This window comes from Streptosporangium sp. DT93, from assembly GCF_049844535.1.
Classification (GTDB): Bacteria; Actinomycetota; Actinomycetes; order Streptosporangiales; family Streptosporangiaceae; genus Streptosporangium.
The window spans coordinates 1-56,178 of record NZ_JBNCLF010000031.1; the positions used below are offsets into that span (position 1 = coordinate 1).

At 70.1% G+C, this 56,178-nt stretch carries 54 protein-coding genes (1 of these 54 only partly in view); 21 read left to right on the top strand and 33 right to left on the bottom strand.

The window, feature by feature from the left end:
* The first annotated feature begins 123 nt into the window (after positions 1–123).
* From ACLQ2R_RS37545 to ACLQ2R_RS37570, 6 genes are read left to right on the top strand one after another with little or no spacing between them, the layout of a single operon-like run.
* Entirely contained in the window at positions 124–1,815 is a 1,692-nt protein-coding gene (locus ACLQ2R_RS37545) for a Mu transposase C-terminal domain-containing protein (RefSeq protein WP_425966185.1), read from the top strand.
* Positions 1,806–2,126 (top strand): hypothetical protein, encoded by a 321-nt coding sequence (locus ACLQ2R_RS37550; protein ID WP_425966186.1) that lies wholly within the window; start codon positions 1,806–1,808, stop codon positions 2,124–2,126. The genes ACLQ2R_RS37545 and ACLQ2R_RS37550 overlap by 10 nt, the downstream gene beginning before the upstream one ends.
* Positions 2,117–3,178, top strand: a complete 1,062-nt coding sequence (locus tag ACLQ2R_RS37555; protein ID WP_425966187.1) for an ATP-binding protein — start codon at positions 2,117–2,119, stop codon at positions 3,176–3,178. The genes ACLQ2R_RS37550 and ACLQ2R_RS37555 overlap by 10 nt, the downstream gene beginning before the upstream one ends.
* Positions 3,179–3,183: 5 nt before the next feature.
* Positions 3,184–4,170: a TniQ family protein gene (locus ACLQ2R_RS37560; RefSeq protein WP_425966188.1), complete on the top strand. Its 987-nt coding sequence runs from the start codon at positions 3,184–3,186 to the stop codon at positions 4,168–4,170.
* A gap of 3 nt (positions 4,171–4,173) precedes the next feature.
* Positions 4,174–5,280: a tyrosine-type recombinase/integrase gene (locus ACLQ2R_RS37565; RefSeq protein ID WP_425966189.1), complete on the top strand. Its 1,107-nt coding sequence runs from the start codon at positions 4,174–4,176 to the stop codon at positions 5,278–5,280.
* 19 nt (positions 5,281–5,299) lie between these two features.
* Positions 5,300–5,545 carry a hypothetical protein gene (locus ACLQ2R_RS37570; RefSeq protein ID WP_425966190.1) on the top strand — a complete coding sequence of 82 codons (246 nt, stop codon included), beginning with the start codon at positions 5,300–5,302 and terminating at the stop codon, positions 5,543–5,545.
* A 36-nt stretch (positions 5,546–5,581) separates the two neighbouring features.
* On the opposite strand, the gene ACLQ2R_RS37575 is transcribed toward ACLQ2R_RS37570, so the two are convergent.
* From ACLQ2R_RS37575 to ACLQ2R_RS37585, 3 genes are all read right to left on the bottom strand, one after another.
* Positions 5,582–5,755: an IS3 family transposase gene (locus ACLQ2R_RS37575; protein ID WP_425966191.1), complete on the bottom strand. Its 174-nt coding sequence runs from the start codon at positions 5,753–5,755 to the stop codon at positions 5,582–5,584.
* Between the two features lie 748 nt (positions 5,756–6,503).
* Positions 6,504–7,157 carry a hypothetical protein gene (locus ACLQ2R_RS37580; protein WP_425966192.1) on the bottom strand — a complete coding sequence of 218 codons (654 nt, stop codon included), beginning with the start codon at positions 7,155–7,157 and terminating at the stop codon, positions 6,504–6,506.
* Positions 7,150–8,118 carry a sugar-binding transcriptional regulator gene (locus tag ACLQ2R_RS37585; protein ID WP_425966193.1) on the bottom strand — a complete coding sequence of 323 codons (969 nt, stop codon included), beginning with the start codon at positions 8,116–8,118 and terminating at the stop codon, positions 7,150–7,152. The genes ACLQ2R_RS37580 and ACLQ2R_RS37585 overlap by 8 nt, the downstream gene beginning before the upstream one ends.
* A 146-nt stretch (positions 8,119–8,264) precedes the next feature.
* On the opposite strand from ACLQ2R_RS37585, the gene ACLQ2R_RS37590 reads away from it, so the two are divergent.
* From ACLQ2R_RS37590 to ACLQ2R_RS37615, 6 genes are all read left to right on the top strand, one after another.
* The gene (locus ACLQ2R_RS37590) at positions 8,265–9,299 is read left to right on the top strand and encodes an ABC transporter permease (protein ID WP_425966194.1); all 1,035 of its coding nucleotides are present in this window, start codon (positions 8,265–8,267) and stop codon (positions 9,297–9,299) included.
* 5 nt (positions 9,300–9,304) lie between these two features.
* A complete protein-coding gene (locus ACLQ2R_RS37595) occupies positions 9,305–10,306 on the top strand; it encodes a substrate-binding domain-containing protein (RefSeq protein ID WP_425966195.1) in 1,002 nt (333 codons plus the stop codon).
* Entirely contained in the window at positions 10,307–11,923 is a 1,617-nt protein-coding gene (locus ACLQ2R_RS37600) for a sugar ABC transporter ATP-binding protein (RefSeq protein WP_425966196.1), read from the top strand. It abuts the gene before it with no gap.
* Between the two features lie 113 nt (positions 11,924–12,036).
* Positions 12,037–12,642 (top strand): SIS domain-containing protein, encoded by a 606-nt coding sequence (locus ACLQ2R_RS37605; protein WP_425966197.1) that lies wholly within the window; start codon positions 12,037–12,039, stop codon positions 12,640–12,642.
* Between the two features lie 2 nt (positions 12,643–12,644).
* Complete coding sequence (gene xylB / locus ACLQ2R_RS37610; RefSeq protein WP_425966198.1) at positions 12,645–14,111, top strand: xylulokinase; 1,467 nt, start codon at positions 12,645–12,647, stop codon at positions 14,109–14,111.
* A gap of 63 nt (positions 14,112–14,174) precedes the next feature.
* Positions 14,175–14,819, top strand: coding sequence for a transaldolase family protein (locus ACLQ2R_RS37615; protein WP_425966199.1), 645 nt, complete (start codon positions 14,175–14,177; stop codon positions 14,817–14,819).
* Between the two features lie 14 nt (positions 14,820–14,833).
* Here the strand turns inward: ACLQ2R_RS37615 and ACLQ2R_RS37620 are convergent, their stop codons facing one another.
* A complete protein-coding gene (locus ACLQ2R_RS37620) occupies positions 14,834–15,304 on the bottom strand; it encodes a hypothetical protein (protein ID WP_425966200.1) in 471 nt (156 codons plus the stop codon).
* Between the two features lie 199 nt (positions 15,305–15,503).
* On the opposite strand from ACLQ2R_RS37620, the gene ACLQ2R_RS37625 reads away from it, so the two are divergent.
* Together ACLQ2R_RS37625 and ACLQ2R_RS37630 are read left to right on the top strand one after the other, a co-directional pair.
* Positions 15,504–16,268: a DinB family protein gene (locus ACLQ2R_RS37625; RefSeq protein WP_425966201.1), complete on the top strand. Its 765-nt coding sequence runs from the start codon at positions 15,504–15,506 to the stop codon at positions 16,266–16,268.
* Positions 16,269–16,324: 56 nt separating this feature from the next.
* Positions 16,325–16,573, top strand: coding sequence for a hypothetical protein (locus tag ACLQ2R_RS37630; protein ID WP_425966202.1), 249 nt, complete (start codon positions 16,325–16,327; stop codon positions 16,571–16,573).
* Positions 16,574–16,702: 129 nt separating this feature from the next.
* Here ACLQ2R_RS37630 and ACLQ2R_RS37635 read toward each other — a convergent pair whose 3' ends face one another.
* From ACLQ2R_RS37635 to ACLQ2R_RS37700, 14 genes are all read right to left on the bottom strand, one after another.
* Positions 16,703–17,101 (bottom strand): MmcQ/YjbR family DNA-binding protein, encoded by a 399-nt coding sequence (locus ACLQ2R_RS37635; protein ID WP_425966203.1) that lies wholly within the window; start codon positions 17,099–17,101, stop codon positions 16,703–16,705.
* An 82-nt stretch (positions 17,102–17,183) separates the two neighbouring features.
* The gene (locus tag ACLQ2R_RS37640; RefSeq protein ID WP_425966204.1) at positions 17,184–17,579 is read right to left on the bottom strand and encodes a hypothetical protein; all 396 of its coding nucleotides are present in this window, start codon (positions 17,577–17,579) and stop codon (positions 17,184–17,186) included.
* A gap of 280 nt (positions 17,580–17,859) precedes the next feature.
* A complete protein-coding gene (locus tag ACLQ2R_RS37645; protein ID WP_425966205.1) occupies positions 17,860–17,976 on the bottom strand; it encodes an HIT domain-containing protein in 117 nt (38 codons plus the stop codon).
* A gap of 92 nt (positions 17,977–18,068) precedes the next feature.
* Positions 18,069–18,287 carry a DDE-type integrase/transposase/recombinase gene (locus ACLQ2R_RS37650; protein WP_425966241.1) on the bottom strand — a complete coding sequence of 73 codons (219 nt, stop codon included), beginning with the start codon at positions 18,285–18,287 and terminating at the stop codon, positions 18,069–18,071.
* Between the two features lie 18 nt (positions 18,288–18,305).
* Positions 18,306–18,644: an IS3 family transposase gene (locus tag ACLQ2R_RS37655; protein WP_425966206.1), complete on the bottom strand. Its 339-nt coding sequence runs from the start codon at positions 18,642–18,644 to the stop codon at positions 18,306–18,308.
* A complete protein-coding gene (locus ACLQ2R_RS37660; RefSeq protein ID WP_425966207.1) occupies positions 18,641–18,796 on the bottom strand; it encodes a hypothetical protein in 156 nt (51 codons plus the stop codon). The genes ACLQ2R_RS37655 and ACLQ2R_RS37660 overlap by 4 nt, the downstream gene beginning before the upstream one ends.
* 55 nt (positions 18,797–18,851) lie before the next feature.
* Positions 18,852–21,545: a hypothetical protein gene (locus ACLQ2R_RS37665; RefSeq protein WP_425966208.1), complete on the bottom strand. Its 2,694-nt coding sequence runs from the start codon at positions 21,543–21,545 to the stop codon at positions 18,852–18,854.
* Between the two features lie 482 nt (positions 21,546–22,027).
* Positions 22,028–22,588: a cyclophilin-like fold protein gene (locus ACLQ2R_RS37670; protein WP_425966209.1), complete on the bottom strand. Its 561-nt coding sequence runs from the start codon at positions 22,586–22,588 to the stop codon at positions 22,028–22,030.
* 231 nt (positions 22,589–22,819) lie between these two features.
* Positions 22,820–23,587: a glucose 1-dehydrogenase gene (locus tag ACLQ2R_RS37675; RefSeq protein WP_425966210.1), complete on the bottom strand. Its 768-nt coding sequence runs from the start codon at positions 23,585–23,587 to the stop codon at positions 22,820–22,822.
* Positions 23,588–23,633: 46 nt separating this feature from the next.
* Positions 23,634–24,404 carry an SDR family oxidoreductase gene (locus ACLQ2R_RS37680; protein ID WP_425966211.1) on the bottom strand — a complete coding sequence of 257 codons (771 nt, stop codon included), beginning with the start codon at positions 24,402–24,404 and terminating at the stop codon, positions 23,634–23,636.
* A gap of 125 nt (positions 24,405–24,529) precedes the next feature.
* Positions 24,530–24,742, bottom strand: a complete 213-nt coding sequence (locus ACLQ2R_RS37685) for a twin-arginine translocation signal domain-containing protein (RefSeq protein ID WP_425966212.1) — start codon at positions 24,740–24,742, stop codon at positions 24,530–24,532.
* A gap of 58 nt (positions 24,743–24,800) precedes the next feature.
* Positions 24,801–25,823, bottom strand: a complete 1,023-nt coding sequence (locus tag ACLQ2R_RS37690) for a zinc-dependent alcohol dehydrogenase family protein (protein ID WP_425966213.1) — start codon at positions 25,821–25,823, stop codon at positions 24,801–24,803.
* Between the two features lie 67 nt (positions 25,824–25,890).
* Positions 25,891–26,082, bottom strand: coding sequence for a hypothetical protein (locus ACLQ2R_RS37695; protein ID WP_425966214.1), 192 nt, complete (start codon positions 26,080–26,082; stop codon positions 25,891–25,893).
* Between the two features lie 218 nt (positions 26,083–26,300).
* Positions 26,301–27,455 (bottom strand): alpha/beta hydrolase, encoded by a 1,155-nt coding sequence (locus ACLQ2R_RS37700; protein WP_425966215.1) that lies wholly within the window; start codon positions 27,453–27,455, stop codon positions 26,301–26,303.
* 268 nt (positions 27,456–27,723) lie between these two features.
* Here ACLQ2R_RS37700 and ACLQ2R_RS37705 point away from each other — a divergent pair, with 268 nt between their 5' ends.
* Positions 27,724–28,674, top strand: a complete 951-nt coding sequence (locus ACLQ2R_RS37705) for a helix-turn-helix transcriptional regulator (RefSeq protein WP_425966216.1) — start codon at positions 27,724–27,726, stop codon at positions 28,672–28,674.
* A gap of 497 nt (positions 28,675–29,171) precedes the next feature.
* Here the strand turns inward: ACLQ2R_RS37705 and ACLQ2R_RS37710 are convergent, their stop codons facing one another.
* The 4 genes from ACLQ2R_RS37710 to ACLQ2R_RS37725 all read right to left on the bottom strand — a co-directional run bounded on the left by ACLQ2R_RS37710 (position 29,172) and on the right by ACLQ2R_RS37725 (position 37,210).
* Positions 29,172–30,359 carry a ThuA domain-containing protein gene (locus tag ACLQ2R_RS37710; RefSeq protein ID WP_425966217.1) on the bottom strand — a complete coding sequence of 396 codons (1,188 nt, stop codon included), beginning with the start codon at positions 30,357–30,359 and terminating at the stop codon, positions 29,172–29,174.
* Positions 30,352–33,261, bottom strand: coding sequence for a PQQ-dependent sugar dehydrogenase (locus ACLQ2R_RS37715; protein WP_425966218.1), 2,910 nt, complete (start codon positions 33,259–33,261; stop codon positions 30,352–30,354). Before ACLQ2R_RS37715 ends, ACLQ2R_RS37710 begins: the two co-directional genes overlap by 8 nt.
* Before the next feature lie 482 nt (positions 33,262–33,743).
* Positions 33,744–35,336 carry a S1 family peptidase gene (locus ACLQ2R_RS37720; RefSeq protein WP_425966219.1) on the bottom strand — a complete coding sequence of 531 codons (1,593 nt, stop codon included), beginning with the start codon at positions 35,334–35,336 and terminating at the stop codon, positions 33,744–33,746.
* Positions 35,337–35,842: 506 nt separating this feature from the next.
* Positions 35,843–37,210, bottom strand: a complete 1,368-nt coding sequence (locus tag ACLQ2R_RS37725) for a hypothetical protein (protein ID WP_425966220.1) — start codon at positions 37,208–37,210, stop codon at positions 35,843–35,845.
* Positions 37,211–37,448: 238 nt separating this feature from the next.
* On the opposite strand from ACLQ2R_RS37725, the gene ACLQ2R_RS37730 reads away from it, so the two are divergent.
* Together ACLQ2R_RS37730 and ACLQ2R_RS37735 are read left to right on the top strand one after the other, a co-directional pair.
* Complete coding sequence (locus ACLQ2R_RS37730) at positions 37,449–37,859, top strand: RidA family protein (protein ID WP_425966221.1); 411 nt, start codon at positions 37,449–37,451, stop codon at positions 37,857–37,859.
* Between the two features lie 229 nt (positions 37,860–38,088).
* Positions 38,089–38,847, top strand: a complete 759-nt coding sequence (locus ACLQ2R_RS37735) for an AfsR/SARP family transcriptional regulator (protein WP_425966222.1) — start codon at positions 38,089–38,091, stop codon at positions 38,845–38,847.
* 51 nt (positions 38,848–38,898) lie between these two features.
* On the opposite strand, the gene ACLQ2R_RS37740 is transcribed toward ACLQ2R_RS37735, so the two are convergent.
* Complete coding sequence (locus tag ACLQ2R_RS37740) at positions 38,899–40,323, bottom strand: MFS transporter (protein WP_425966223.1); 1,425 nt, start codon at positions 40,321–40,323, stop codon at positions 38,899–38,901.
* Between the two features lie 136 nt (positions 40,324–40,459).
* Between ACLQ2R_RS37740 and ACLQ2R_RS37745 the strand changes: the two genes are divergently transcribed.
* From ACLQ2R_RS37745 to ACLQ2R_RS37760, 4 genes are all read left to right on the top strand, one after another.
* Entirely contained in the window at positions 40,460–41,056 is a 597-nt protein-coding gene (locus ACLQ2R_RS37745) for a TetR/AcrR family transcriptional regulator (protein ID WP_425966224.1), read from the top strand.
* Positions 41,057–41,304: 248 nt separating this feature from the next.
* Entirely contained in the window at positions 41,305–44,091 is a 2,787-nt protein-coding gene (locus ACLQ2R_RS37750) for a LuxR C-terminal-related transcriptional regulator (protein WP_425966225.1), read from the top strand.
* 88 nt (positions 44,092–44,179) lie between these two features.
* Positions 44,180–44,728 carry an allene oxide cyclase barrel-like domain-containing protein gene (locus ACLQ2R_RS37755; RefSeq protein ID WP_425966226.1) on the top strand — a complete coding sequence of 183 codons (549 nt, stop codon included), beginning with the start codon at positions 44,180–44,182 and terminating at the stop codon, positions 44,726–44,728.
* A gap of 17 nt (positions 44,729–44,745) precedes the next feature.
* Positions 44,746–45,744, top strand: coding sequence for an aldo/keto reductase (locus ACLQ2R_RS37760; protein ID WP_425966227.1), 999 nt, complete (start codon positions 44,746–44,748; stop codon positions 45,742–45,744).
* Between the two features lie 115 nt (positions 45,745–45,859).
* On the opposite strand, the gene ACLQ2R_RS37765 is transcribed toward ACLQ2R_RS37760, so the two are convergent.
* From ACLQ2R_RS37765 to ACLQ2R_RS37810, 10 genes are all read right to left on the bottom strand, one after another.
* The gene (locus tag ACLQ2R_RS37765) at positions 45,860–46,084 is read right to left on the bottom strand and encodes a ferredoxin (RefSeq protein ID WP_425966228.1); all 225 of its coding nucleotides are present in this window, start codon (positions 46,082–46,084) and stop codon (positions 45,860–45,862) included.
* A 10-nt stretch (positions 46,085–46,094) separates the two neighbouring features.
* A complete protein-coding gene (locus tag ACLQ2R_RS37770; RefSeq protein WP_425966229.1) occupies positions 46,095–47,333 on the bottom strand; it encodes a cytochrome P450 in 1,239 nt (412 codons plus the stop codon).
* A 67-nt stretch (positions 47,334–47,400) separates the two neighbouring features.
* Positions 47,401–48,573, bottom strand: coding sequence for an acyltransferase family protein (locus tag ACLQ2R_RS37775; protein WP_425966230.1), 1,173 nt, complete (start codon positions 48,571–48,573; stop codon positions 47,401–47,403).
* Between the two features lie 56 nt (positions 48,574–48,629).
* Positions 48,630–48,836: a ferredoxin gene (locus tag ACLQ2R_RS37780; RefSeq protein ID WP_386246891.1), complete on the bottom strand. Its 207-nt coding sequence runs from the start codon at positions 48,834–48,836 to the stop codon at positions 48,630–48,632.
* A 6-nt stretch (positions 48,837–48,842) separates the two neighbouring features.
* Complete coding sequence (locus ACLQ2R_RS37785; protein ID WP_425966231.1) at positions 48,843–50,030, bottom strand: cytochrome P450; 1,188 nt, start codon at positions 50,028–50,030, stop codon at positions 48,843–48,845.
* A 92-nt stretch (positions 50,031–50,122) separates the two neighbouring features.
* On the bottom strand, positions 50,123–51,805 hold the full coding sequence (locus ACLQ2R_RS37790; RefSeq protein WP_425966232.1) for a dipeptide ABC transporter ATP-binding protein: 1,683 nt from the start codon (positions 51,803–51,805) through the stop codon (positions 50,123–50,125).
* A 104-nt stretch (positions 51,806–51,909) separates the two neighbouring features.
* Positions 51,910–52,710, bottom strand: a complete 801-nt coding sequence (locus ACLQ2R_RS37795) for an ABC transporter permease (protein ID WP_425966233.1) — start codon at positions 52,708–52,710, stop codon at positions 51,910–51,912.
* 2 nt (positions 52,711–52,712) lie between these two features.
* Complete coding sequence (locus tag ACLQ2R_RS37800) at positions 52,713–53,714, bottom strand: ABC transporter permease (RefSeq protein WP_425966234.1); 1,002 nt, start codon at positions 53,712–53,714, stop codon at positions 52,713–52,715.
* Positions 53,699–55,363 carry an ABC transporter substrate-binding protein gene (locus ACLQ2R_RS37805; protein ID WP_425966235.1) on the bottom strand — a complete coding sequence of 555 codons (1,665 nt, stop codon included), beginning with the start codon at positions 55,361–55,363 and terminating at the stop codon, positions 53,699–53,701. Before ACLQ2R_RS37805 ends, ACLQ2R_RS37800 begins: the two co-directional genes overlap by 16 nt.
* Positions 55,364–55,537: 174 nt before the next feature.
* On the bottom strand, positions 55,538–56,178 hold the 3' portion of the coding sequence (locus ACLQ2R_RS37810) for an LLM class flavin-dependent oxidoreductase (RefSeq protein ID WP_425966236.1). It continues 346 nt past the right edge of the window; 641 of the gene's 987 nt are visible here — the last part of the coding sequence; its start codon lies beyond the right edge, outside the window; it ends in the stop codon at positions 55,538–55,540.

Consider the following 56,178-nt stretch of genomic DNA (forward strand, 5'->3'; position numbering starts at 1 on the left):
GCGACGAACCAGATCGACCTGACATGAGCTTCATCCTTTCCAACCGATGAAGCCTCCAGCAATCCCGGCGCGGTTCAAGTCACCAAAATCGGCGAACTCAGCGCCGCCGGGCATTCGATCCGGTTGACCACCTTCCAGCGGCTACGGTTCGACTACGAAAAGCGCGGCATCTGGGGCCTGGTCGATCACCGCATCACCCGCACCCAAGACGTCCGAACCGACGAACGGGTGCTGGAGGCCATCAGGCAAGCGGTGGCCGAGGAGACCAACGAATCCACCGGCACCGTCGGCAGGCTGCGCCGTCGTGTCGAGCGCATCCTCATCTCCCAGTACAAGGTGGAGCCGGTATCGGTGATGCCCTCCCGCGCGACGTTCTACCGGCTGGTGCAGCGCGTCTCGGCCGGTAAGCACACCTTCGGATCAGCCCGTACCCGCCGGTCACTGGCCAAACAGCCAGCCGGACCGTTCGCAACAGTGACCGTGCTACGGCCCGGCGAATGGATGCAGATCGACTCCACACCGCTAGACGTCCGCGTGGTCTTGGACAACGGCATCATCGACAGGGTCGAACTCACCTGGCTCATCGACCTAGCCACACGCACCATCGCCGCGGCAGTGCTCCGCCCCACCACCAAAGCCGTGGACGCCGCCTTGCTGTTGGCCCGCTCCCTGACACCAGAACCGATGCGCCCAGGGTGGGCAGATGCGCTGCGCATGTCCCGCTCGGTGCTGCCGCACCGGCGCCTGACCGACATCGATCAGCGTCTGGAACACGCGGCGGCCCGCCCGGTAATCGTCCCGGAAACCATCGTGTGCGACCACGCGAAGGTCTACATGTCACACAACTTCCGAACCGCCTGCCGCGCCATGGGCATCAACTTCCAGCCCACCCACAAAGGGTCTCCCTGGGAAAAAGGAACGGTAGAGAAAAGCTTTCGCTCCGTGGGAACACTCTTCGCTCAATATGTGGCCGGCTACGTCGGCAACAGCGTCGAAAACCGTGGAAAAAACGCCGACCGGAAAGCCGTCTGGTCGATGATCGAGCTGCAAGCACTTTTGGATGAATGGATCGTCGTCGATTGGCAGAACCGTCAGCACGACGGGCTGCGCCACCCGCTGATGACCGCCAAGGCACTGACGCCCAACGAGCAGTACGCCGCGCTGATCGAGATCACCGGATACGTGCCGGTGCCCTTGTCCGCCGATGACTATGTTGAACTGCTACCAATTAAATGGCGGGTCATCAACTCCTACGGCATCAAAATCGGAAACCGTGTATACGACGGCAAAGCCCTCAACCCCCACCGCCGCGAACACTCAGGGGTCACCGCGGAAAACGGCCGCTGGGAGATCCACTACGACCCCTACGACGTCTCTCGCATCTGGGTCCGCAACCACCGCGGCAAGGGATGGATCTGTGTTCCCTGGACGCATCTGCGCAGCACACCCATTCCTTTCGGCGAACAAGCATGGGATCACGCCCGCCAGATACTCACTCGCCGCGGAGAAAACCCGGCGACCGAGAAAGAGATCGCCGAAGCGGCAACAGCTCTGCTCGACAAAGCCGGCAACGGCCCCCCAGAGGGCAAACCCTCCGCCAAGACCTCGCGGGTAGCGGGCCGCACCCGCGCGATGCCCCCCACCAGCAGCCCTGAACTCCCCTCAACCGATCCACCCCCGCCAGAACACCTCACCATCCCTGCCGACGTCATGGCCAACCTCATCACTGCAGACGAAGAAGACGATGACCAAATCGCCGATGTCATACCACTCAGGATCTTCGATCCCAGCAAGGAGGCCAGAAAGTGGTGGTGAACCCCTCGCTCGCCGACCGGGGTGAGACAGCCGATGTGCCGGACAACACGCTGAACACCGACCGGCCAGAGACCACCATTTCCCTGACCGACTGGCGGCGCTTTGTTCAGTCATCAGCCGAACAACGACGAACATTCCTGAACCACAAAGCCAACAACCCCCACATCGAAGCGAGGACGAGCCACCCCTGTGAACTCGCCGCGCTCTCACCCGCAACCACCGCCCACGACACCCGAGGCGATGACCTGCTCTGCGGCGTCATACCGCTCAGACTCTTCGATCCCAGCAAGGAGGCCAAGCAATGGCCGTGAAGAGCTCACCCGCCAGCTTGGGTGAGACAGCCGATGTGCTGGACAACACCTTGGACAACGCGCTGGACGCCGACCGGCGCGAGCCCACCATGACCCTGACCGGCTGGCGACGTTTCGTCGAGACTCCCGCCGCCAGCATCGACCTGCTTCCCGAGCAGCAATGGGCGGGCTTGACCCCTGACCTCAAAGACGCCTACGACGAAGCGAGGATGAACTACCACTCCGAGCTCGTCGTCGTCTCCACCGCGACCGTCGAACAGGTCAACCGCCAAGGACGACTGCTGACGCGACTGAACCGGCGTGAGATCAGCGCCCGCCGAGGGCTGATCGTGTCCGGACCGCAGACCACCGGAAAAAGCACCGCCCTCAAACAACTCGGCCGCACCCACGAGCTGATGATTCGCCAACGATACCCGGGCCGAGTCATCGACCGCATCCCCGTTGTCTACGTAACCAGCCCACCTAAAGGCTCTCCTCGCAAGCTGGCACTGGAATTCGCCCGCTTCCTCGGCCTGCCACCGGTCAAACGCGCCTACAACACCACCGACATCGCCGACATCGTCTGCCAGATCCTCATCGACGCGAAAGTCGACCTGGTACTCGTAGACGAAGTCCACAACCTCAACCAGGCAACCTCCGCCGGCGAGGACATGTCTGACCACCTGAAATACTTCACCGAGCACCTACCCGCCACTTTCGTCTACGCCGGCATCGACGTCGAACGCACGCTCCTGACCGGAGTACGCGGCAAACAGATCGCAGGACGATGCGTGCTCATCAAAACCGGTCCGTTCCCCTACAACGATGACTGGAAATCGATGATCGCCACCCTTGAACAAGCACTGCGGCTGCACCGCCACAAACCCGGAACACTGCTACGAAACGCCCGTTACCTGCACAATCGCACCTCAGGAATGATAGGCAGCCTGTCACACCTGATTCGCGGAGCAGCTCATCTGGCCATCATGGAGGGAGAAGAAGCCATCACCCGGAAACTCATGAACGACGTCCTCATCGATCACGTCGCCCAATCCGGTGAGTATCAATCATAACTGACATGAATAAACCACCGGAAAACCGCACTGAACCACAAACAGCCTACCGACCGCACATACCCACCGCGATGCCTCTGCGTCCGCTTCCTCGGACTGTCACACCGTTCCCCAACGAGACAACACGGTCCTACCTGGACCGGCTCGCCCGCGCCAACTACCTTGACGGCGACCATCTGCGCTTCTACCTCACCGAAAGCCGAAAAAAGTCCTCGAAGGTACCTGCGGATCGCTTATCCGCACTCAGCGGCATTCCAGAAAACACCCTTCTCCGCGCCCTTTACGATCTTCACAGCGAAGAGGATTCGCCCTCCGAAACGGCCGATTCCCAGCCCCGTCGTATAGTCCACGAAAAAAGGCCGTGCCAGCTATGCGCAGCAGGACGGGAATTCGGCGAAAAGATACATTGCCAGGAACAGCCAGATGTCGTCATTTGTCGTCTCCACCGCCGATGGATCGGCCCCGGAGACATCAGATACGGCCACCCACAACCCGACCTCACCAACCAGCCGGACATCCTCCAAGCTGCCAAACGCTACCGGCGCATCGTCAGACGCCATGGCCAAGCCAATGCCGCCCGCGCCTACAAAAACGCAAGCGACATCTGTCACCAATGGCGTCAATCAAACAGCTCAGACGACGCCTTCATCCATAGAATGCAAATATTCCACGGAGAAGAATGGAGTGTTCCCTGGGATGACGCCACAGTTCACGCCGCCGTATACCCGCAATCCATCGCATTAACCCGGATCTTGGCCTCACCATATTGGCAATCCGTTGCTTTACAAGAACTCCCGATCCCACATCGTTTCATTGACGAGGTCCGGCGCACCGTCAACCCCTTATACCAATGGCTCCCCACACCTAGCTTCAAGCGCCCCGAACCGCTTGCCGACTGGATCAATTGGCAACGACATCAAACAAGGAAGTCGGATCCAGAATCTCACACCACCATGGAATTCGACCAGTTAAACACAATTTGGTATGGATAACTCGTGGAAAATGAGACGCAGCGCTGCTTGCCACTAAAACAGCCGACGAGCTCAGTCGCCACCATCCACGGCCTGCAACCGCGGCGCACCCGCGGCGGCGGCGGTGAGGTCTCCTGCGCCGACGTCGATCTCATCGACACCCTGACCGGCAACAGCCGACACATCACCACCTGCTGGCTCCACTCCGCCCCGACGACCATCACCCGCCAAAATCGACTCAGCGCACTCGCCAGATTCCTGCGCTGGCTCAACCACACCACCCCAGGCATCAACCTGCTGACGGTAGATGAAAACCACCTGACCACCTACCGCGATGCTCTAGAAACCGGCACCGTCAGCACCGGAGTACGCAATCCCGGCCAGCCGCTAAAACCCGCCACCGTCGCCTGGCGCCTGGCCATGCTCTCCAGCCTGTTCCGCCACGCCCGGCGCCACCACGCCATCAACGCCAACCCCGCAGAAGACCTACAGCGTCCCCTCCCCCCAACGGCAACCACCACCAGCATCACCTCAGCTCTCACCATCGAAGAACACCATGCCGTAGTAGCCGGCACGCAAGTTCTGGCCACCACCCGCCCCATGGACGCCGCAGCAGTGGCCCTGTTGACCGACTGCCTGCTACGTGCCGGCGAACTAGCGCTGCTCACCGCGAACGACATCACCACCATCGATGGACACTCCCTCATCGCCGTCAGCCGCGCAACCGGCCGCCGCACTGTCCCCGTGCCCGACCGAACGCTGACACTACTGAAACCATTGCGAGCCACCCGAGCGCCCGGCCAAGCGTTGCTTACTAAACACAACGGCCGTCCGATCGACCGCTGGTGGCTCATTGCCGCCCTGCGCCGCGCCGCACTCGCCGGCGGCATTCCCAAGCACCGGGCCCAGCAGTTACATCCGAACATCACCAGGCCGACCGCGATCGCGCTACTGGAGCACGAAACGATCTCCCCGCAAGAAACCCGGCAGGTCATCGCCTACGCGCCGCCAGAAACCATCGTGCGCTACACGCGCCGGGTCAACAGCTTGGACAAACCACCTCTCCTTCCAACTGGAGGCATTGCTGACGACGCCACCGGGCGGTTGCGCTGGCGGCCCTGGGGCGAGTGAGAGGCCGACGAGGGAGATCATGCACAACGACCCGACCGACCCGACATTGTCACCGGCGACCACTGCGGCCATCCAGTTCGGCATACCCAAGGCCACCCGCACCGGCTACGCCGGCGACTGGGAGCGCTTCGCCCGCTGGTGCGCCGAGCAGGACCGCACCGCACTACCCGCCACGCTGGAGACCGTGGCCGAGTACACCACCCACCTGACCTGGGGCCAGGGCAAGAAGGTCGCCACCGTTGACCGGGCGCTGTCGTCCATCTGAGGTTCCCCCCGTAGCCCGGACAGCGGCGGTGTGCCCTCAGGCTTCCGGGTCGGGCGGCTGGTGACGCCGCTCGTACTCGTTCGGACAGATCATTCCGATGCTGGAATGTCGCCTATAGGGGTTGTACCAGCACTCGATCCATTCAAACACCGCGTTGGCCAGGTCTGCTCTTGTTGCCCATTTCTTGGTGTCGAGTAGTTCGAGTTGCATCGTCCCCCAGAGACCGTCAGGTCGCGGCGATGCTCGTGAACAGGAGGATGACTTCTTCCGGAGCGGCGACCATCCCTCGTGACCGATGACGACTCGTGGACTGGTCAGACCAGGCCGCAGCGCGTTCGACGTACGGGATGAAGGCACCCATCCAGCTCACGCATTCGATAAACGTCGCCGGGACCTGGTCGGTCAGACGGAAAGGTTCGATGTGGGTGAGTCACCAGCAGGGGTGAGCACAGGGTCAACTAGGCGAAAATTTATCGATCATGACATGGATCTTCATTTCGTTCGCAGCGATCAAGCCGGTAATGCCTGTTCAGAGCGTCGACTGCCTCAAGTAGATGAGAAAAATCATGGAATGCCTCAAGTTGAATGAGACAGTTTCAGTGCGGCCGGTAGGCAGTACTAGCTAATGTGTTCGAAAAAGCGAGTCGAAATTAGATTTGTTGGTATGCCTCAGATTGAATGAGACAAGACTGCATGAGTCGTCTCATTCAATCTGAGGCACTGCAGGTCAGGGGCTTGCCGGTGCCTCAGATTGGATGAGACAGGACATCACCGCGGACGCCGGGCTCACCCTGGCCGCCACCCATCGACAGCTCGCCCGCTGGACCGAGAGAGGATTGATCAAAAGGGTCCGCATCGGCCGCTACGCAGCGATAACTCCGCCAGAGACCACCATCTTGCGTGAACTGCAGAAACGCTGACTACCCGGCCTTGGGGCAGCCTCCAGGCGTCAGACGGATCAGTCGTGAGACGGCGCCTGGGCGCCTCGTACGTCGGAGAGCCATGCTCGGGGCGTGGACGAGCCGAACAGGTCGGTGCCACTGACCAGCCAGTCGGCGCCGCCGGCCGTGGCGCGACGGCCGATCTCGCGGGTCACGCCGCCGTCGAGCCCCAGCAGGCGGGAGGCTCCGGAGGCGGCCTCCCGGAGCGCCCGCAGGGTCGCCAGGGCCGACTCGTCGAACGTGGCGCCGGCCTCCCCCGGGACGACCGACATGGTGAGAACGGCCAGCTCGTCCGAGGGCACGAACGTCGCCGGGCTGCCCGGGGACAGGGCCAGGGCCGGCCGGGAACCGCGTCGTTCGATACGGTCGAGCGCCGCCCGCCACCCCTCGGCCTCGGCGTGGACGACGACGAGCTCGCAGAAGCCGGTCCATGCGTCGAGGCGGGCGAGCGGGTCGGTGACCATGAGGTGGGCCTCGGCGCGCATCCCGGTCTCCCCGGTCATCGCGGCGGCCGTCTCGGCCGAGAACCCGCCCTCACGGGCGAAGACGCCGTCGGTGGTGTCCCAGTGGAGCACGTCGAGCCCGGCGTCGCGAAGCCGGTGCGCCTCACGTGCCTGCGCAGCGGGGGGGACCGACCACAGGGAGCCCGCGATCCGCATGCGCTCAGCCACCGGCGGGGTGGTCGAAGGGCTCCTGGAGCACGACCTCGGCGAGGGCTCGGTCGGTGACCAGGGAGGACAGCAGCCCGGAGCGAGCCACGGCGAGCACGGCCCCAGCCTTGTCGGCGCCTGCGGCGACCGCGATGACGCGCGGCACCCGCCCGAGCTCCTGGGCGCTGATGGACAGGCACCGCTCGGCGAAGTCCTCTCCGACGAGGCGTCCGTGGCGGTCGATGAGGATCCCGGCGACCTCGGCCTGCACCCCCCTGGCCGCGAGTTCCGCGCGGTCGGCGTCGGACATGACCTCGCGGAACTGCGAGATCGGCGGATCCCATGAGCCGACGGCGACCACGGCGACGGTCACCTGGGTGAACAGCCGCATGGCCGCGGCGACGTCGGTCTGCCGCCGGAGGGCCGCCGCGGTCGCCGCGTCCTCCACGACCAGTGGCGCGAAGATGGCGTGCGCCTTGCCTCCCGCGCTCAGCGAGGCCTTGCGCACGACCTCGACGGGTGACTCGGCAAGGTCGGAGCCGACGGCCCCGGTGAGCTGCACGACCGAGACGGGCGGTAGGGAGGTGAGACCCTCGGTCATCGCGGTGAGGGTTCTGCCCCATGCCAGGCCGAGGACGTCGCCGGGGTGGAGCGTCTCGGTGAGCAGGGTCGCGGCGGCGGCCCCGACCTGGCTGCGCACCTGCGCGTCGGTTCCAAGCGTTTCAACAACGATCGCCTCACGGAGCCGCATATGTGCGCTGAGCTGGGCGGACATGACGTCGTCGACATATCCGGCGTCCCTTAGAGTGATAGTCACGACACCGGTGCTCTTCGCCTGCTCAAGCAGTCGGGCGATCTTGAATCGCGAGAGCCCGAGCTCCTTGGCGATCTCCACCTTCGAGACGTCATCAATGTAGAAGCGTCTCGCGACGGTCGCCATGAGCCTTCGCTCGGCGGCCGTCATCTTCGCAATATCGCTCATATGAGCGCCAGTATTGCTCATTCGTTACCTCACTGCGACCCGTATGTCTTGTTAGCAGACTCTGATGGACCTTATAGTACACAAACGAGCACCCTTTACGCTCATATGAGCGAAGCTCGGGAGGGGTAGTTGTGAGAACACGCCGTATGCCGGACGAGATCGGGATCTTCGGAATTCTGATCCTGGTCGCCCTCGTCATGAGCCTGCTGTCCGAGAACTTCCGGACCGTTGACAACCTACAGATCTTGCTGCTCAACGGCGCGGTCATCGCCTTCCTCGCCCTGGGGCAGACCTTCGTGCTCCTGACAGGAGGCATCGACCTGTCCACGGGGTCGAACGTCGCCCTGACGGGGATGCTGGCGGCGGTCGTCATGAAGGCAGGGGTCGGGTGGCCGATCGCCGCGCTGGTGGCCATTCTCGCAGGAATCACAGTCGGCCTGTTCAACGGCGCGATCATCCATTACCTGAAGCTTCCGCCGTTCATCGTGACCTTCTCCACCTTCGGCATCGCCGCGAGCATTCCCCAGATCATGACCGGCGCGAAGTCGGTGTCGGTCACCGACCCGATGTTCGCCGTCATCGGCCGCGGCGCCTTGCTGGGCGTCCCGATGCCGGTCGTCCTGGTCATCGTCGCCGCCTGCGTCCTGGCCTTCTTCCTGCGCAGGACCGCGACGGGCGTGCACATCTACGCCGTCGGCGGCAACACCGAGACCAGCCGCCTTGCCGGGATCGGAATCGGGCGCACCACCATGCTGGTCTACGCGGTGAGCGGCCTGTGCGCGGCGTTCGGCGGGCTCATCACCACCAGCCGGCTCATGGTCGGCTACCCCACCGCCGGTTCGGGCAACGAGCTGTTCTTCTCCATCGCGGCGGCCGTCGTCGGCGGCGTCAGCCTGTTCGGCGGCATCGGCTCCGTCCCCGGCGCCTTCCTCGGCGCGGTGCTGATCGCGACCGTGTCCAACGGCATGAACGTCATCGGCGTCGACAGCTTCTGGCAGCCGCTCGTCATCGGCGTCATCATCCTGCTCGGCGTCAGCCTCGACACCTACCGCCGCAGGCTCTCACTCTCCGACTTCTCCCGGCTGTTCAGCCGTTCCGGTCCCCCGGGCCCGACAGCTCGTGAACCGATCGATTCCCTCGCGCCGGGCGAAGGCGCTGTTTCCATCGAAAACAAGAGGTAGCTCCCATGAAGCGACGTTTTTCCCTGGCCACCGGCGCGGCGCTCGCCGCGCTGACCCTCGCCGGATGCAGCACAGGGGTCGACACCGGCGCCCAGGCCGGCGCCGGCAAGCCCGAGGGCGGCATCCCCCGGCCCGAGGCGTGCGCCGCCGACTCCAAGTACGTGGCGGTCGCGCTCCCCAACCTGACCAACCCCTACTACGTGGCCATGAAGAAGGGCTTCGAGACGGCGGGCCAGGCGGCGGGCTTCAAGACCGAGGTCCAGATCGCCAACGACGACGACGCGGCACAGCTCGCCCAGGTCCAGGCGATGCTCCAGAAGAAGCCGTGCGCGCTCGCGCTCAACCCCGTGAAGTCCGAGCCCGCCGCGGCGATCGTGAAACTGGCCAACGACGCGGGCGTGCCCGTGTTCACCGTGAACGTCACCGTGGACGACGCCGCGCTCAAGGCCCAGGGCGGGAGCATCGTGCAGTACCTCGGCGCCGACAACGCCGCGGGCGGGAAGCAGGTGGCCGAGCAGGTGCTCAAGGACCTCGGCGCCGACGCCGACCTCAAGGTCGGTTTCATCACCGAGCCCGACGAGGGCCCGGTCGTCGCCCGGGACAAGGGCTTCGAGGACACCATCGCCGCCGACGCCAAGGCCAAGGTCGTGGCCAAGGTGGACGGCAACGTCAAGCCCGACGACAGCCTTGCCGCGACCACCGAGCTGCTCCAGGGCAACCCGGACGTGAACGTCCTGTTCACCAGCACCGGCCCCGCCTCCTATGGAGCGCTCCAAGCCATCCAGAGCGGCGGCAAGAAGGTCAAGGTCTACGGCTTCTGCGCGGCCGACGAGCCACTGACCGACCAGTACCCGGCGTGCGTGGCACAGGAGCCCGAGAACTACGGCAAACGCGTGATCGAGCAGATCTCCGCCTGGCTGGGCGGCGCCAAGCCCGAGGCCCAGATCCTGCGCCCGCTCAAGCTTTACACCAAGGGCCAGACGCCCGCACCGGGCGAGGTGGGCTGAATGACCGGGCCGACGGCCACGTCGGCAGGAGGAGCGCACCCCGCACCGGCGGAAGGTCTCCGGGCCGAGGGGATCGTCAAGCGATACGCCGGTGTCCCCGTGCTCTCCGGCGTGACCGTCACCGTCCGGCCCGGCGAGGTCGTCGGACTGGTCGGGCACAACGGCGCGGGCAAGTCCACCCTGCTCAGGACGCTCTCCGGGGCGATCAGGCCGGACGAGGGGACGATCAGCGTGAACGGCGACCGGATGCAGCTGACCGGCCCCGCGGTCGCCCTGAAGGCCGGCATCTCCACCGTCTACCAGGAGCTGTCGCTCCTGCCGAACCTCACGATCACCCAGAATGTGTTCCTGGGCCGCGAGCGGCGGCGTGGCACGCGGACGCTCGACGGCGAAGGCATGCGCCGAGCGGCCCGGGACCTGGTCGATCGCTTCGGCCTGCGGGTCGACGTGGACCGGCCGCTGGGCCACTATCCGGTGGCCACCCGGCAGCTCCTGGAGATCGCGATCGCCACCGAGCGCGAGACCCGTTTCCTGCTCCTGGACGAGCCGACGACGAGTCTGGAGGGTGAGCAGGTCGACAGGCTGCTCGAACTGATCAGGTCCTTGACCAGGGAGTCGGGACTCGGCGTACTGCTCGTCGACCACAAGCTCGACGAGCTGTACGCCGTGGCCGACTCGGTCGTGGCCTTGGTCGACGGTGAGGTCCGAATCGCCGGGCCGGTCGAGGAGACCGACCGGGCGGACGTCATCCGCGCGATCGCGGGTGAGGAAGCCGCCGTGCACCTGGCCGAGACCGGGCAGTACGACCAGCTCCCGGTGGAGGAACTGGGTGACCTGGCGTCAGGGCGGCCCCAGGGACGGCGTCCCGTCCCGGCGCTGCCGGTCGGGGCCCGGCCGAGCCTCCGGGTGCGCGGACTGCGGGCTCCCGGCCTCACCGACGTGTCCCTCGACGCCTACCCGGGACGGGTTCTCGGCGTCTACGGCCTTGTCGGGTCGGGGCGCACGGAGTTCCTGCGCGCGCTGGTCGGGCTGGACAGGATCGACGCCGGGCGGCTGGAGCTGTTCGGAGAGCCCTATCGGCCGCGCAACCCCTCCCACGCGCGGCGAGCCGGCGTCGTCTACCTCACCGAGGAACGCAAGGTCGACGGGATCGTGCCCGGGCTCGACTCCGCCACGAACATCGTCCTGCCCGTGCTGCACGCGTTCTCCAGGTTCGGAGTGCTGGACCGCCGTGCCATGGCCAGGAGCGCCGCCCGGTTCATGGACCAGCTCCATGTGCGCGGCGACAGAGACGCCCCGGTCGTCAGCCTGTCCGGCGGCAACCAGCAGAAGGTCCTTCTGGCACGAGCGCTGGCGCAGGAGCCCCGGCTACTGCTTCTGGACGAGCCCACCAAGGGCGTGGACATCGGCGTGAAGACCGAGATCCATCGCCTGCTCCGCCGCCTCGCCTCCGAACAGGGCATGACCGTCGTGGTCGTGTCGAGCGAGGAGGAGGAGATCCTCGACGTGTCCGACGACGTCGCGACGTTCTCGCACGGACGATGTGACGGCGGCATCCGGCTCGCCTCCGAGCTCTCGCTGGTCAAACTCCGGCAGGTCGCGTGGGGGGCGGCATGATCCCCCGCCTCGGGCCCGCTCCCCAAGAAAGGCAACAGAGAACAGTGATGGCCGCTGCCGCGAATGATGTGCTGTCCGAGGGCCGCGAAGCCGTACGCCGGGAAGCAGACGGCGTGCTGTCCGTCGCCGACCAGCTGGACGACAGCTTCGTAGAGGCGGCCCGCCTGCTCTACGACTGCGAGGGCAAGGTGTTCGTCACGGGGGCCGGGACCTCCGGGGCGGTGGCCCGGCGCATGGCTCATCTGCTGTCCGTCTGCGGCACGCCGGCGCTGTTCATCCATGCGGCCGACGCCCTGCACGGCACGATGGGAGCCGTCACGAAGGGCGACATCCTGATCGCGATCTCGCGGGGCGGCGGGTCCCGGGAGATCAACGACTTGGCCGAGCGCGTACGGGAACGCGGTGCCCGGGTGATCGCCCTGACGGCGGTCACCGAGTCCGAGCTGGGGAACCGCGCGGACCTGGTGGTCAAGCTGGAGAGCCCGCCCGGCGTGGATCCGGGCGAGGTGATCGCCATGGGGTCGACGCTCGTCACCGCGGTGTGGGGCGACGCGCTCGCGTACGTCCTGATGAGGTTGCGCGGCTACGGATGGGAGCAGGTGCTGCACAGTCACCCGTCGGGGGCCGTGGGGCAGATCCACGACGCCCCGGAGCCCCTGCCCGCGCTGACCTTCGACGCCGGCACCGAGGCGGCGGGCGTGTCGAGGGACACGGTCTGACCATGCCCATCGTCGCAGGCATCGACAGTTCGACGCAGTCCTGCACCGTGGAGCTCCGCGACGCCGGTGACGGTGCGCTGCTCGGGACCGGCCGTGCCCCGCATCCGGTGACGCACCCGCCGCTCAGCGAGCAGGATCCCGCGGCCTGGTGGCGCGCCCTGGCCACCGCGCTCGCCCTGGCCTGCCGGGACGCGGGCGTACGGCCGGGCTCCATCGACGCCGTGAGCGTGACCGCCCAGTGTCACGGCCTGGTCGCCCTCGACGCCGCCGGCCAGGTCCTGCGGCCTGCCAAGCTGTGGAACGACACGACGTCCGCGCCGCAGGCGGCCGGCCTGGTGGCGCGCTACGGGGCCCGGAACTGGGTGCGCGCGACCGGCCTGACCCCGACCGCCGCGCTGACCGTCACCAAGCTGGCCTGGCTGGCCGAGCACGAGCCCGGCAACCTGCGGCGCCTCACCACCGTGCTGGTGCCGCACGACTGGCTGACGTACCGGCTGACCGGCGAACGTGTCACGGACCGATCCGACGCCTCCGGGACCGGCTACTACGCGGCGTTCGAGAACCGGTGGCGTACCGACCTGCTCACCGAGCTGGTGTCGCCGGACGTCGACTGGGACGCGGCGGTTCCCCGGGTGCTCGGCCCCGCCGAACCCGCGGGCCGCGTGCTGCCCGAGGTCGCGGCCGAGCTCGGGCTGCGGCCCGGCGTGCCGGTCGGCCCGGGCGGCGGCGACCAGCATCTCGGCGCCGTCGGTCTCGGCCTGAGGACCGGCGACGTCGCCTACAGCCTCGGCACCTCCGGGGTGGTGCTGTCGGTGAGCGCGGACCCCGTCTTCGACTCCACCGGCTGGGTGGACGGCGTCGCGGACGCGACGGGAGGCTACCTGCCGCTGGTGTGCACGCTCAACTCCACCAAGGTCACCGACACCTTCGCCCGCCTGCTGGGGGTCGACGTCGGGACACTGGGCCACCTCGCGCTGGCCGCCGACCCCGCGCAGGCACGGCCTACGCTGGTCGCCTATCTGGACGGTGAACGCAGCCCGGACCTGCCGAACGCCCAGGGGGTGATGGCCGGCCTGACGACCGCCTCGACACGTGAAGGCCTGGCGCTCAGCGTGTTCGAGAGCGTGATCTTCGGGCTGGTGCGCGGGCACCAGGCGATCGACGCCGCGGGCGTGCCGACCCCGGGCGAGGTGGTGGCCGTGGGCGGAGGCGCACGATCCCTCGCCTACCGGCAGGTCCTCGCGGACGTACTCGGCCGCCCGGTGATCACGCGGGACGCGCCCGAGGCGAGCGCCCGGGGTGCCTGCGTCCAGGGCGCCGCAGTACTCTCCGGTTCCGATATCAAGGACGTGCGCGACGCGTGGCGTCCACCTCTGGTGGCGGTCGTAACTCCCCGGCCCGGCGACTCGGCCGCGCTGATGGAGCGCTACCTGCTGCTCGCCGAACAGGTGAGGGCGGACAACGGCTGACAGATCGCCGTCTCACAGACTCGTGCACCCGCCATTCACCGACCCGTGCAAAGGAATGGACCCATGACCCTCTACGTCGACTCCGCGGAACGCTCGGCCGTTGAACCCCTGCTGGCCACCGGCCTGTTCGCCGGTGTCACCACCAATCCGGCGCTGCTCGCTCGCGCCGGGCTGACCCAGGCCGACCTTCCCGCCGTGTTCACCTGGGCCACGGCCGCGGGCGCGAAGCAGGTGTTCATGCAGACGTTGGGCACGACCGCCGGGGAGATCCTCGCCGCGGGCAGGAGGATCCGCGACCTCGGACCGCAGGCGATCGTGAAGATCCCCGCCACGCGGGAGGGACTGGGCGCCGCCCGTGTCCTGGCGGACGAGGGCGTGCCGATTCTGGTCACCGCCGTCCACCACGCGACGCAGGCACTGTTCGCGGATGCCGTCGGCGCGCGCTTCATCGCGCCCTACGTCGGCCGGATGACGGACCAGGGCCGCGACGGCGTCGCCGAGACGATCCAGATGCATCAGGTGTTGTCCGGATCGGGCACGCGGGTGCTCGCGGCGAGCCTGCGCGACCGGGAGGACGTCGCGGCGCTGGCCGCCGCGGGCGTACCCGACTTCGCGCTGAGCGCTCCGCTGTGCGAAGCACTACTGGCCGACGAGCCCACGCTCGCCGCTGCCGACCGGTTCGAGACCATCGCAGCGCGCCAGAATTGACGACGCCTCCGAAATCACGCGGTGTCACCGGCTCTTCCGGACCGGTCTTCGTGGGATGGGATGTAGCGGTGGTGCCAGGACCGTTCGATCTCGGCGGCATCGGCGGATCCGGCCATCGCCATGCTGCGGGTCAGGGCGCGATCCATGGTCTGCTCGAAGTCGACGGACACGAAGATCCGCAGATGCCATTGGTCGATGAGTTCTGGCCGCAGGAGGAAGACGCCGTCGAAGAGGAGTACGGCGTCTTCGACGGCGGTCGTGGCCGGTGAGGACAGCGGGCCGGTCAGCATCGTGGTCGTGGACCGTGTGCTGGAACTTGCGGTCTCCGACTGGGCCGAGCGCATCACGCAGGACTCGGCACAGCGCTTTGTGATCGTGAGCGTCGTGCCGCCATCGAAGACACAGGCCACGAGAACCCGGGCGGCGCGGCCATCGTCGCCTATCTGGTCGGCGAACGGCGGCCCGACGAGCTGCTCACGAGCCAACTGGGTGGTTGGCTACCCGCGCCGATGATTCCACGCGTCCACGTCTGGCTGGACGAGATGCCTCTCAACCGCGCGGGCAAGATCGACCGTCGAGCGCTCGCCAAGATGCTCGATCCCGCACTCCCCCCGGACGCAACACGCAACCCTCACGTTGTGCCATTCACTGGCGCGGGCGGGACGGATACGGGAAGCTGTCCCGATGCCTGCTGAATACACCCAAAGTGACCAGTTCCGTGGTGCCCGCATCCACCTGTGCGACCTCTCCGGCCTCGAGATTCGCGATTGCGACGTCACCGGCCTGAAGATCGTGGACTGCTATGGGGGCAACCTCTCCCTCGGTGGCGGCTTCGAGCGTGTCGTTGTCAACGACGTCGACGTGACCGCCTACGTCGAGGCCGAGCTCGACCGGCTGCATCCCAACCGGGTGCTGGCCCGTGAGGCCACGTCCGCCGCCGAATACCGGGCCGCCTGGGATGCCATCGAGAAGCAATGGGAGGAGACGCTCGACCGCGCCAGGCGCCTACCCGAGGCGAAGCTGCACGAGCAGGTCGACGGCGAGTGGTCGTTCGTCGAGACGCAGCGGCATCTGCTGATGGCCAGCGATGCCTGGATCGGCAACGCCGTGCTCGAGGAGGACGCGCCGTACCACCCGTTGGGCCTTCCTGGCGGCGGGATGCCGGCCGAAGCATCGGCGAAGCTCGGGCTCACCCTCGATGCCACCCCGACGCTCGACGAGGTACTCGCGCCGCGGCTCGCCCGCATGGCCACGATACGCCGGGTCGTCGACGACCTCACCGAGGCCGGGCTCGACCGGGTATGCGGTCGCAAGCCGGCCGACCCCTACCCGGACAAGGAGTACGTCGTGCGCCGCTGCCTCACGGTGGTGTGCAAGGAAGAGGCCGAGCATCACCGGTATGCGGTCCGCGACCTCACCGCGCTCGAGGCCGGTGCCCGAACCGGGTGAAGGCGCGTCCCGGCGATGGACGGCGATCTCGCGATCCTGCGCTTGACCAGCCCATCTTGCTGTCGGAGCCCCTCATCGCACCCGCACCGCCCAGCCAGGGCGCGGTGCCGACCGGCGAGGTCGTCACGACCGGCTACGGAAAGACCAGCAATGCGGGTTTCCCCAACGAACGACGCGAGGTCTTCCTCGATGTCACGCCGCGGTGGACCTGCGAAGGCATCTACCAGTTCGTGAAGCCGATCACGCCCGGAATGAACTGCACCCGCACATCCGGCCAGACGGCCGGAGCATGCGGCACCGGGTGATGTCGTCGTCGGAATCGTCTCCTGAAATATCTCGGGCCAGTGCGGCAACCCGACCTGTCCCACCGTGAATAGGAATGTTTCTCAGCACCGAACCTGGATGAGCGGCAACGTGGGGAGGTAGCCGGCGGTTCATCCACCTGCCTTCAGCCGGAACGCGAGGCGGCGGGGCGCCTGCACGCGATAGCTGTCCGTCACCAGCTCGGCAACCTCGACCCAGTCCGTCTCGTCGTCCAGCACCATTCCCACGACATTCACACCCCAGTCGGCCCGGAAGAACGGGGGGCCGGCATGCGCCAGCGCGGCCAGCTCCCCGGGCGGCGCCCGGAAGGTCATCAGGATGGCCGGATCGTCCATATCGATGTACGCCGACCCCCTCCCGTCGGTGGTGTAGACGTGCAGGAACGTCCGCCGGCGAATCCGCCACCGCAGGCCGATCCACGCCGGCTCCTCGTACGTCTCGGGCAGCTCCCCGCAGATCACCCGGAGCCGGCCCACAACGGCGGGTGGAACGTCCGCGATGTCGCTCATCTGTACCTCCCGCGCCTATCCTGCCCGCCGGGTAGGACATCAGCACATCAGAGTCTCCGGGGGTGGCGGGGCCGCGCCGACGTCATAGGACTATCGGGCCCAGCTCGGCGACGACGCTGGCAAAGGTTCGGATGAGATCGGTTTCGGCGGCGGTGCGCCGGACAAGCGCGAAACGGGCGGGTGGTGCGTCGCGGATGAGCGGGTAGGCGATGCCGGGGTGTGGCGCCAGGCGTCTGGCTTGGGCCGTCACGGGTGCGATGGCCTCGCCGGTGAGCAGGAGTGGGATCTCCTGGTCGAAGCTGGCGACTTCCGGGCCGATGGTGATCGGCCGGCCGCTGGGGGTGTGGGTGGGGATGAAGGTGGGGCGCCGGTAGTCCGGCGCGGCGCCGCCGTCATCTGTGACCTCGGGCAGGGCCGTACCGCCTTCGGGGGACCGTTCTGGTGGAATGAGATCTGTCCTCGAGGACGCGGTGCACACCCAACCGCGCTCTTGGCCAGGGCGCGGGGGTGGACTCGCAGAGCTCGCCGAACGGCTGCGCGCCATCGGCCTGGAATTCCTCACCGGCGAACTCCAAGGCCACCACGACCCCGGCGGTATCGTGTTCACCGTCCTGCCAACTCCTCATCACCCAAGGCAAGAAGAAGGGCAAACGCCCCTCACCCGCCACCGTCATGCGAATGCTCCGCGACCACGACGAACACGCCACAGCGGCCGGGACCAACGAGATAGAGCCGGCCCGCTGACGAGCACCGAAGCTCTACCTTGCGGCTCGCCGTAGCTTCAGGAGTCCTGGGCCGTATCCGGGGATGACGTGCAGGTGCGGGTGGAAGACCTCCTGGAAGGCCACCTCGCCGTCGGCGAGGAAGAGGTTCATCCGCTCACAACGTACCCCCGGCCTGGGCGCAGCGCTGGCCGAAGGCGACCGACGTATATTGCTTAGGTTCAAGGGGTTGTCGCTGTGGTGAATCACTTCGGTACTGGGGCGGCGCTGAGCAATCGCCATCGCCAGCGCGTCGGTGACCAGTTCGGTACGCAGGTGATCGGCCATCGCCCAGCCGACGATCGCCGGGAGAACACGTCCAAGACCACGGCCAGATAGAGAAAACCCTGCCCGGTCGGCACATACGTGATGTCAGCGGTCCACAGGCGGTTCGGCTCCTCGGCGGTGAACTGTCGCCTGACCAGGTCAGATGCGGCCGCAGCTCACCGATCGGGGATCGTGGTGCGACATCCTTTACGCCGGGTCACGCCCGACAGGCCTGCCGCGCGCATCAACCGGGCCACCCGCTTGCGGCCGATACCGATGCCGTCGATCTGGCGCAGGTCGGCGTGGATGCGCGGCGCACCGTAGATCTCATCCGACGCGGCGTGGTGCGCGCGGATCTTCTCGGGCAGCTCGGCGTCGCGGCGGGCGCGTGCCGACGGGCCGCGCTCCCGGCGCCGGCGCCGGCGATGGTAGCCCTGGCGCGACACACCCGGCACCCGGGCCGGCGGGGAGACGTCGTGGTGGTCGTTCTCCGCATCGATCAGCCGGAACCTCATCTCGGCCGATCCGTCTCCCGCGCGAAGAAAACCGCGGCCTTGCGCAGGATTTCCTTCTCCTCGCGGAGAAGCTTGACCTCGCGGCGCAGCCGGGCCAGCTCGTCTTTTTCGGCGGCCTGGGGCGGGCCGCCGGTGATCCGGCATACCTGCACTACGCCCCCGGCTTTTCCAGGGCCGGGGGCGCGCGGGTTCCGTCGGGGCTGATCGTCAGGGCTGCTCGTGCAGCTCGGTGCGGGTGGCTTCGGCTTGTTCGGTGATGGTGGCCAGGACGGGGTCGGGGACGTGCTTGTCGCGGAAGACCTCCACCAGCTGGTCCAGGACGGCGTCGGCTTCCTTGATGTCGCCGCCGCGGGCATGAGCGCGGGCCAGGCGGCGCATGGTGGCGTTGAGGGTGATGTTGTCGACGCCTGCGTCGGTGTTCTCGTCCAGGGTGGTGGCCACGACCTCGCTGAGCTGTTCGATGCTGGTGTCGGTGTCGGCGGGCCGCACGTCGATGCCGCCATCGGTGAGGGTGAGGAAGTTGCGTCCGGCGTTGGTGCCCTTGGCCATCCGCGCGTACACCGCCAGGGGGTGGTCGCCGTGGTCGGTGATGAGCTGGTCGAGGGCGGCGTTGCCGTCCGACAGCTGCGGGGCGTCGGAGCCGAGGAAGGTGAGCAGGAGACCCTGCTGGTGGCCCGTCAGCAGGTCACCGGCGGCCTTGTCCTGCTCGTCGGCCGGAGGGCTGACCTCGATGATGTGGTCGGGTGAGGCCAGGGTGGAGCCGTCGGGGGCGCGGTAGCGGGCGCTGAGCCGGTAGGTGCCGGGCTGGTCGAAGGTGAAGCCGCTGGCGCTGTAGCCGAGGTAGGCGCTGGCGTAGATCGCGGGATTGTCGGCATCCAGGGTGAGGTTGTTGCGAACGCCGCAGGCATGGACGACGGGCTGGAAGGGACGGGTGTCCGCGGCCGGGTCGGTGACCAGGATCGTGAGGTTCTCGCCTTGGGGACTGAGGTCGGCGGCGGCCTGCGCGGTCGGGGTGCTGCCGTCCAGGGAGACCTTGATCTCGGCGACGACGGGTTCGCCGTGGGAGAAGGCGGTGCGGCCGGAGACCTCCACGCGCAGACCGGACCGGCTGGGCGCCGGCGGGGCGAGATCGGGCAGGGCGGTGGTCTCGGCGGAGTTGGTCATCCAGGGCACGCCTCCGAACGCGACATCGCGGAAGAAGCCGTGACGCAGGTGGCGCAGTTCGGGGGCGGTGAACTGCCAGTCGAACGCCTTCCAGTATTTGGGCTCGTCGTAAAGACCCGGAGGGGTTGCCTGGTAATACCAGGGATAGTTCATGAACGACAGGTCGCCGTAGCCGTCGCGCGGGCCGAGCTCGCGCGGCGGGTTGATGAGATGGCGCTGCCAGGAGTGCGCCAGGTTGAGGGCGTGCCCGAGCTCGTGAACGTAGGTGCGCACGTCCTCACGCGCTCGGTCCCTTGTCGCCCCGAGGATCAACTCTTCCCAGAACACGGCCATGCCCTGCCGCTGGCCGGCGCCTCCGACGTAGTCGAACATGAGACCGCGAGGTGATCCTTCGGCGGCGCGGCTGGCGATGAAGGTCCACACCTTCCACTGCAGCGTGTCGCTGAAGAGGCTGAAGTTGCTGACCATCGCGGCGTGCAGTTCCGCTACCGACCACTTCAGGTCGGCGCCCGCGCCGGCGACGGAGACCACGTTGGGAGTGCCGGCGGTGCGCAGCTCGATCCCGGCGGCGGCGAAGGCCGACTGGACGGTGACGATCCGTTTTTTCTTGCCGGCGCCGATGGCCTCACTGGTGGTGGGGTATTCGGGGGGCGGCTCCGTGCCCGCCAGCGCGTCGATCTCCCAGTCGATGGACCGCAGGAAACGGGAGGTGTAGGCGCAGGTGCAGGTGACGGCCTCCTGCGATCCGGTGAAGGTGACCTTGGCTGTGCCGCCCGGGGCGAGCTTGTCGACGCTCACCGACAGCACTGGCCGTGTGGTCGTCTCGGCCCAGGTCGCGGTGCCGGTCAAGGTGGCGGGCAGCGTGAGGGGCGCGGTCCCGTCCAGCACGAAGGAGTTGGTGTAGGACTCCACGCCGTTTTCGGTGGTGAAGATGTCGCCGGAGACGACCGGGAGCGCGCCGACCAGGTCGACGCGCAGGTCGAGCTTCAGGCTGCCGTTGGCGCCGATGAAGCGGCCGGCCGCTGGAAGGCGCGGCTTGCGGTACTGCTCGGGCAGGGCGCCGAGCCCGGCCGCCACCTCGGCGTAGGTGCCGACCTTCACCGGGCCGGAGTCCCAGTTCATGGTCAGCGCCTTATCGCCCTTGATCAACAGCGTGTGGTACCACCCTCCCGCCGATCCGCCGAGGAACACGGCGTGGTCGAAGTCGCCGCTCATGTCCGCGGGAAGCTTCGACCACCCCTTCTCGGCCAGCCCGGTCAGCGGCCCGACGTAGTAGCAGCCGCGGCCCTTGGGCCCCCACTCGATGATCGCGCACTGGTTTCCCTTGAACAGCATGGTGCGGTAGGGGACGTTCGGCAGGCACATGATCGCGTCGACGTCGCTGCGGTAGTCGGCCGGGATGTGCTCCCCGAAGCCCGGCAGGCTCGTGATCGGCCCCTGGTACTCCGCGCCTTTGCCCCACACCCAGTACAGGCACTGGTTCCCGGCGATGAACACCGTCCGCTTGGGCCAGGCGTTCACCCGGACCTCGAACGCCCCGTCACTGCAGCTGGCGAACGGCTCGGGGATCGCTTTCAGCTCGTTGTCGTAGACGTTGGTGAGCAGGTCCTCGGTCTGCATCGTCTCCTGGTTGATCCGCGCGGCCCGATCCTCCCGCACCACGATCGCCCGCCACGGATCCTCCGTCAACCCGAAGATCGCGTCGAACCCTGACGTCTTCGCCCGCATGAACCCCATCGATGCGCCTCCTGGCCGGGCCCTGAGGGCCCACGCCCGCTGACGCTAGGCAACCATGCAGATACTCACAATGACCACAATAAGTCAGGTCAGACCGAAACAAACCGAACGAAGTTCTCATTTGATTACGGACCGCTCCATACTCATCCGCTATCGCCCGGCCAGGATCAGGCGGCCCCCATGCCCCTCTTCGGCCGGCGCAAAACCGCAGGCCAAGCCTGAAAAATACCGAAACCGCCGTCACATCTCGGCCGCCACCGGGTGCCTCGGACCCGCCGCGCCACTTCCGTCCCACCGGTCACGATCAAGACCGCCGTAAACACCGCTACCGGGTGGCCTCATCTGGCCACCACTTGCACAGCAGCGTCTTTCCGCATTCGACCAGGTGCCTTCCAGCACGTCCACGCGCCGCCCTCGCGGCCGGGTCGCTGACATCTCGGGCCAGCTGCGTGGCTTTGTAGGTGAGATCCGTCAATTTGCTGTCAGTTGATGACCTTGACAATGACGTCTCCGCCTTCAAGATGGTTGAGTTGCCCGAGCGGCGCGTTGTAGGTGCCGAGATGGATGGTCTGGTCGGTGTGGCCGATCCCGGCGGCGTTGTAGTAGAAGCCGAGGTTGCCCCAGGGGGTGTAGTAGATCAGGTCGCCGTCCTCGGGGTCGGACCCGGGGGAACCGTTGTGGTTCAGCTTCCGGGGAAGGTAGCCGATCTTCTCTTTGCCTGAGAGCTCCTCGATGGTGAGCGTGAGAGGCAGCATGGACAGGAAGTCGCGGACGGCCGGGTTGTCCTGGCCTATCGTCACGTCGACCGAGGTCGCGTTTGAGGAGAACCGCACGACCGTGCCCACGATCTTCCTCGCCTCGCCGTTGGTCTCGTCGTTGTCCGAGCGGCGAGCTGAAGGAGTTGCGGATATCGAGGAGGCCTTTGTCGCCGCTGCGGGCTGGTCTGACACCGAGGGCGCGGTGTCCGGGTGCGGCGTACTGCACGCCGTCAGAGCCAGTGAGGCCGCCAGGCTGCCAGCGGTCATGGTGTCCTTGAATCGCATTGCATCATCTTCCCGAGTTGCGGATCGAAGAGTTGAGGGCGACCTGGTGGCGTGACGGTCGCGTCCGGACGCCGTCGCCCTGCCGGCGGTGAGGTACGGTCCGGGAGCGCTTTGCCGGCCCGCCGAGGTCACTGTCGTCTTCTGCGTTCCGGCGTGCGCGTGTGGAAGGCTCACACGCGTCCGACGGATCCGAGCTCTGCACGGACCGGGGTGTGCGGGTGTCGCTGAGTGTCAGCGGGCGACGTAGCCGCCGTCGACCGGGAGCGCGACGCCGATCACGAAGCTGGCTGCGGGGCTGCACAGCCACAGGACGGCCTGGGCGATCTCGTCGGCGGTCCCGAGGCGGTTGATGGGCTGACCCGCTTCGGCCTCGGCGCGGTCCAGCTCGCCTTTGGCGATCATGTCGCTGACCATGGGGGTGTCGATCGTGCCGGGGCAGATGGCGTTGATGCGGATGTTGCGCGGGGCGTACTCGAGGGCGGCGCTGGTGGTCAGGCCGATGACGCCGTGCTTGGAGGCGTGGTACGAGGCACGGCCGGCGATACCGACGAGGCCGCCGAGGGAGGAGCAGTTGACGATGGCGCCGCCGCCCTGGGCGCGCATGTGCCGCAGCTCGTGCTTCATGCTGGCCCAGACGCCGCGCAGGTTGATGGCGTTGACGCGGTCGAAGACCTCGATGGCTTCGTCGGCGGCGTCGCTGGGCGGGATCTGGATGCCCGCGTTGTTGTAGGCCATGTCCAGGCGGCCGAAGGTGGCGACGGTACGGTCGACGGCGGCGGCGACCTGGTGCTCGTCGGTGACGTCGCAGGTGAGGGCGAGCACCTGGTGGCCGCCGCCGGCGAGGTCCCCGGCGGCGGCATCCAGGGCCTGGGTGGAGATGTCGGTGAGGGCGACGGCTGCCCCGGCCTCGGCGAAGGCGCGGGCGGTGGCCAGCCCCATCCCGGAGCCGGCTCCGGTGACGAGGGCGACCTGGCCGGTGAAGTCGTAGGTGGGATTCATGAGGATGGGTGTTTCCTTTCGCTGACGTGGGGCTACCCGCGGCTGCTCAGACGGTTTGGCCGCCGTCGACGACCAGGGCGTGGCCGATGGTGAAGGCGGCCTCCGGTGAGCACAGCCACAGCACCGCCGAGGCGATCTCCTCGGGTGTGCCCATGCGTCCGACGGGTTCCTGGGCGATCACTTCCGCGCGGCCCTGGGGGGTGGCGCCGGTGAAGCGCCGCATCATCTCGGTGTCGACGATGCCGGGGCAGACGGCGTTGATGCGGATGCCGTCGGCGGCGTAATCCAGCGCGGCGGATTTGGTGAGACCGATGATGCCGTGCTTGGCGGCGGCATAGGCGGCCTGGCCCTTGAAGCCCTTGACCCCGGCCCCGGAGGAGGTGTTGACGATCGCGCCGCCGCCATGGCGGAGCATCAACGGGATCTGGTGCTTCATGCAGGTGAAGGCGCCCTTCAGGCTGATGCCGACCACGCGGTCCCACTCCTCGTCGGTGATGTCGGACAGCGGTTTGACCGGCTGCTCGACGCCGGCGTTGTTGAAGGCGACGTCGAGGCGGCCGAACTCACCGACCACGGCGTCCAGGGCCGCCCGCACGTCCTGGTCTCTGGTGACGTCACAGGTGACCGCCAGTGCCCGTCCGCCCTGCTGGCGGATCAGGTGGGCGGTCTGCTCGTTGTGGTCGGCGGTGACGTCGGTGACCACCACGGCCGCGCCTTCACGGGCGAACGCCAGCGCGGTGGCGCGGCCGATCCCGCCGGCCGCGCCGGTCACCAGCGCGGTCTTGCCCTCAAAACGCCGGCCAACAGATCGAGTCATCGATCGCTCCTGGTTTTCCATACCTGCTCATGCTCGGCAGGTGTTGCTCGGTGATCGTTGTTTGCCCATGGTGGTCGCCGGGAGTCCGTGTCGGTGACAGCCGGATGGATTCCGCTCGGTGTCCGTCACAGGAGGGCTTCGACGGTGATGGGGAGGTCGCGGATGCGGCGGCCGGTGGCGTGGAAGACGGCCTTGGCGATCGCGGGGGCGAACGCGGGCGAAAGGGTGCCGGCCACCATGCCTCCGGCGGCGGTCCTCAGCAGGAAACCTCGCCGGGACACTCCCGCCGGCGCCTGCCCGTCGCGGGGGTTTTCGTCAGCGAACCTGCCGGACGTCATTGCCTCACCTCTCCTTCGGATCAGCGGGAGGGTCCCGCCGCCGGTCAGCGGTGCCGGATCAGGGCTGAAGGAGGACCTTGACGGCGCGGCGTTCGTCCATCGCCCTGTAGGCCTCGGCCGCCTGGTCCAGGGGCAGGGTGAGGTCGAAGACCTTGCCCGGGTCGATGGTGCGGTCGCAGATCAGTTCGATCAGTTTCGGCAGGTACTGGCGCACCGGGGCGGGGCCGCCGTGCAGGTGCACCAGGGACATGAACAGCTCGTCACCCGGCAGCGAGACGTCGTGGGCGACGCCGACGAATCCCATGTGCCCGCCGGGGCGGGTGGAGCGGACGGCCTGGGTCATCGACTCCTGGGTGCCGACCGCCTCGACGACGCTGTGCGCGCCGAGCCCTCCGGTCAGCTCCTTGATCCTGGCCACGCCCTCGTCGCCGCGTTCGGTGACGATGTCGGTGGCGCCGAAGGCGCGGGCGAGTTCCTGGCGCGGCGCGTGGCGGCTCATCGCGATGATGCGTTCGGCGCCGAGTTGCCTGGCCGCCAGCACCGCGCACAGCCCGACCGCGCCGTCACCGACGACGGCGACCGTCTTGCCCGGCCCGGCCTGGGCGGCCACGGCGGCGAACCAGCCGGTGCCCAGCACGTCGGAGGCGGCCAGCAGGCTCGGGATCAGATCCGCGTCCGGCATGCCGGGGGTGGCGACGAGTGTGCCGTCGGCCAGCGGGATCCGCGCCCGTTCGGCCTGCGTGCCGATCGTGCCCATCAGCACCCGGTGGACGCACCCGCTCTGGTAGCCCGAGGCGCAGATCTCGCAGGTGTTGTCCGAGGCCCAGAACGAGCCGACCACGAACTGGCCGGGCTTGATCGTGGTGACCTCGCTGCCGACCTCTTCGACGACCCCGACGTACTCGTGACCCATCGGGGCCGGCCCGTCGAGCTTCTCCACGCCGCGGTAGGGCCACAGGTCCGATCCGCACACGCAGGCCGCCGTCACGCGGATGATCGCGTCCGTGGGTTCGATGATCACTGGATCCGGGCGCGCCTCGACACGGACGTCGCCGGGGGCATGCAGAACTACTCCACGCATGTGGATCTCCTTTGAGAAGGGTGGGATGTGGGGCCGGCGAGACCCGGGCGAAGCACGGCGGCGCTTCTCACCGGCGGGTGGTGGAACGCTCGGCCCCGTACTCGGTGTCACTGACGTGCTCCAGCCAGGTGGTGAGGTGGACCATGTTCGCCCGCGCCCGCGACGGCTCCTCACCTCGGTGGATCACATCCCACCAGGCGTCGCCGGTGAACATCTCGGCCGGGGCCTTGCTGGTCGGCGGCTGGGTGATCAGCTGCATCCTGGGCTCCTGTTCGACGATCGTCTTCGGCCACGTGGCCGCGACCTCTTCTCAGTCGTCCTGTTGCCGGTGACGGGTGGAGCCACCTCCACCCTTGAGAGAAGATGCCCTGTGCCACGACGTTTCTTTGCCGGGCCGGTCGGCTGGAACGGCCTTGACCTCCGGGCGGACCATTACCGGTGATCGCCGCCGTGTGCTGTCTTCCGGTCAGGCTCGGGTCACTTCAGGTTGCTGCGGAAGAACGTGGTCAGCTTGTCGAAGGGGATGAGGCCGACGCGGTCGTAGAGGTCCACGTGGCCGGCGCCGGGAACGATCACCAGTTCCTTGGGCTGACCGGCGAGGCGGTAGGCCTCTTCGCTGAACTCCCTGGAATGGGCCTTGTCGCCGGTGATGAAGAGCATCGGGCGCGGAGAGATCGTCTCGATGTCGGCGAAGGGGTAGAAGTTCATGAACGTGACGTTGCTGGTGAGCGTGGGATGCGTGGTGGTGTCGGGGCTGTAGCCCCTGGCGGTGCGGTAGAAGTCGTAGAACTCGCGATCGATCGGGGTCGAGTCGCCGGTCAGCCGTTCCGGCGTTCCGCCGGTGTACTTGGTCGGGCCGCCCGCGAACTCCGCGTCGCGCTGTCGCGCCGCCTGCTCGATGATGTCCTTGCGCTGCTGGGGGGTGACCGAATGCCTGAGCCCGTTGCGGTTGGCGGCGCCCATGTCGTACATGCTGACCGTCGCGACGGCCTTGATACGCGGGTCGATCTTGGCCGCGCTGATCACGAAGCTGCCGCTGCCGCAGATCCCGAGCGCGCCGATCCGCTCCTTGTCGACGAAGGCCTGGGTGCGCAGGAAGTCCAATCCGGCGCTGAAGTCCTCGGCGTAGATGTCCGGTGAGACGGCGTTGCGCGGCCGGCCCTCGCTCCTGCCCCAGAACGACAGGTCGAGGGACAGGGTGACGAATCCCCGCTCGGCCATCTTCGTGGCGTAGAGGTTCGCGCTCTGCTCCTTGACCGCGCCCATGGGATGTCCGACCACCATCGCCGGATTCTTCGTGCGGCGGTTGATGTTCTTGGGGACGAACAGGGTCCCGGCGACGTTCATCCGGTACTGGTTCTTAAAGGAGACTTGCCGGACCGTGACCCTGTCGCTGGTGTAGAAGTTGTCCGCGCCGTTGGAGGTGTCGCCGGGCGGCAGGTCCTGCGTCGGACGGGTCACCGCTGCCGGAGACGTGGTGGTCTGGGCGGCCGCGGTGCCGCCTGTCGCGAACAGCGCCCCGAGCACGGCCGCGCCGGCGCCGGCCCGCTTGAGCAGGCCGTGGCGGGTGGGCTTGCGCTCCGCCGATGCCGTCGTCATCGCCTGGCCGGTGGTATCGGACGTCGTGTTCATCGTCGATGCTCCTTGCGGTCTGCGCCGAAAGTCTCGGCGGCACGGAAATTCAACGGGTTTCCGATCGGATGTGATCAGTTCTGGAAAAAGGGCGAGGACGGGCGGTTTTTGATCGAGCGGTGGTGACGGCTTTCGCCGGCGGCAGATCCTCACGCCGTTATGGACAACACCCAGGAAACAGGCTCTGTCCCACGCGCGGGAGGTCGCGTTCATCGGGGGGACAACCTCAACCCCCCATCCGCCCGCGGCCCCTGCCTACAGTGAGGGCATGCACGACAACCGAGACGAGATCCGCGACTTCCTCATCAGCCGGCGCGCCAGGATCACCCCGCAGCAGGCCGGGCTGGCCCCCGGCAGCCGCCGCCGGGTCCCCGGCCTGCGCCGCGAGGAGGTCGCCGTGCTGGCCGGGGTGAGCACCGACTGGTACACCCGTCTGGAAAAGGGCCACATCAGCGGCGTCTCCGAGGACGTCCTGAACGCCGTCGCCCGAGCCCTGCGACTCGACGACGCCGAATGCGCTCACCTGTTCGACCTGGCCCGCACCGCGAGCACCGGCTCCCGCACCCGCCGCCCCGTCCGCCGCCCGGCCTCCACGGTCCGTCCCGGGCTGCAGCGGCTGCTGGACGCGATGGGCGACGCCCCGGCGATCATCCGCAACGGCCGCATGGACATCCTGGCCGCCAACCGGCTCGGCCGCGCGATGTACTGGCCGGTCTACGACGACGCACCCGCGCCCGCCGGACAGGCCCCCGCCGGCACCCGCCCGGCCAACATCGCGCGCTTTCAGTTCCTCGACCCCGCCGGGCCCGGCTTCTTCCCCGACTGGGACACCGCTGCCGACATCACCGTCGCCCTGCTGCGCACCGAGGCCGGCCGCGACCCCTACAACAGGCACCTCACCGACCTGATCGGCGAGCTGTCCACGCGCAGCGACGACTTCCGTACCCGCTGGGCCGCCCACAACGTCCGCCTGCACCACGCCGGCACCAAGACCTTCCACCACCCCGCGATCGGCGACCTCACCCTCGACTACGAGTCGATCGACCTGCACGCCGACCTGGGCCTGAACCTGACCGCCTACACCGCCGCCCCCGACACCCCCTCCCACGACGCCCTGCGCCTGCTCGCGAGCTGGGCCGCCACCCTCGACGCCGCCCCCCGCCTCACGCGGGAAGACCGAAGCCACCATGGCCAGAACCAGCGGGAACGGCCCCGCTGATCCCACCGATCAGGACGTTCAGCCGCAGACGCCGAGTGGTCGGCACGGCGGCGGGTGCCGGTCATGGCCCGCGCCGGGCGGTGATCGTGGCGTCGCGGACGTCAGAGATCACCTTCAGACTCGCCTCGATCATCCCGAACCGGATCAGATCGCCCCGCGGGACGCCGCGGCCGCCGCGGACATGGAACGCGGTGGGCTCGTGTCCCGTCTCATTCGATCTGAGGCATCGGAAGCCCCTGACCTGCGGCGCCGCAGATCGAATGAGACGGGACAGCACCCTTCGGTACAGGGCCGTCGAAGTTATGCTCGGCCAGCCCGGCTCGGGGCCGGTTCCGGGTGCTCGGGTGATCGCAGAGTTCGGTGACGCCGACGGCCGGTATGTCTCGGCCGGGGCCCGCCGTAACCACGACGGGAATCCCGGCCCGGCGCACCGGACCGGGATCCTCGTCACCGGAAACCTCCAAACATCCGGGGCCCGCTGTCGCGGCCCCGGCGGCCTATCTTCCGTAGACCTCCAGTTCCCACAGGGAGTAGCCGTACGGGGTCGCGCGCTGGGTGCCGTACACGCGCACGTATCTGGCACCGGTCGCGGTGAAGGCCGCCTCGTCCACGCCGCCGTCACCGGCGGTCGTGGCGTACACCTGCGTCCAGGTCGTCCCGTCGGCCGAGGTCTCGATCCGGTACGCCCTGCCGTAGGCCGCCTCCCACTGCAGTCTCACCCGGCTGACCTGCCGGGCGGACCCCAGGTCCACCGAGATCCACTGCGGGTCGGAGAAGGCCGACGACCAGCGCGTGCCACCGTTGCCGTCCACCGCGTTGCTCCCGGCGAACGCCCCGTTCTCCGTGGAGGAGGTCGTGACCGGACGCCCGGACGACAGCAGCACGGCACCCGGGCTCGGCGTGGGGGTGGGCGTCGGGGTCGGGGTCGGGGTGGTCCCGCAGTTGCCCGGGACGACCCCTGCCGCGTAGCGGAGCCCGCCGTACAGGTGCGCGCGGAAGTTCGGCTCGGTGTAGGACGCGCCGGTATGGCCGAGACCGGTGTACCAGGAACGCCCGCCCTGGTAGGCCTTGCACCAGGAGATCGGGTGGTCGGCCCCCATCGACCCGCCGGAGTAGGTCGACTCGTCCAGCGTGGCGAGCACGTGGGCGGTGGAACGGGGGTTGGTGCGGTAGTTGTACAGCTCGTCGGTGCGCACCCAGGTCGCCGGGAGGTGGGCCGTCGAAGGGTGCGTGCGGTCCTCCACCCGTACGGTCGCCTGCTGGATCGCGGGGTGGGAGGTGAAGTAGGCGCCGACGAGGCCGCCGTAGAAGGGCCAGTCGTACTCGGTGTCGGCGGCGGCGTGGACGCCCACGTATCCGCCCCCGCCCGCGACGTACGACTCGAACGCCGTCTGCTGCGTGGCGTTGAGCACGTCGCCGGTGGTCAGCAGGAAGACGACCGCCCGGTACTGGGCGAGGTTGGCGGTGGTGAAGGCGCCCGCGTCCTCGGTGGCGTCGACGGTGAAGCCGTTCTCGGTCGCCAGCCCGCGCAACGCGGTGATGCCCGCGGGGATGGCGTCGTGCCGGAACCCGGCCGTCTTGGAGAAGACCAGGACCTTGTACGCCGGATCGGCCGCCAGCGCCGGAGCACCCAGACCGATCATGAGGACGAACAACGCGGTGACGACCGCGATGACGTTACGCACCGTAGACCTCCATTTCCCACAGGGAGTAGCCGTACGCGGTCGCGCGCTGGGTGCCGTACACGCGCACGTATCTGGCACCGGTCGCGGTGAAGGTCGCCTCGTCCGCGCCGCCGTCACCGGCGGTCGTGGCGTACGCCTGCGTCCAGGTCGTTCCGTCGGCCGAGGTCTCGATCCGGTACGCCCTGCCGTAGGCCGCCTCCCACTGCAGCTTCACCCGGTTCACCTGCCTGACCGACCCCAGGTCCACCGAGATCCACTGCGGATCGGAGAACGCCGACGACCAGCGGGTGCCGAGGTTGCCGTCCACCGCGTTGGAGCCCGCGGAGGCGGCGTTCTCGGTCGAGGACACGGTGACCGGGCGCCCTGCCGACAGCAGCGTGCCCGTGGGCGGGCTTCCGGTGGTCAGGGTGAAGTCGTCCACGTCGAACAACGCCCCCGTCCCCCCGGCGAAGACCAGGAAGAGCCTGGTGGTTCCGGCCGGGGCGTTCGCCAGGGGGGTGGAGACGTCGACGAACGTCTCCCACCCGCCGGTCGGCGCCACGGTGGCGGTACCCAGCAGGGTCCCGGTGGCCGAACCCGCCCTGACCTGGATCGTCCCGCCGACCCCGCCGGAGGAGACCCTGGCGGTGAGCCTGGTGACGCCGCTCAGGACGTAGGGGTCGAAGGAGATCCAGTCGCCGTTCTCGATGCTGCCGACGGTCTTGGCTCCGTGCGCGGCCGGCTTGTCGTACTGGGCGATGCCCTGGGAGGTGGTGTAGTGCTCGGCCTGCCGGTTCCTCGGCTGGGTGACGTGCTGGGCGTGGGTGGTGAGCCCGCCGGCGTCGGTGTACTCGGCGTCCCAGACCCCGAACAGGTTGGCGGCCCCGTCGTGCTCGCCGTTACCGGGTGTCTGGATCGTGCCCGAGCAACCGCCGGCGCCGGCGAGCGGGTGACCGTGGGTGTCGTGACCGAGGATGTAGGTCATCTTCACCTTCGCGCAGTCGATCGTCGTGTCCTCCGCGTCGGTGACCGTGATCCGGTACGGCACGGCGTCGCTGAAACCGAACACCTGCCCGTTGAGCGGGAGGTCGATCCTCACGACGGGCGCGGTGTTGCCGACGTTGATCTCGACGTTGGCCGTCGCGATGTTGCCGGTGCCGTCCCTGACGGTCAGCGTGACGATCCGCCTGCCGTCGGTGGTGTAGGTGTGGGTGGGATTGGCCGCGGTGGAGGTGGCGCCGTCGCCGAACGCCCAGGAGTAGGTGAGCGCGTCGCCGTCCGGGTCGGAGCTGCCCGCCGAGGAGAACGCCACGGTCAGCGGCGCCTTCCCGGAGACCTTGTCCGCGGTGGCCTTGGCGATGGGCGCGCGCCCGCCGGTCCCGATGTGCTCGATGCGGTACAGCGCCGAGTGCTCGTTGCCGTTGAACCAGCCGGTGCCGTAGTCGAGCACGTACAGGGCGCCGTCGGGGCCGAACGCCATGTCCATCACCAGCTTGCCCGACCAGGGGAAGGGCTGGATGGTGCCCCGGGTGCCGTTCGCGTTGACCTCGATGTCCTTGATCCACTGGCGCTGGAGCTCACCGGCGAGGAAGTGCCCGTCGAGCGACTGCGGGAACTTGACCGGCGAGTTCAGCGCGGCGGAGTAGCGGTAGACGACGCCGCCCATCGGCGACTCCGCGCCGCAGCCGAACTCCGGCAGGTTGCAGCCGTCGTAGGTGATCCAGGCGGGCTTGGCCGCGGGCAGCTTGACCAGGCCGGTGTTCTTGCGCGAGGTGTTCTCCGGGCCGCCCGCGCAGTCGTACTTCGCGCCGACCGTCGCGGTGTCGTAGTTGTAACGGGCGTAGGTCTCGGCCGGGGTGTTGTTGCCGGTGCAGTACGGCCAGCCGAAGAAGCCCGGCCCGGTGATCCGGTTGAACTCGACCTGGCCGCCGGGCCCGCGGGGACCGGCGGTGCCGGCGTCGGGGCCGTAGTCGCCGAGGTAGACGACGCCGGTGGCCTTGTCGACGCTCATGCGGAACGGGTTGCGGAAGCCCATCGCGTAGATCTCCGGGCGGGTGTTCGCGGTTCCCGGCGCGAACATGTTCCCGGCCGGGATCGAGTACGACCCGTCGGCGTTGACCTTGATGCGGAGCACCTTGCCGCGCAGGTCGTTGGTGTTGGCGGCGCCGCGCTGGGCGTCGAGCGCGGGGTTGCGGTTCGGCCTGTCGTCCAAGGGGGCGTAGCCGTCGTTGAACCCGGGCTCGCTGTCGTCGCCGGTGGTCAGGTAGAGGTTGCCCGCGGCGTCGAAGTCGATGTCGCCGCCGACGTGGCAGCAGGCGCCGCGGCTGGCCCTGACCTCCAGCACGCTCTTCTCGCTCGCGAGGTCGAGCGTGCCGTCGGTGTTCAGCCTGAAGCGCGAGAGCCGGTTGACGCCGTCGAAGCGCGCGAACTCCGCCGCGGTGCCGTCGGGCGGGGAACCGTTCGGCGGCGTGGACAGCGGCGGCGCGTAGTAGAGGTAGACGAACCGGTTCGTGGCGAAGCCGGGGTCGACGCCGACGCCCTGCATGCCCTCCTCGTCGTTGAAGTAGACGGAGAGCTTGCCCGACACCTTGGTGTTCCCGGCGGCGTCGGTGATCCGGACCGTGCCGTCACGGGCGGTGTGCAGGACGGAGCGGTCGGGCAGCACCGCCATCGTCATGGGCTCCCCCACCTCGGCGACCCCCTTGGCCAGCGTGACCTGCTGGAACTTGGTGGGGTCGACGGGCGGGGCGGCGACACTCGCCGAAGCGGTGGCCGGCGCCGCGGCGGCGGTCGTGGTGCCGGTCGCGATCACGGTGGTGGCGGTCGCGGCGGTCGTGGTCGCGGTGGCCGGGAGCGGGTACAGGAGCGCGGACAGGGTGAGGAGAGCCGTCAGGGGTGGTAACCATCGGCGGAGCGAGGCCATGGGCGAGACTCCAGGTCTCTGTGGGGGGGTGGACCGGTGGTCAGGGTCTCGGGGCGGGGGGTTCGGGGTCTCTGGAGGGGGACACCGAGGAAAAAGCTGAGGGAGCGCTCTCCCACCTCGAGATTGCTCTTGCTCGACAATCCTTGTCAAGAGGCTGTTTAACCTGACGGAAACAGCCCGCACACCCCCGGCGAACATCGACACGCTTCGGGGAACGCTCCCCAGCAGCACCGTTGTACCGCGCCGGTTCCCCCTGAGCCGGCCGAACCGGCGGCGTCCGGCACGCCGGCGGCATGACCCCCTCAGGCACACACCGGCAAGGTCCCGGCGATCCGCGGAATGGACCTGTGCGACCGTCCAGGCTCCATCGACCGGGCCGCCCGGTGGAACGCCGGAGGCACCCCGCCGCTCCGGTGGCACGTGGGCGCCCGGCGCCTGCATCCTGGGCTCCAGCGCCTCCCGACCCGCAGGTCAGACGGTGGTTACGGTGTCGTGTAGCCCAGTATGTAGGGTCCGGAGCCTTTGAAGGAGAGCAACAGGTAGCGGTAGACGCCGGGCGGGCCCAGGTAGCCCAGCTCCTCGAACGGGCTGGGGGTCTGGGAGACCGCGACGGTGCTCCAGGTGAGGCCGTTCTGCTTTTGCAGGTAGAGGTCGAAGTCGCCGGTGGTGTTGCCCTCGATGCAGCCGTAGTGGTGGCCGGTGACGCTCGTGCGGTAGGACAGGCCGGCGGGCTGGTAGATGGCCTGGCCGCTGTCCAGCGCGCCGGTGATGGAGTTGGGGTAGCCGTTGCAGGAACCGGTGCTCACCTGGGTCTTCGCATAGGTCAGCAGGGTCAGGCCGTAGGCGGTGAGGATGTCGTCGATCGGCTGGACGTAGGTGACGCCGCCGGTGGCGCAGTTGCCGGAGCCGCCCGAGACGATGCCCTGGGCCTGGCCGATCGAGAGCATGGCGGCGCCCGCGTTGCCGGGGTGTGCGCAGGCACTGGTGCGTATCAGGTGCTTGACGACCCCTTCGGGGTAGGTGACATCGGCCTCGCGCTGGGTGATGGTGCCGCAGTGCCAGTCGAGGCCGCCGACGGAGGACCCGGCCAGGCAGACCACGCTGCCCTCGATGGCTTCCTTGGAGCCGTAGACGTACATGATGCCGCCGCTGTCGTTGCCCACCAGCGGCCGGGGGGTCCAGGCGTCGTCGAGCGCGACCCAGGAGTGGTCGCCGCCGGGGAAGGTCGAGGCCCGCACGCTGCCTTGGATGAGCCGGTTGAAGCCGGCGGTGGGGGTGCCCGGGGTGCCGCAGTGCCCGGCGCTGACGAAGCCCTTCTGGGTTCCCCTGGCCACGGCGAAACCGACCGAGCAGCGGGTCCTGGCGCCGGCGTAGTAGGCCTGGCCGCCCACCAGGTCGGTGGGCGGGGCACCGGGCGGGTAGGGCTGCGGATCGATGGGCGTGCCGGCCTGCAGGAGCCGGGGCTTCTCGGCCGAAAGGACCACCTGCACCGCGGCGGGGGAGACTCCGGCGGCCTTGATCGAGCTCACGGCCGCCTTGGGCGTGCTCGACAGGACGACGACCCTGTTGGTCTTGACGTCGATGTAGCGTGCGCTGCTCACCGCCGAGAGGGCGGGCCGGGCGGCGGCGAGCTTCTCCTTGACCGCCCGCAGGCTCGCCAGGGACCGGGCGACGACGAGGGGCCGAGCGCCCGCGGCGACGATCTGCGCGACGTCGGCGCGGCTGGTGGTGGCCACCACCAGCGTCTGCCCGACGGGCCCCTGCAGCCACGAACCGGCGAAGCGCTCACCGAGCCTTTCCTGCAGCCGCGCCGCGACCGGGGTCAGGCGGGATTCGTTGAGCAGGTGGCTTTGAGCCTGGTCCTCGGTGAGCCCCAGATCCCGGTGGATGGCCGCCAGCATGCCCAGCGGAGGTTTCCCCGCCGGCAGCGCCGAAAGGTCCCGCTCGACGGCCTTCACCTCGGGGACGGCAGGGACCGCCTGGGCCGCAGGGGCGGCGACGGCCGGGACCGTCATCGAGGCAAGGACGGTGACCGCCAGGCAACCTCCCAGGGCGCCGGAACGGGTGCGGAACATGACAATCTCCTCGGCCTCGGCTGCGGTGAGCGTGAGGGGAGATCGCCGTGCGGCACCGATCAATCCGGTACACCAGCGAATGCCACCTTAACCGGCCCATTGCCGCTCAACATCCTGAAAGACCACGACACACCGACAGCGGCTTCTGGAACTCCTGCGCTCCTCCGACGTCCCGGCCTTCGTCCGCACGGTCGAGGAGACCGGCGCCACGTACCTCATCTGGTCCTACAGCCGGTGGGGCTTCAAGCCCGACGGCCCCGACGACGCCATCGACACGATCATGGACAACGGGAGCCACGCGGCTCAGCGCGACCTCATCGACGAGGTCGCCGCCGCCCTGAAAGCGCAGAACGTCCGGTTCATCCTCCACTACCACACCGGTAGCGAGGAGTCCGGACGGTGGCGGAAGCAGCCCTCCACCGACGGCTCCTACGTCGAATACACCTTCACCGGCACCGGGATCGACGTCCTGGGTCCCACGGCACCGAGCGTGGGGAGATCGGACCTCAGGAGGCCTCGCCGAACCGTGCTCGCCACGGACCGGGCAGGTCCCGCCGTTTCCAGTCGTCGGTGTAGGCCGGGGGCTTGACACCCCGGTGGGTCACGATGACGTCGTAGCCGCGTTCCCGGAGTTTCTGGATGCGCCGGGGCATGGTGTCGTCGAACCGCTGTGCGACGGCCTGCGACTCGCAGCCCAGCAGGTAGCCGAGCTGGGCGCCGCCCTGCCCGTAGATCACGCACGGCCCTTCGATCCGGGGCCTGAGCTCCTCGGCGGCGGCGTTCATGACGTCGCGTTCGGCGCGGGCATCCGACGACATGGCGACGGCGACGGTGCCCTGGAGGATCAGGTGAGCCGCCACACCGGCCACGAGCGGTACGGGGGCCGGCCGCGCCGCGGCCGCGACGGGCAGGGCCAGCAGGGCGTACACCGGAAGCAGGAAGCGCGGGGCGGCGTAGTCGACGTAGAAGAGGTAAGGCAGCGCCATCGCCACGGCCGTCGCCGTCGCCAGCGCGAGCGGGCGGAACCACGCGGTGTGCCGAGCCGCCCACAGGCCCGCGCCCGTGGCCAGCAGGATCGCGATCCACCAGACGATCAGGGCGGGGGACGCGCCGCCGCACTCGACCCCGAAGCGGCACAGCGCCGGCCCGTCGAGGGCGCGGGCCTGCTCGTCCAGGGTGCTGGTCAGCCCGGTGTCGTTGTGTTCCCCCGCCGCCCCGAGGCGTTCGGCGACCCCGCCGAACCGGACGACCGCCTCGGCCATCCACTGGCCCCAGCCGATCGCCAGCCCCGCGGCCAGCGCCGCCGCCTCCCGGAACCGCCGCTGCCACAGGGCGTAGGCGGCCAGCGGCACCGCCAGCACCAGCGCGTCGGTCGGCCGCATGAGCGAGACGAGCACCATGGAGGCGCCCAGGCCCAGCGGGGTCCCGGTCAGCAGGAAGCCGGTGGCGGCGACCGCGCCCAGCGCGACGTAGAGGTTGGGCATCGCCTGGTTGCCGTAGAAGAGGGACAACCAGCAGCCGGCCAGCAGCAGGGCGGCCAGCGGCACGACCCGGTGGTTCCTGACCCGCAGCCAGACGGCGAAGGCGCCGAAGAGGGCGGCGGAGGAGACCAGGGTCAGCCAGATCCGCAGCACGACCACCTCGTCGGTGATCGCCACGATCGGCGCGACGAGGAGCGGCACCCCCTGGGCACGCGGGGCGGAGTAGACGGCGGGCGGCGCGTGGGCGGCGTACTGGGAGGCGTAGACGGCCTCGTCCCAGCCGATCCCCATACCGAGGGTGGGGATGAGGAGCTGGGCGGTGAGGTAGAGCAGCGCGACCCCCGCGAGCAGGACCGCGGGGGTGGTGACGACCTCTCGCCGGACGATGACCATGGCCCCTCCCGATACCGTCGGAAAGGCTCCCCCTGACCTTCAGATGATCGGGCACACCTGGCCGGCAGGAGAATCTTCCCCGGGCCGTTCCCGATGCGACCGGGCTCTGAGGATCTTCCCGCGTCATCGCCGTGACGGCCCGGCTCCTCCCGCGACGATACGAAAACCGGAGGCGGCGGTCACATGCCCCATGCCAGCATGGTCGCCTCGTACCCGATGCGAAAGGACCTGAGTGGCCATGCCCGGTGCCATCACGTTGATCCGCTCCGCTTCCCTGTCCGACGTCGCTCAGTACGCCTATGCGGCCACGGCGCCTGCCGGGTCACGACTCATCTTCCTCGCCGGGGCGTGTCCCCTGAACGAGGACGGCTCGACGGCGGCGATCGGGGACTACGCGGGTCAGGCGGCGAAGGCCCTCGAGAACATGCGGACGGCCCTCACCGCCGCCGGCGCGTCGTTGCGGGACGTCATCAGCACGAGGGTCCTCGTCGCGTCCGCCCGGCAGGAGGATCTGGGGGCTGCCTGGAAGGTGGTGCGGGAGTCGTTCGGTGAACACGACGTGCCGAGCACCTTGATGGGAGTCACCGTGCTCGGTTACGAAGGCCAGCTCGTGGAGATCGAAGCCGTCGCCGCCGTGCTCGACTCCTGAGCGCAGGCGTCCGGCCCGGTGCGGGCGGACACGGTCAGAGCCGGCGGACCGGCGGGGCGTGCCGGGCGCCGGTGGGAGGGTGACTACGGCGCCTACGCACCCGGCGGCGGGGTCGTACGCACTTCCGCTGATGGCAACCGGCGCATCCCTCGTAAGAATGGCGTCAGCCGACAAAAGGTATCGATTACCACTTAAAGCCGGCTCAAGCCACTCTCACTCGGGGAGCCAGATGAGATACGAACTGCTCGGGCCACTGCGGCTGGTGGACGAGGAAACGCGCACGGTCAACGCCCCCAAGGTGGAGACCCTGCTGGCCGCCCTGCTGATCCGCGCGAACCAGCCGGTCTCGACGGACGAGCTGATCGACGAGCTGTGGGGGAACGAGCCTCCCCGGCGGGCCCGTGCCGCGCTGCACGTCTACATCTCCCACCTGCGCAAGAACTTCGTCCAGCCGGCGGTCGACGGCGCGGCGATCCGGACCCACGCGCAGGGGTACCTGCTGGAGGTCGAGAGGTCGTCGGTCGACGTGTTCCGCCTGCGGGCCCTGCACGCCGAGGGGCGGGCCGTGCCGGAGACCGATCCGGAGCGGGCGCTGGACGTCTGCGCCGAGGCCGCCGGCCTGTTCCGCGGACCGGTCCTGACGGGGATCAACAACGGGCTCATCGTGGGCACCTTCGCCCGGTGGGCCGAGGAGGTGCGGCTGGAGTGCCTGGAGACGGTTGCGCGCTGCTCGCTGCGGCTGGGCAGGCACCGGGAGCTGATCGGCGACCTGTCGGCGTGGGTTCAGGAGTACCCGCTGAACGAGAACCTCCGCGAGCACCTCATGCTGGCCCTGTACCGCTCCGGCCGGCGGGCCGAGGCACTGGAGGTCTTCCAGTCCGCCCGGCAGGCGCTGCGCGAGGAGCTCGGCCTCGATCCGCGCCGGACGATGCGCAGGCTGCAGTTCGCGATCCTCGAGGCCGACACCGACTACGCGATCGCGGGCTGAGAGCGCCGGCGCCGGTCCCCCGGCGGGACGGCACCGGCGCTCACGTCCCGGTCAGCCCCGGGCCGGTTCGGCCCGGCGCGCACCGGGGCCGAACCAGAAGAGCAGTGCCAGCGCCAGGGCCAGCACGATCGCCGCGCAGGCCCAGACGAACACCGACGAGATGTTCTGCGCGATCGCGCCGTCGCCTCCGGTGAAGGGGATCAGCAGGGCGGCCAGGCCCAGCGACCCTCCGACGGTCAGCGCCGTCTGCAGCAGGCCGGCGGTGACGCCCGCGTACTCGGGCGGGGCCGTGGTCAGAATGATCATGTTGAACGGGATGATGGCCACGCCGACGCCCAGTCCCATGACGACGAGCGCCGGGAGCACGCCGGTCAGGTAGGTGCTGTCGGCGCCCAGCCGGGTCAGCCACGCCACCCCGGCCAGCACCACGACCAGCCCGAGCAGCGCGCGGACCTGCAGGCTCACGCTCGCGATGTGCTTGGTGAGCAGCTGGGTGACCACGAGCAGCGCCACGCCGAAGGGCAGGATGGCCAGGCCGCTGCGCAGCGCGTCCAGCCCGAGCACGCCCTGCAGGTACTGGACCAGGTAGATCAGGAAGCCGGTGAGCACCGCCGCGAGCAGCAGCAGGCACAGCAGGGCCCCGGCCCGCTGCCTGCCGGCGAAGACCGCCAGAGGCAGGAGCGGCTCCTCGGCGCGCCGGTCCCACACCAGCAGCGCCGCCGCCAGCACGACCGCCGCGCCCAGCGAGATCAGGGCCCCGGTGTCGCCCCAGCCCCTCTCGGCGGCGCGTACCAGCCCGTAGACGGCGGCGGTGACGGCCGCGGTGCCGAGCAGGGCGCTCGGCAGGCCGAGCGGGCGGGGCCGGGTGGCCTCGTCGCGCAGGCCCAGCACCTTGACGGAGACGGCGATGATGAGCAGGCCGAGGGGAACGTTGACCAGCAGGCTCCAGCGCCAGTCCCCCGCCCAGGTCAGCACGCCGCCCAGGACCATGCCGGCGGAGGCGCCCAGCCCGGTGACGGTGGAGTACAGGCCGAAGGCGCGCTGCCGGCGCTCCCCGTCGAAGACGGTCGCCAGCAGCGCCAGGCCGGTCGGCCCGGCGATCGCCGCGCCGGCCCCCTGCAGCACCCGGCCGAGCAGCAGGATCTCCAGGTTGGGGGCGAGACCGGCCAGCAGCGAGGCCACGACGACGAGCGCGATCCCGGAGATGAAGACCCGGCGGTGGCCGAGCACGTCGCCGAGGCGGCCCGCGAGCAGCAGGAGCCCGCCGAAGGCGAGCAGGAAGCCGTTCGGCACCCACGACCCGCTGGTGATCGAGAGTCCGAGGTCGGACTGCAGGGTCGGCAGCGCGACGTTCACGATGGTGCCGTCGAGCTGGAGCATGAACTCCGCGCCGACGATGGCGGTGAGTGTCAGGGCCCACGGCCGGGCCGGGGCGTCCCGGGCCGGAATGCCACCGGACACGCTGTCGGTACTCATGAAACCTCCGAGGCCGATCACCCGGCCGCACACTGAGGCTCCCTCAGGTTAAAGGCCGGAACTATACTGAGGACGTCTCAGCTTGGATGACAAGAGTGAAGCTGAGGGTGCCTCAGGATGTCAAGCGGGAGGTTCGATGACGACCGGCACGCCCCACATCGCCCAACGCCCCAGACGGGCCGACGGACGGCGCAACTACGACGCGATCCTCGCCGCGGCCCGCAAGGCGTTCGAGGCCGACGGTTCCGAGGCGTCCCTGGAGAACATCGCCTCCCAGGCCGGCGTGGCGATCGGCACGCTGTACCGGCACTTCCCCGCCCGGGCCTCCCTGGTCGAAGCCGCCACCAGGGACGGGCTGGCCGACCTCGTCGCCCGCGCCGAGCGGCTGGCCTCCTGCCCCGACCCGCTGCGGGCGCTGTCGGAGTGGATGGAGCAGGCCGTGCGGCACTTCAGCACCTTCCGCGGGCTGGTCGGCATCCTCGCGCAGAGCATGTACGACGAGGGGACCCCCTCGCACGCCATGTGCACCGCGATGCACCACGGCGGCGCGGACCTGCTCCGCGCCGCGCAGGCCGCCGGCCGGGTGCGCGCCGACCTGACCCCCGACGAGCTGTTCGACCTGCTCAGCGGGGCCGCCTGGGTACGCGAGCAGTCCATGCCCGGCAGGGACGGCAGCCCTCGCTTCCTGCGTCTCGTCCTGGAGGGGATCACCACGCGCGACCGGGAGCCCTGAGGGTGCGGCGCCGGCCCGCCCTCCCCCGGCGGCGGGCGGGCCCGCCGCGCGATTCCCCCGCCGGCGGGTGGTGATAAAAACCAACTAATTAGGTAGGCTTATAGTAGTTTCGTCAGCGCCGGTCCGGGGGCCGGCACCCGGCTCACCCAGACCCTCACCACCGCCACACCCCGGCCCGTACGCCCAAGGGAGCGCGATCAGGGCCATCCGTCGTCCTTGCTTCACGAACGCCTGGGGTCTTCACGCACATGAGTTCGTACGACGAGAGCCTCTCCGGCGCCGCGCCGATCGCCGCGGTGCGCACCACCGAACTGGACAGACTGCAGCACCTGACCTGGCAGCCCGGGGGCGAAGGGCGCCTGATCGCCGTGTTCGGCGAGCCGGGGGCCGGCAAGACGCACCTGCTGTCCGCCCTCGTACGGGACCGGCAGTGGACCGCCCTGCCCGCCACCGTCTACCGCTGTTCGCGCGGCGACCGCGAGGCCACGATGAACACCGTCAGGAGGATGCTGCGGCGGGCCCGGCTGTCCTCCGAGCGCCGTCACGAGCAGCCGGGGGTGACCGGCCTGTCACGGCACCGGCGCCGGCCGGACCGCGAGCTGGTGGTGATCGAGGACGCCCACCTCGCCGACGAGCGGACCATCCACGAGCTGGCCGAGATCGCCGAGGGGACCTGCCCGCCGCTGGTGGACGTGGTCGTCTCGCTGCGTCCCCGCCAGACGCCCGAGGCGCTGACCGAGGCCGTCTCCCTCGGCGCGGCCTTCGGCCGCACCGCGCGCATCGACCTGACGGCGCTCAGCGACGAGCAGATGCTCGCCATGACTCCCGTCCCCGCCCCCTACGACCTGCGCCGTCGCAGCCGGGGCAACCCGTTCAACCTCCGCGCCCTGCAGTCCCTGGAGCACAGCACGCGCTCGGGCGGCGACGCCGCCGTCGCCCCGTTCGAGTTCACCGTGCTCACCGAGGTCAGGGGCCTCACGCTGAACGAGCGCTACGTGCTGAACGCCGCGGCGATCCTGCGCTCGCGCTTCGACGTCGAGCTGCTGGCCGAGGTCGCCGAGTTGGAGGCGCTGGTGGTCTCCGCCGCCGTGCGCGGGCTGGTCCGGCGCGACCTGGTGCGGGTCGAGCCGGTCGGCACGCTGTTCTCCATCCGGGACGAGGTCTTCGGCACGCTGCTGCGCAGGACGATCGACCCCTGCTGGGCCACCCGCGCCCACCAGCGCGCCCTGCGGCTGCTGTCGGCCCGCGGCCAGGCCGGCACGCAGCTCGGCTTCCACCTGGTCAGCTCCCTGTCGCGGGCCCGCGCGGGCGAGCTGGCCCGGATCGTGGACGCGTCCTACGAGATCATGGAGACCGACGTCGCCGAGTGCGTCTCCTGGCTCACGCCGGTGATCGCCGAGGCGCCCGTCTCCAGCGAGATCGGGATGCGCGCGCGACTGGCGCTGAGCACGGCGTTCGGGCGGATCGGGCGGATGACCGAGAGCCGGGACCTGCTGTTCCTGGTGCACGACTCCGCCGGCCTGGTGGACCGGCTCGCGCTGGCCGACCAGGTCGCCTCCGTGTCGATGGTCGAGGCCGTGCTCAGCCGGGACGCCCAGACCCTCGGCCTGCTGGGCGAGTACCTCGCCCGGCCGGACCTGCGCCCCTGGCCGGTGTGGCCGCGCCTGGTGTTCGCGCGGGGCTTCCGCACGACCATGCTCGGCCGGATACCGGAGATGGACGAGATCGAGCAGGCCCTGCGGTCGGCCCGCGACGGCCGCGACGACCTCACCACCGCCGGCCTGCTCGGCCTGCGGGCGCTGGAGGCGACCTTCTCCGGCGAGGTGGACCGGGCCCTGGCCGACGCGGTCGCCGCGGGCGAGACGCTGGACCGCGCCCCGGAGCACCTGGTGGCGCGCCACCTGGAGAGCCTGTTCGTGGTCGTCCTGGCGTACCTGTACCTGGGCCGCTACGTCGACGCCCAGCGGCAGGTGCGGCGGGGGGTCGACGTCGCCCGCCACTGCCAGCGGGCCTTCCTGCTCCCGGCGCTCCTGGTGCTGCTCAGCGAGTCCGAGCGCCACCTCGGGCAGCTGGAGCAGGCACGCGAGGCCGCCAACGCCGCCATCATCGAGTCCGGTCCCGACAACTTCCTGCGCCACACCCAGGCGGTCGCGCTCAAGTCCGCGGCCGAGGTGTGGATGCAGCCGGTGGGCAGCGGCAGGGCCAGGTCCCTGGCGCAGCAGGCCCTGGCCCGGCAGTCACCCTCGCAGGCCAACGTCAACGGGAGCGCCTCGATCGCCGCGCTGACCCTCGCCAGGTGCGCGTGGCTCGACGGCGACCCCGCGCACTGCGTCGCCCTCCTGCTCAACGAGGGCAAGGGACCGGACCTGCGGGCCATCCCCGTGGCCTACCGCAGCACCGTCTGGGAGATGCTGTGCGCCGCCGGGCTGGACGCCGGCATGCCCCTGGACGGCTGGGTGCGCAGCAGCCAGGAACACGCCCGCGCCGTCCCGATGCCGCACAACCTCGCCTACGCCGACCTCACCCGGGGGCACCTGCACCGGGCACGGGGTTCGCTCGCCGAGGCGGCGCGGTGCTACCACGAGGCGGCCGACCGCTTCGCGTCGGCGGGGATGGGGATCGACCAGTGCTACGCGCTGGGGCAGGCGGCGCGTGTGCTCGGCGAGCTGGGCCAGGCCGAGCGGTCCTCCCGCACGGCCCGCCTCGCCGCCGAGATGGCACGCCGCTCGGGGGCGACGACCATGCTCGACTGGCTCGGCAGGCAGGTGACCGAGCCGGTCACCGCGGAGCTCGAACCGGAGGGCGGCCCGGTGGAGGTGTTCGGCCGGCTCACGCACCGCGAGCGCGAGATCGCGCTGCTCATCTGCACCGGCATGAAGCGCCGCGAGATCGCCGACCGGCTCACCATCAGCATGCGGACCGTCGACGTCCACCTGACCCGGATCTACCGCAAGACCGGGGTGAACTCCCGGATGGAGCTCGCCCTGGCGACCCGGAGCAAGGCGGCCGGCCAGGACTACGCCGCGCGCTTTTAGGACCACTTGAGCCGTTCTTCCTAGTGTCGGTTCCGGCGAGCCCTCGCGATCCGGACGGCGGCTCGGGATGCCGCCCCAGGAGGCGATCATGGATTTCCGCGTGCTGTCCGCCCGGGTCTCACCGGTGCTCGACACGGTGAGCTCCTGGGCACTGCCGCTCGTCGCGGCACCGCCGGAAACCACCTCGGACAGGGTCGGCGCCCTCGGCCGACCGGGCCGGTCGCTGATCCTGCGCGACCTCACCGAGAAGGTCGTCGAGTACCACTCGAACAATCCCGACCCCACCGGGACGACCCCCACCGAGAAGGACGTCGCCACCGTGAGGCTGGAGATATTCGGCCCCGACGGCGAGCAGCTGGGCCAGACCAGGGGGGCGGGCCGCATGCTCTACCGCCAGGAGCACGACGGGCACTTCGTCGCCTACTTCGGGGAGGAGATCCGGCTGCGCGACGGCAACGTCATCCGGGCCGGCGGCCTGGTCGACGACGCCCGGCTGAGCGCCGGCGAGGCGGCCACCTTCCCCGCGGTCGTCGTGGCGGGACCGTTGCGCGGCGCCATCGGGTTCCGCCAGTTCCGGCCGCTGGTCAAGGACGCCCACGACACCTACGAGTCGGCGATCGTCGTCTACCTCCGGTAGCGGGACGGAGAACGGAGATGACCTTGACACGACTTCCCACGCGCAGGATCGGGTCCCTGGCCGTCGGCACGCAGGGGCTCGGCTGCCTCGGCATGTCGGAGTTCTACGGCCCCACGGCGGAGGACGAGTCGATCGCGACCATCCGGCGCGCCCTCGACCTCGGGGCGACACTGCTGGACACCGCCGACGTCTACGGCCACGGCGCCGGCGAGGAGCTGATCGGCAGAGCCGTCGCCGGACGCCGGGAGAGGGCGATCGTGGCGACCAAGTTCGGCGTGGTGCGCCCCGGGCCCGGCGTCGGCGCCGCCGTCCGGGGGGACGCCGGCTACGTCCGGCGAAGCTGCGAGGCCTCGCTGCGGCGGCTCGGCGTGGACCACATCGACCTGTTCTACCTCACGCGCATCGACACCGAGGTCGGCGTGGAGGAGACCGTCGGCGCGATGGCCGAGCTGGCCGCCGCCGGGAAGATCCGCGAGATCGGGTTGTGCGAGGCCGCGCCGGAGACCGTGCGGCGCGCCCACGCGGTGGCCCCGATCGCCGCCCTGCAGACCGAGTGGTCGCTGTGGTCGCGCGACATCGAGCACCGGATCGTCGCGACGTGCCGGGAGCTGGGCATCGCGCTGGTGCCCTACGCCCCGCTGGGCCGCGGCTTCCTCAGCGGCGCCATCCGTTCCCCGGAGCAGCTGGGGGAGGGCGACTTCCGGCGCTTCGGGCTGCCCCGGTTCGCCCCGGACAACCTGCCGCGCAACCTCGTCCTGGCCGACCGTCTCGCCGGGCTCGCCGGCGAGCTGGGGGTCACGGCGGCGCAGCTGGCGCTGGCGTGGCTGCACCACCGGGGCCCGGACGTGGTCCCCATCCCGGGGACCAGGCACCGCGAACACCTGGAGGAGAACATCGACGCCGCCTTCCTGCGCCTCACCCCGGCCGAGCTGGCCGCCGTGGAGGCGGCCGTGCCCCCGGGCGAGGTCCACGGGGAACGCTGGAACGAGCAGAGCATGCGGTTCGTCGACCGCTGAGACGGCCACCCGGGACGGCCACCCGAGACGGCCGCCTGAGGGCGGGCACCTGAGACGGCGGACGGGCCGGTGGGGACACGTGAGCGTCCCCACCGGCCCGTCCGCGCGCCGGCCGCTACACGGCCGGCGTCGGCATCGGCCCGGTGCCCGCGGGCGCGACGGCGATCGCGCGCGACGGGCACAGGTCCTCGGCCGTCTCCACGGCCTCCCGGGTCTCCTCACCCGGATCCGCGTCCAGGACGACGACCAGGCCGTCCTCCCCGTGGTCGAACACCGTGGGCGCGCTGATCGCGCAGTGGCCCGCGGCCATGCAGCGGCGCCGGTCGGCGGTCACCTTCATGCTCTCTCCTTCACCACTCGACGGGCAGGGTGCGGACGCCCTGCATCGTGCCTCCGCTGCGGGTGGACAGCCCGTCCAGCGGCACGGCGAGCCGCAACTCCGGGATGCGGCCGAACAGGACGGAGAACGCCACCTCCAGCTCCATCCGCGCCAGGTTCTGGCCCAGGCACTGGTGGATGCCGAACCCGAACGTGAGGTGATGGCGGCCGGAGGCGGCGTTGCGGCCGCCGCCGCGGTGGACGTCGAACCGGTACGGGTCGGCGAAGACCGCCGGGTCGCGGTTGGTCATCGAGGAGGACACCAGGACCCCCTCACCGGCCCGGACGAGGTACCCGTCGATCTCGATGTCCTCGGTCGCCACCCGCACTCCCGAGACGTCGGTCACCGACACCATGCGCAGCAGCTCGTCCACCGCGGCGGGCAGCACCCCCGGGTCGGCGCGCAGCGCCGCCAGCTGCTCGGGGTGCTCCAGCAGGGTGACCACCCCGAGCGCGATCATCTGCGACGTCGTGTCGTGCCCGCCGATCAGCAGCGCCAGCGCGATGCGCACCAGGTCCTCGCGGGTCAGGTCGCCGTCCTCGTCGACCTGGCCCACCAGCCGGCTCAGCACCCCCGCCCCGCCGGGCTCGCGTTCCTTCGCGGTGATCAGCTCGTCCAGGTAGTCCCAGAGCGCCTGGCCCGCCGCCTCGGCGTCCGCCGCGCTCCTGGCCTGCAGCAGCCCCACCGTCATCGACTCGAAGAACGCGTGGTCGTCGTAGGGCACCCCGAGCAGCTCCGAGATCACCATGGACGGGATCGGCAGCGCGTAGTCCTCGATCAGCTCCGCGGGCGGCCCCTTGCGGAGCATGTCGTCCACCAGCCTCCCGGCGAGCTCCTCGACGCTCCCGCGCAGGGCGCGCGTCTGCTTGAGGCTGAAGTCGGGGGCGAGCAGGCGGCGGTGGACGTCGTGCACGGGCGGGTCGAACCCGATGATCGCGATGGGCTTGAAGATGGGGGCGTCCAGCCGGGGCAGGACCGCGGGGAAGTCGTCGCGGGAACGGTCGGCCGACATGCGCGGGTCGGCGAGCAGCCGCCGTGCCTGCGCGTGCCCGGTCACCATCCAGATGGACTTCCCGTCCCACAGCCGTACCCGGTGCAGCGGTCCCCCCTCCCCCAGTTCCCGGTAGCCGGAGGAGGGCTGCCAGGGACAGCTCCGGTCCTGGGGGTAGGCGAAGAGCCGCTCGTCCTCGGCCGGGATGGGAGTGCTCACGATGTGGTTCCTCCTGTCGTCTCGCCCCCGCGCCCCTCCGCGACGGGCACGGGGGGCGCGGGGGTGGTCATTTCACCGGTTCGGGGGAAGGGGTGTCCGGTCGCGGCGCGCCGGCGGCCGGGCGGGGGCGGGGGCGGGCCCAGGCGCGCATGGCGGGTTCCTCGACGAGGCGGTTCAGCGCCCACGCCACCACGGTCGTGACCCCGAACAGGACCGTGACGACGCCGAGGGCGGCCGGCGCGTCCCAGGTCCGGCCGGCGCCGATGGCGACGTGCCCGAAGTGCAGGACCAGGAAGTGCGTCAGGTAGGACGCGTAGGAGATCCCGCCCAGCCAGCGCAGGATCCGCCCGCGGAACGGCGTGGGCGCGCCCCGCTCGTCCGCGGCGGCCACGGCCGCGATCAGCAGGGCCAGCGGCAGGGCGATCGTGGCGGTGAGCCCGTAGACACTCGGCCACAGGTACGCCTGCAGGGCGAAGCCGGCCGCCAGGATCAGCAGCGCCGGTCCGATGCCCAGCCGGACCCACCGCCCCGTCAGGACGATGCGGGCCATGACGATGCCCAGGACGAAGTCCAGCGCGCGGATCGGGGGGAAGGAGACCAGGAACCAGTTCTGCACGAACGACATGTCCTGGCCGGGCAGCCGGGGCGTCCCGGGCAGGGCGAGGAGGGCGACGGCGGGCAGCAGCGCGATCACGGCGGCGACGGCGCCGGCCGCCTGCCACAGCCGGTGGGCGGGGATCCTGCGCACCAGCGCGTACAGGAACGGGAAGGCCAGGTAGAAGAGCAGGTCGCAGGCGAGGGACCAGGTGACGACGTTGATCGTGATGACCACGTCCATGCTGGGATACCAGGTGTGCACGAGCAGCAGGCTCGGCAGCAGCCTGGGCAGGTCCACGGCCTGGCCCGCCCACAGGGCCAGGCCGAGCGCGGCCAGCCAGGTCACCACGTGGACCGGGTAGACCTTGACCAGGCGCCGGCGCCAGAAGCTCGTCCTGGACCGCTCCTCGCGCGCCGACCAGGTCAGCACGAACCCGCTCAGCACGAAGAAGAACTCCACGCCGAGCCAGCCCGAGGCGAAGGCGAAGGTCTGCAGGGAGGCGGCGGTCTCGGGGTGGAAGAAACCCAGGACGCATGCGTGGCACACGAACACCAGGAAGGCCGCCACGAATCTCATCCCGGTCAGCGAGGGAAGCCGCACGGCCTCCCCCGCCGGGTGCGCCGAGTGCGCCGAGTGCGTCATGTTTCTCTGCTTTCTCCGGGCGGCCGCGTACGGGGCCGGTCCGGGCATGGGGAGGATCAGCCCGGCGGTGGTTCCTCGCCGATCAGGATGGCCTGCGCCGGGCAGAGGAAGGCGGCCCTGCGGACCCGTTCCTCCTGCCGCGGCGCGGGCCGCGGGGTGAGGACGACGACGATGCCGTCATCGTCCTGGTCGAAGACGTCGGAGGTGGTGGCCATGCAGCGCCCGCCGCTGATGCAGCGCTCCCGGTCCGCCCGCACCCACATCCGGCGTCACCACTCGACCGGCAGCCGCAGCACCCGCTGCACGGTGCCCGCGCCGAGGATGGGCAGCTCGTCCACGGGCACGGCGAGCCGTATCCCCGGGATGCGGGTGAGCAGCTGGTTCAGGGCGACCTCCAGTTCGAGCCGGGCCAGGTTCTGGCCGAGGCACTGGTGGATGCCGAACCCGAAGGTGAGGTGGTGGGTGTCCTCGCGCAGGACGTCGAACTCGTGGGCCCGCCCGTGCACCTGCGCGTCCCGGTTGGCCAGCGTGCCCGAGACGAGCACGCCCTCCCCCTCCCGGATGAGGTGACCCGCGATCTCGATGTCGCCCTTCGCGACCCGGGTCGCGACCAGGTCGGTGGTGGCGATGTAGCGCAGGAGCTCCTCGATCGCGCCCGGCAGGCGGCCGGGGTCCTCCAGCACCCGCGCCAGCTGCTCGGGGTGCTCCAGCAGCGTGATGATGCCCAGCGCCAGGGACGAGGAGGTCGTCTCGTGCGCGGCGATCAGGAGCACCAGCGCGATCGAGACCAGCTCGTCGTGCCCGACGTCCCCGGGGATGACCCGCTCGCGCACCAGCGTCCCGAGCAGGCCGTCGGCGGGTTCCTTGATCTGCGCGGCCACCAGCCGGTCGATGTAGTCGACGAGGTCCTGCGCCGCCGTGGCCGACTCCTCCTCGGTGCCCAGCATCACCTTGCCGCTGGCGTCCTGGAAGAAGTCGTGGTCCTCGTACGGGACACCGAGGTGACGGCAGATCACCAGGGACGGGAGCGGCACCGCGAGCATCGGCACCAGGTCGGCGGGAGGACCCTGCTCGACGATCGCGTCGATGAAGCCGGAGACGATCTCCTCCAGCGCCGGGCGCATCGCGCGGACCGTCTTAAGGCTGAAGTGCGGGTTGAGGTAGCGCCGGTAGACGTCGTGGACGGGCGGGTCCATGGCGATGAGCGCCAGGCTGCGGGCGATCTGCGAGCGGAACCGGGGCGCGACGATGGGGAACCCGGGGTGGGTACGCTGCGAGGACAGGTTCGGATGGGTCAGGATCTCCCGCGACTCCCGGTACCCCGTCACCATCCACGCCTCGCGGCCGTCGAAGAGCGTCACCTTGAGGACCGGCCCCCGCTCGCCGATCTCCCGGTACCCGGGGGGCGGCTCGTAGGGGCAGGTGCGTCTCTGGGGATACGGCGGAGCTTCCGTCATTTCCTTCATCCTTCCAGAAAAGAAAGGGACGCCGCCGGGGCCGTGCGACGACAATGACACTAGGCAGGAAAGAAATACGAGGCAAGCCCGGTTCAGCGTGGTTTAAGAATTGCTTGTGAATCGGCCGTCACGGCCCCGTGGAGTCGGGGAACCGCGTCCAGAAGGGTCTTTGTGTACGGGTGCTCGGGGGCTTCGAAAACCTTTCTTATGTCGCCGGACTCGACCACACGGCCGTCTTTCATCACCGCCACCTCGTGACTGATCCGGCGGACGACGCCCAGGTCGTGGGAAATGAAAACGAGGGCCACGCCGAGCCTTTCCTGGATGTCGGCCAGGACGTCGAGCACCTGCGCCTGGATGACCGCGTCCAGGGCCGAGACCGGTTCGTCGCAGATGACGACGTCCGGCCGAGAGGCGAGCGCCCGCGCGATGGCGAGGCGCTGCCGCTGGCCCCCGGACAGCTCCCGCGCCCGCCGGCCGAGCACCTCCTCGCCGAGGCCGACGTGCCCCAGCAGCTCCCTCACCCGCCGCGCGCGTTCGGCGCCGGGGACGCCCTCGGCGCGCAGGGGCTCCTCCAGGAGCCGCGACGCGGTGTAGCGGGGGTCGAACGAGGACAGCGGGTGTTGGTAGATCATCTGGATCCGGCGGCGGGCCGCCCGCCGCTCGGGGCCGCGCAGCGCGGTCCAGGGCCGCCCGTTCACCTCGACCCGGCCGGCGTCCGGGGCGACCAGTCCCAGCAGCAGCCGTCCCACGGTCGTCTTGCCCGACCCCGACTCGCCGACGATCCCGAGCGTCTCCCCCTCCCGCACCTCGACCGACACCTCGTCCACCGCGGTGAACGCGCCCCTTCCCGGCAGCCGGTACCTCTTGACCAGGCCGTCGGCGCGCAGCACCACCCGCCCGGGGGCGGGGTCGGGGGCGGGGCCGGTCCCGGTGGGCGCGGGCCCGCCCGGACCCCGCGCGGGCCCGCGTCCCCGCCCGAGCGCGGCGGCGACCAGGGTCTCGGTGTAGGGGTGGGACGGGGCCTGGAGCACCGTGCGCGCCGGGCCGTCCTCGACGAAGCGCCCGTCCTTCATCACGTACACGTGGTCGGCGATCTCGGTGACGACGCCGAGGTCGTGGCTGATGAGCAGGATGGCCGTGCCGTCGCCCGCCCGCTCGCGCAGCAGCCGCAGCACCTGCCGCTGCACCGTCGCGTCCAGCGCCGTCGTCGGCTCGTCGGCGATCAGCAGGTCGGGCCGCGCGGCCAGGGCCGAGGCGATCAGGGCGCGTTGCCGCAGCCCGCCCGACATCTCGTGCGGGTACTGCCGGGCGCGGCTCTCGGGCAGCGGGACGCCCGCCGCGCCGAGCAGCCGGACGACCTCGGCGCCGATCCGCCGGGCGGGCACGATCCGGTGCTCGCGCAGGGGCTCCGCCACCTCGGCGCCGACGCGGCGCAGCGGGTCGAGGGATCCCAGGGCGTCCTGCAGGACGAAGCCGACGCGCCGTCCTCGCAGCGCGCGCCAGCGGCGGCCCCGCACCCGCAGCAGGTCCAGCCCGTCGAAGGAGAGCTCCGCGGCCCGCACCCCGGCGCCGTCGCCGGCCAGTCCCACCAGGCTGCGCGCCGTGACGCTCTTTCCGGAGCCGGACTCGCCGACGATCGCCACCACCTGCCCGCGGTCGATCCGCAGGGACACGCCCCGCACCGCCTCGACATACCCGCGGCCCGTCGCGAAGCCGACGGTGAGGTCGCGGACGCGCAGCAGTTCCCGCGTGTCCGCCGGCGCCGGGTCCATGTCCGTCTCCGCTCGATCCGTCGTCCCCACCGTTTCCGTCGCGTCCTCCGCGTCTCTCGCGTCTCTCGCGTCTCTCGCGTCTCGTGCGTCGCCGGGTGGCGGGCTCATGCGCGCCCCCGTTCGATCCGCCGCTGCAGGTGCCCGCCGACGACGGTGACGGCCAGGACCGCGACGGTGATGGCGACTCCGGGGAACGCCGCCGGCCACCAGGCGATCGCGAGGAACTCCTGGCTGTCGGCCAGCATCGCGCCCCACTCCGCGGTCGGCGGCTGGGGGCCGAGGCCCACGAAGCTCAGCGAGGAGCCCGCCACGATCATCGCGCCCAGCGTCACGGTCGCCAGCACCATGACCGGGCCGAGCGCGTTGGGCAGGATGTGCCGCAGGACCACCTGGGCGCGCGACCAGCCGAACCCGTGGGCGGCCTCGACGTAGTGCGCCCCGCGCAGCCTGATCACCTCCGCGCGCGTCACCCGGGCGAAGCCCGGCAGGGAGACCACCGCCAGGCCCACGCTGGCCGGGCCGCCGCCGGGTCCCAGCACCGCGACGACCAGGAACACCAGCAGCAGGCCGGGGACGGACAGGATGACGTCGAGCGACCTGCTGAGCACCTGGTCCATGGTCCGGCCGAGCTGCGCGGCGGCGACCCCGACCAGGACGCCGGCCACCAGCGCCAGCCCGACCGCCCCGGCGCCGATCAGCAGGGAGGGGCCGGCGCCGTGGACGATCCGGGCGTACAGGTCGCGACCGTTCTGGTCGGTGCCGAGCCAGTGCGTGCCGCTCGGCGGCCGCAGCGTCGCGGTCAGGTCCGCCGCGTCGGGGTCGATCCCGGTGAACAGCGACGGGAAGAGCGCCATCACGGCCAGCAGTGCCAGCACGGCCACCCCGGGCCAGAAGGTCTTGGCCATGCTCAGCTCGCCGCCTCTCGCGTCCTGGGGTCGATCGTCCAGACGAGGATGTCGACCACGATGTTGACCAGCACGAACACGGCCGCGGTGAGCAGCACGATCGCGATCACCACGGGCATGTCCTTGTTCTCCACCGCGAACAGCACCAGCCTGCCGATCCCCTGCCGGGAGAAGACGATCTCGATGATCACCGCGCCGCCGATGAGCGAGCCGGCGATCCAGCCCAGAAGGGTGGTGGCGGGCAGCAGCGCGTGCCGCAGCACGTGCCGCAGGCGCAGCGCGAGCTCGCCGATGCCCCGCGAGCGGGCGGTCACCACGAACGGCTCCTCCAGCGCGCGCAGCAGCCCGTCCCGCAGCACCCCCGTCATAACCGCGACCGGCCCGGCGGCCAGCGCGGCGGTCGGCAGCACGAGGCCGGACGGGGAGGAGGAGCCGATGGCCGGGAACCAGTGCAGGGTGAAGGAGAACACCGTCAGCAGCAGCAGCCCGAGCCAGAAGGGCGGCAGCGCCACCACCAGCGACTCGGCCGCGGAGAACGACGCGCGCACCCACCCGCGGCGGTTGGCGCTCACCACCGCCAGCAGGACGGAGGCGACCACGGTGACCAGCAGCGTCGTCGCGACCAGCAGCAGGGTGTGCGGGAGCTGGGACCCGATCGCGTCCCACACCGGCCGGCGCAGCACGTACGACTCCCCGAACTCCCCGTGCGCGATCCTGCCGAGGTAGGCCGTGTACTGCGCCGCGAGCGGGTCGTCGAGCCGGTAGTCGGCGATGATCCGCTCGCGCACCTCGGGGGTCACCGCGGACCGGGCGAGGAGCACGTCGGCGGTGCCGCCCGGCATCACCCGCAGCAGCAGGAACGTCGCGGTGACCGCTCCCCACAGCACGGCCGCCGAGGCGGCCACGCGCACCAGCACCAGACGCGCCGCGCCGCCGCGGCGGCGCGGGGGGCCCGCGGCCGTCGCCTCGGCCGCGGGCGCGGGCGCCTTCAGGACGCCAGCCATGCGCCGTACAGGTCGGGCGTGCCGTCGGCGTTGAAACCGATCTCCCGTACGCCCTCGCGCACGGTCACCGTGGACAGGGGCGAGTAGACGGGCAGGACCGCGGCGTCCTCGGTGATGCGCTTCTGCACCTCGGCGTAGGCGCGGTGCTGCTCGGCCTGGTCCTCGGCGCCGAGCGCGCGCCGGAAGCCGTCCTCCACCTCCGGGTTGTCGTAGCGGGCCATGTTGTTGCTGATCCCGCGCTCGGGCGTGGGGATGTTGTCCGCGCCGAACAGGACGCGCAGCACGTCGGGCCCGGGGGCGGAGAAGCTGGTGTCGATCAGCTCGTAGTCGCCGTCCAGCAGGCGCTTGACGAAGGTCCCCCCGTCGAGGTTCTCCTCGACCAGTTCGACGCCGAGCTGCTTGGCGGCGGACTGGATCTGCGTGGCGAGGTTGGCCACGGACCCGTCGGACCACATGTGGCGCAGGGTCAGCCGCTTGCCGTCCTTGGTCCGGTACCCGGCCTCGTCGCGTGCGGTCCAGCCGGCCTGGTCGAGCAGCCGCGCCGCGGCGGCCGGGTCGTGGGCGTAGGCCGGGGCCAGCGAGGCGTCGTGGCCGGGCGTGCCGGCCGAGAGCACGCCCTGGGCCCCCGGGTACACCCCGAAGTAGACGTTCTTGACGATCTGTCCCCAGTCGATGCCGGCGCGCAGCGCCTTGCGCACGTTCACGTCGCTGAGCGGGCCCTCGGCGGTGTTGGGCCAGTAGCTGTAGTTGATCCCGGGGTAGGGCGTCGAGTGCACGGTGAAGCCGGGCTGTCCCTTGAGCGTGTTGAGGCTCGTCGGCGACAGCGCGGTGACCGCGTCGACCTGGCCGCTGGTGAGCGCGCCCAGCCGGGCCGCGTTGTCCGGCACGACCTTGACCTCGATCCGGTCCAGCAGGGACGGGCCGCGGCGCGGCTCCGGCGCCCAGTCGTAGGAGGGGTTCCTGACGTAGTCGATGCCCTTCTGCGGCACGAGCCCGGTGTCGCTGCGGAACGGGCCGGTTCCGACGATCTTCGCGCACAGCGCGGAGGGGGAGCCCTTGAGCGTGCGGGGGGACTGGATGCCGAGGTTGGGCAGGGCCAGCGCGGCCGGCAGTCCCGAGTCGGGCCGCTTGAGCCTGATCTCGACCGTCGAGGGGCCGGCGGCCCTGGACGACCGGTAGGCCGCGAGCAGGCTGCCGGCCAGCAGCGACTTCGTCCTCGGGGCCACCACGTGGTCGAGGTTGTCGACCACCGCCTGGGCGTCGAACCTCTCCCCGTCGGTGAACGTCACGCCCCGGCGGAGCTCGAAGGTGTAGGTCAGCCGGTCGGGTGAGACCTTCCACCGGGTGGCCAGCCAGGGACGGAGGATCCCCTGGGCGTCCTGGTGGACCAGCGAGTCCAGGATCGGCCGGGTGAGCGCCCGCGCGGACTCGGTGGGGCTCTGGTGGGGGTCCAGGCACTCCGGTTCCTTCTCGACGGCCAGGCGCAGCGTGCCCCCGGAGCGGGGTTTCGCGGTGGCGCTCGCGTCCCCGCCCCCTGTCGTGGCACCGTCCGTGCCCGAGGAGCATGCGGCGGCCAGTGCCAGCGTCAACGCGGCGGCCCCTGCCGTGGTGGCAGGCTTGCGCGACCGGAACCTCGTAGCAGCACCCATCCTCATCCTCATCGCTCAGACGTCGGCTCACGCCGGAGACGGTTCTCCGGCTGCACACACAGTGCTCGGAGGCTCTAAAGCCGGACTGAACGCGGACGGGGACGGCGGGGACGCCGGGGGACGCCGGGGGACGGGACGGCGCCGGCCGGTGCCCGGCGCACCGGCCGCGCGGTCCTACAGGGATGAGACGATCTTGGCGAGCAGCTCGTACGAGCGGATCCGGGCGGCGTGGTCGGGCACCTGGGTGAGCACGAACAGCTCGTCGGCGCGGGTCCGGCGCAGCAGCCCGGCCAGGCGGGGGGTGATCCGGTCCGGGGAGCCGACGAACTGCGGGTCGATCCGCTCGTGCAGGAAGCGCTCCTCCTGCGGGGTGAACGTGTGCGCCGCCGTCTCCTCCTCGGTGGGGAGCACGGTGGCCGGGTCCACGGTGCGCATCAGGATCTGGCCGTACACGAAGGAGGCGGCCAGCCGGTGGGCCCGTTCGTCGGTGTCGGCGGCGACGACGATCACCGCCACGCACGCGTGCGGTTCGGACAGCCACGGCGAGGGCCGGAAGGCCCGGCGGTAGGCGTCGAGCGCCTCGGGGGCGCCGCCCCCCACGATGGCGTGCGCGTACACGTAGGGCAGGCCCTCCCGGCCCGCGTAGGCGGCGCTGCCCGCGCTGGAGCCCACCAGCCACAGCTCCGGCGGGACCGCCGGCTCCGGGATCGCCCGCACGCCGCCGCTGCCCCCGGCGAAGTACTCGCGCAGCTCCCGCAGCGCGTCGCCGAAGTCCAGCCGGCGCGGGTCGCCGATGCGGGCCGCGGTCTCGCCCG

Coding starts and splice junctions, on each gene's coding strand:
- ACLQ2R_RS37555 (WP_425966187.1), top strand. CDS start 2,117: ATGGCCGTGAAGAGCTCACCCGCCAGCTTGGGTGAGACAGCCGATGTG.
- ACLQ2R_RS37765 (WP_425966228.1), bottom strand. CDS start 46,084: ATGAAGGTGACCGCCGACCGGCGCCGCTGCATGGCCGCGGGCCACTGC.
- xylB (WP_425966198.1), top strand. CDS start 12,645: ATGCCCATCGTCGCAGGCATCGACAGTTCGACGCAGTCCTGCACCGTG.
- ACLQ2R_RS37625 (WP_425966201.1), top strand. CDS start 15,504: ATGCCTGCTGAATACACCCAAAGTGACCAGTTCCGTGGTGCCCGCATC.
- ACLQ2R_RS37685 (WP_425966212.1), bottom strand. CDS start 24,742: ATGACGTCCGGCAGGTTCGCTGACGAAAACCCCCGCGACGGGCAGGCG.
- ACLQ2R_RS37655 (WP_425966206.1), bottom strand. CDS start 18,644: ATGAGGTTCCGGCTGATCGATGCGGAGAACGACCACCACGACGTCTCC.
- ACLQ2R_RS37635 (WP_425966203.1), bottom strand. CDS start 17,101: ATGAGCGACATCGCGGACGTTCCACCCGCCGTTGTGGGCCGGCTCCGG.
- ACLQ2R_RS37745 (WP_425966224.1), top strand. CDS start 40,460: ATGACGACCGGCACGCCCCACATCGCCCAACGCCCCAGACGGGCCGAC.
- ACLQ2R_RS37715 (WP_425966218.1), bottom strand. CDS start 33,261: ATGGCCTCGCTCCGCCGATGGTTACCACCCCTGACGGCTCTCCTCACC.
- ACLQ2R_RS37800 (WP_425966234.1), bottom strand. CDS start 53,714: ATGGCTGGCGTCCTGAAGGCGCCCGCGCCCGCGGCCGAGGCGACGGCC.
- ACLQ2R_RS37805 (WP_425966235.1), bottom strand. CDS start 55,363: ATGGGTGCTGCTACGAGGTTCCGGTCGCGCAAGCCTGCCACCACGGCA.
- ACLQ2R_RS37585 (WP_425966193.1), bottom strand. CDS start 8,118: ATGAGCGATATTGCGAAGATGACGGCCGCCGAGCGAAGGCTCATGGCG.
- ACLQ2R_RS37790 (WP_425966232.1), bottom strand. CDS start 51,805: ATGGACCCGGCGCCGGCGGACACGCGGGAACTGCTGCGCGTCCGCGAC.
- ACLQ2R_RS37595 (WP_425966195.1), top strand. CDS start 9,305: ATGAAGCGACGTTTTTCCCTGGCCACCGGCGCGGCGCTCGCCGCGCTG.
- ACLQ2R_RS37695 (WP_425966214.1), bottom strand. CDS start 26,082: ATGCAGCTGATCACCCAGCCGCCGACCAGCAAGGCCCCGGCCGAGATG.
- ACLQ2R_RS37755 (WP_425966226.1), top strand. CDS start 44,180: ATGGATTTCCGCGTGCTGTCCGCCCGGGTCTCACCGGTGCTCGACACG.
- ACLQ2R_RS37560 (WP_425966188.1), top strand. CDS start 3,184: ATGAATAAACCACCGGAAAACCGCACTGAACCACAAACAGCCTACCGA.
- ACLQ2R_RS37735 (WP_425966222.1), top strand. CDS start 38,089: ATGAGATACGAACTGCTCGGGCCACTGCGGCTGGTGGACGAGGAAACG.
- ACLQ2R_RS37675 (WP_425966210.1), bottom strand. CDS start 23,587: ATGAATCCCACCTACGACTTCACCGGCCAGGTCGCCCTCGTCACCGGA.
- ACLQ2R_RS37720 (WP_425966219.1), bottom strand. CDS start 35,336: ATGTTCCGCACCCGTTCCGGCGCCCTGGGAGGTTGCCTGGCGGTCACC.
- ACLQ2R_RS37775 (WP_425966230.1), bottom strand. CDS start 48,573: ATGACGCACTCGGCGCACTCGGCGCACCCGGCGGGGGAGGCCGTGCGG.
- ACLQ2R_RS37730 (WP_425966221.1), top strand. CDS start 37,449: ATGCCCGGTGCCATCACGTTGATCCGCTCCGCTTCCCTGTCCGACGTC.
- ACLQ2R_RS37570 (WP_425966190.1), top strand. CDS start 5,300: ATGCACAACGACCCGACCGACCCGACATTGTCACCGGCGACCACTGCG.
- ACLQ2R_RS37740 (WP_425966223.1), bottom strand. CDS start 40,323: ATGAGTACCGACAGCGTGTCCGGTGGCATTCCGGCCCGGGACGCCCCG.
- ACLQ2R_RS37615 (WP_425966199.1), top strand. CDS start 14,175: ATGACCCTCTACGTCGACTCCGCGGAACGCTCGGCCGTTGAACCCCTG.
- ACLQ2R_RS37750 (WP_425966225.1), top strand. CDS start 41,305: ATGAGTTCGTACGACGAGAGCCTCTCCGGCGCCGCGCCGATCGCCGCG.
- ACLQ2R_RS37600 (WP_425966196.1), top strand. CDS start 10,307: ATGACCGGGCCGACGGCCACGTCGGCAGGAGGAGCGCACCCCGCACCG.
- ACLQ2R_RS37795 (WP_425966233.1), bottom strand. CDS start 52,710: ATGGCCAAGACCTTCTGGCCCGGGGTGGCCGTGCTGGCACTGCTGGCC.
- ACLQ2R_RS37665 (WP_425966208.1), bottom strand. CDS start 21,545: ATGGGGTTCATGCGGGCGAAGACGTCAGGGTTCGACGCGATCTTCGGG.
- ACLQ2R_RS37645 (WP_425966205.1), bottom strand. CDS start 17,976: ATGAACCTCTTCCTCGCCGACGGCGAGGTGGCCTTCCAGGAGGTCTTC.
- ACLQ2R_RS37725 (WP_425966220.1), bottom strand. CDS start 37,210: ATGGTCATCGTCCGGCGAGAGGTCGTCACCACCCCCGCGGTCCTGCTC.
- ACLQ2R_RS37690 (WP_425966213.1), bottom strand. CDS start 25,823: ATGCGTGGAGTAGTTCTGCATGCCCCCGGCGACGTCCGTGTCGAGGCG.
- ACLQ2R_RS37590 (WP_425966194.1), top strand. CDS start 8,265: ATGCCGGACGAGATCGGGATCTTCGGAATTCTGATCCTGGTCGCCCTC.
- ACLQ2R_RS37705 (WP_425966216.1), top strand. CDS start 27,724: ATGCACGACAACCGAGACGAGATCCGCGACTTCCTCATCAGCCGGCGC.
- ACLQ2R_RS37670 (WP_425966209.1), bottom strand. CDS start 22,588: ATGCGATTCAAGGACACCATGACCGCTGGCAGCCTGGCGGCCTCACTG.
- ACLQ2R_RS37760 (WP_425966227.1), top strand. CDS start 44,746: ATGACCTTGACACGACTTCCCACGCGCAGGATCGGGTCCCTGGCCGTC.
- ACLQ2R_RS37700 (WP_425966215.1), bottom strand. CDS start 27,455: ATGAACACGACGTCCGATACCACCGGCCAGGCGATGACGACGGCATCG.
- ACLQ2R_RS37780 (WP_386246891.1), bottom strand. CDS start 48,836: ATGTGGGTGCGGGCGGACCGGGAGCGCTGCATCAGCGGCGGGCGCTGC.
- ACLQ2R_RS37575 (WP_425966191.1), bottom strand. CDS start 5,755: ATGCAACTCGAACTACTCGACACCAAGAAATGGGCAACAAGAGCAGAC.
- ACLQ2R_RS37785 (WP_425966231.1), bottom strand. CDS start 50,030: ATGACGGAAGCTCCGCCGTATCCCCAGAGACGCACCTGCCCCTACGAG.
- ACLQ2R_RS37680 (WP_425966211.1), bottom strand. CDS start 24,404: ATGACTCGATCTGTTGGCCGGCGTTTTGAGGGCAAGACCGCGCTGGTG.